53 protein-coding genes (2 of these 53 only partly in view) are annotated in these 57,192 nt (G+C 54.7%); 34 read left to right on the top strand and 19 right to left on the bottom strand.

Annotated features, from left to right (window positions below):
• Both BLT01_RS04280 and BLT01_RS04275 read left to right on the top strand, forming a co-directional pair.
• Positions 1 to 323, top strand: the end of a protein-coding gene (locus BLT01_RS04280; protein WP_092094940.1) for a hypothetical protein. 2,860 nt of this gene lie to the left of the window's left edge; 323 of the gene's 3,183 nt are visible here — the last part of the coding sequence; its start codon lies off the left edge, out of view; the stop codon is at positions 321 to 323.
• A gap of 277 nt (positions 324 to 600) precedes the next feature.
• Positions 601 to 1,311: a sigma-70 family RNA polymerase sigma factor gene (locus BLT01_RS04275; RefSeq protein WP_092094938.1), complete on the top strand. Its 711-nt coding sequence runs from the start codon at positions 601 to 603 to the stop codon at positions 1,309 to 1,311.
• Positions 1,312 to 1,347: 36 nt separating this feature from the next.
• Here BLT01_RS04275 and BLT01_RS15175 read toward each other — a convergent pair whose 3' ends face one another.
• On the bottom strand, positions 1,348 to 1,509 hold the full coding sequence (locus tag BLT01_RS15175; protein ID WP_176765036.1) for a hypothetical protein: 162 nt from the start codon (positions 1,507 to 1,509) through the stop codon (positions 1,348 to 1,350).
• Positions 1,510 to 1,637: 128 nt separating this feature from the next.
• Between BLT01_RS15175 and BLT01_RS04270 the strand changes: the two genes are divergently transcribed.
• Entirely contained in the window at positions 1,638 to 2,996 is a 1,359-nt protein-coding gene (locus BLT01_RS04270; protein ID WP_176765035.1) for an SEC-C metal-binding domain-containing protein, read from the top strand.
• Positions 2,997 to 3,286: 290 nt separating this feature from the next.
• On the opposite strand, the gene BLT01_RS04265 is transcribed toward BLT01_RS04270, so the two are convergent.
• The gene (locus BLT01_RS04265) at positions 3,287 to 4,303 is read right to left on the bottom strand and encodes a thermonuclease family protein (RefSeq protein WP_092094934.1); all 1,017 of its coding nucleotides are present in this window, start codon (positions 4,301 to 4,303) and stop codon (positions 3,287 to 3,289) included.
• 162 nt (positions 4,304 to 4,465) lie between these two features.
• On the bottom strand, positions 4,466 to 5,023 hold the full coding sequence (locus tag BLT01_RS04260) for a biotin transporter BioY (RefSeq protein WP_092094932.1): 558 nt from the start codon (positions 5,021 to 5,023) through the stop codon (positions 4,466 to 4,468).
• A 157-nt stretch (positions 5,024 to 5,180) separates the two neighbouring features.
• Here BLT01_RS04260 and BLT01_RS04255 point away from each other — a divergent pair, with 157 nt between their 5' ends.
• On the top strand, positions 5,181 to 5,765 hold the full coding sequence (locus tag BLT01_RS04255; protein ID WP_092094930.1) for a hypothetical protein: 585 nt from the start codon (positions 5,181 to 5,183) through the stop codon (positions 5,763 to 5,765).
• A gap of 42 nt (positions 5,766 to 5,807) precedes the next feature.
• Here BLT01_RS04255 and BLT01_RS04250 read toward each other — a convergent pair whose 3' ends face one another.
• Both BLT01_RS04250 and BLT01_RS04245 read right to left on the bottom strand, forming a co-directional pair.
• The gene (locus BLT01_RS04250; protein WP_092094928.1) at positions 5,808 to 6,248 is read right to left on the bottom strand and encodes an NUDIX hydrolase; all 441 of its coding nucleotides are present in this window, start codon (positions 6,246 to 6,248) and stop codon (positions 5,808 to 5,810) included.
• A gap of 1 nt (position 6,249) precedes the next feature.
• The gene (locus BLT01_RS04245; protein WP_092094926.1) at positions 6,250 to 7,161 is read right to left on the bottom strand and encodes a ketopantoate reductase family protein; all 912 of its coding nucleotides are present in this window, start codon (positions 7,159 to 7,161) and stop codon (positions 6,250 to 6,252) included.
• Between the two features lie 236 nt (positions 7,162 to 7,397).
• Here BLT01_RS04245 and BLT01_RS04240 point away from each other — a divergent pair, with 236 nt between their 5' ends.
• The 3 genes from BLT01_RS04240 to BLT01_RS04230 are packed head-to-tail and all read left to right on the top strand — an operon-like array spanning position 7,398 to position 9,370.
• Positions 7,398 to 8,699, top strand: coding sequence for a Zn-dependent hydrolase (locus BLT01_RS04240; protein WP_092095007.1), 1,302 nt, complete (start codon positions 7,398 to 7,400; stop codon positions 8,697 to 8,699).
• Positions 8,689 to 9,144 (top strand): GNAT family N-acetyltransferase, encoded by a 456-nt coding sequence (locus tag BLT01_RS04235; RefSeq protein WP_092094924.1) that lies wholly within the window; start codon positions 8,689 to 8,691, stop codon positions 9,142 to 9,144. Before BLT01_RS04240 ends, BLT01_RS04235 begins: the two co-directional genes overlap by 11 nt.
• A 16-nt stretch (positions 9,145 to 9,160) precedes the next feature.
• On the top strand, positions 9,161 to 9,370 hold the full coding sequence (locus tag BLT01_RS04230) for a hypothetical protein (protein ID WP_092094922.1): 210 nt from the start codon (positions 9,161 to 9,163) through the stop codon (positions 9,368 to 9,370).
• 419 nt (positions 9,371 to 9,789) lie between these two features.
• On the opposite strand, the gene BLT01_RS04225 is transcribed toward BLT01_RS04230, so the two are convergent.
• From BLT01_RS04225 to BLT01_RS04205, 5 genes are all read right to left on the bottom strand, one after another.
• Positions 9,790 to 10,668, bottom strand: coding sequence for an Abi family protein (locus BLT01_RS04225; RefSeq protein ID WP_092094920.1), 879 nt, complete (start codon positions 10,666 to 10,668; stop codon positions 9,790 to 9,792).
• Positions 10,669 to 10,831: 163 nt separating this feature from the next.
• Positions 10,832 to 12,103 (bottom strand): TIGR02679 family protein, encoded by a 1,272-nt coding sequence (locus tag BLT01_RS04220; protein WP_092094918.1) that lies wholly within the window; start codon positions 12,101 to 12,103, stop codon positions 10,832 to 10,834.
• Positions 12,093 to 16,376, bottom strand: coding sequence for a TIGR02680 family protein (locus BLT01_RS04215; RefSeq protein WP_092094916.1), 4,284 nt, complete (start codon positions 16,374 to 16,376; stop codon positions 12,093 to 12,095). Before BLT01_RS04215 ends, BLT01_RS04220 begins: the two co-directional genes overlap by 11 nt.
• Positions 16,373 to 17,533: a TIGR02678 family protein gene (locus BLT01_RS04210; RefSeq protein WP_092094914.1), complete on the bottom strand. Its 1,161-nt coding sequence runs from the start codon at positions 17,531 to 17,533 to the stop codon at positions 16,373 to 16,375. The genes BLT01_RS04215 and BLT01_RS04210 overlap by 4 nt, the downstream gene beginning before the upstream one ends.
• Complete coding sequence (locus tag BLT01_RS04205; protein WP_092094912.1) at positions 17,533 to 19,011, bottom strand: TIGR02677 family protein; 1,479 nt, start codon at positions 19,009 to 19,011, stop codon at positions 17,533 to 17,535. Before BLT01_RS04205 ends, BLT01_RS04210 begins: the two co-directional genes overlap by 1 nt.
• A 493-nt stretch (positions 19,012 to 19,504) precedes the next feature.
• On the opposite strand from BLT01_RS04205, the gene BLT01_RS04200 reads away from it, so the two are divergent.
• The 6 genes from BLT01_RS04200 (at position 19,505) to BLT01_RS04175 (ending at position 23,988) form a co-directional block, all read left to right on the top strand.
• Positions 19,505 to 20,023 (top strand): hypothetical protein, encoded by a 519-nt coding sequence (locus BLT01_RS04200; RefSeq protein ID WP_092094910.1) that lies wholly within the window; start codon positions 19,505 to 19,507, stop codon positions 20,021 to 20,023.
• Positions 20,024 to 20,131: 108 nt separating this feature from the next.
• Positions 20,132 to 21,475, top strand: coding sequence for an MATE family efflux transporter (locus tag BLT01_RS04195; protein WP_092094908.1), 1,344 nt, complete (start codon positions 20,132 to 20,134; stop codon positions 21,473 to 21,475).
• Positions 21,476 to 21,480: 5 nt separating this feature from the next.
• On the top strand, positions 21,481 to 22,113 hold the full coding sequence (locus BLT01_RS04190) for an HAD family hydrolase (protein ID WP_092094906.1): 633 nt from the start codon (positions 21,481 to 21,483) through the stop codon (positions 22,111 to 22,113).
• Complete coding sequence (locus tag BLT01_RS04185; RefSeq protein WP_092094904.1) at positions 22,110 to 22,535, top strand: PH domain-containing protein; 426 nt, start codon at positions 22,110 to 22,112, stop codon at positions 22,533 to 22,535. Before BLT01_RS04190 ends, BLT01_RS04185 begins: the two co-directional genes overlap by 4 nt.
• A gap of 195 nt (positions 22,536 to 22,730) precedes the next feature.
• Complete coding sequence (locus BLT01_RS04180; RefSeq protein WP_245696865.1) at positions 22,731 to 23,201, top strand: hypothetical protein; 471 nt, start codon at positions 22,731 to 22,733, stop codon at positions 23,199 to 23,201.
• Positions 23,202 to 23,463: 262 nt separating this feature from the next.
• On the top strand, positions 23,464 to 23,988 hold the full coding sequence (locus BLT01_RS04175) for a divergent PAP2 family protein (protein WP_092095003.1): 525 nt from the start codon (positions 23,464 to 23,466) through the stop codon (positions 23,986 to 23,988).
• A 52-nt stretch (positions 23,989 to 24,040) separates the two neighbouring features.
• Here the strand turns inward: BLT01_RS04175 and BLT01_RS04170 are convergent, their stop codons facing one another.
• Positions 24,041 to 25,390 (bottom strand): amidase, encoded by a 1,350-nt coding sequence (locus BLT01_RS04170; protein ID WP_245696869.1) that lies wholly within the window; start codon positions 25,388 to 25,390, stop codon positions 24,041 to 24,043.
• 127 nt (positions 25,391 to 25,517) lie between these two features.
• Between BLT01_RS04170 and BLT01_RS04165 the strand changes: the two genes are divergently transcribed.
• From BLT01_RS04165 to BLT01_RS04155, 3 genes are all read left to right on the top strand, one after another.
• Positions 25,518 to 25,895, top strand: a complete 378-nt coding sequence (locus tag BLT01_RS04165; RefSeq protein ID WP_092094899.1) for a DUF5362 family protein — start codon at positions 25,518 to 25,520, stop codon at positions 25,893 to 25,895.
• Between the two features lie 166 nt (positions 25,896 to 26,061).
• Positions 26,062 to 27,120 (top strand): proline racemase family protein, encoded by a 1,059-nt coding sequence (locus BLT01_RS04160; protein ID WP_092094897.1) that lies wholly within the window; start codon positions 26,062 to 26,064, stop codon positions 27,118 to 27,120.
• A 17-nt stretch (positions 27,121 to 27,137) separates the two neighbouring features.
• Positions 27,138 to 28,229, top strand: a complete 1,092-nt coding sequence (locus BLT01_RS04155; protein ID WP_092094895.1) for a M24 family metallopeptidase — start codon at positions 27,138 to 27,140, stop codon at positions 28,227 to 28,229.
• Between the two features lie 45 nt (positions 28,230 to 28,274).
• Here the strand turns inward: BLT01_RS04155 and BLT01_RS04150 are convergent, their stop codons facing one another.
• From BLT01_RS04150 to BLT01_RS04135, 4 genes are all read right to left on the bottom strand, one after another.
• Entirely contained in the window at positions 28,275 to 29,498 is a 1,224-nt protein-coding gene (locus BLT01_RS04150) for an NAD(P)/FAD-dependent oxidoreductase (protein WP_092094893.1), read from the bottom strand.
• A complete protein-coding gene (locus BLT01_RS04145) occupies positions 29,491 to 29,829 on the bottom strand; it encodes a (2Fe-2S)-binding protein (RefSeq protein ID WP_092094891.1) in 339 nt (112 codons plus the stop codon). Before BLT01_RS04145 ends, BLT01_RS04150 begins: the two co-directional genes overlap by 8 nt.
• Positions 29,822 to 30,094, bottom strand: a complete 273-nt coding sequence (locus BLT01_RS04140; protein ID WP_092094889.1) for a (2Fe-2S)-binding protein — start codon at positions 30,092 to 30,094, stop codon at positions 29,822 to 29,824. The genes BLT01_RS04145 and BLT01_RS04140 overlap by 8 nt, the downstream gene beginning before the upstream one ends.
• A 65-nt stretch (positions 30,095 to 30,159) precedes the next feature.
• Positions 30,160 to 31,752, bottom strand: a complete 1,593-nt coding sequence (locus tag BLT01_RS04135) for a sigma-54 interaction domain-containing protein (protein WP_092094887.1) — start codon at positions 31,750 to 31,752, stop codon at positions 30,160 to 30,162.
• A gap of 167 nt (positions 31,753 to 31,919) precedes the next feature.
• Between BLT01_RS04135 and BLT01_RS04130 the strand changes: the two genes are divergently transcribed.
• From BLT01_RS04130 to BLT01_RS04100, 7 genes are read left to right on the top strand one after another with little or no spacing between them, the layout of a single operon-like run.
• The gene (locus BLT01_RS04130; RefSeq protein ID WP_092094885.1) at positions 31,920 to 33,113 is read left to right on the top strand and encodes an NAD(P)/FAD-dependent oxidoreductase; all 1,194 of its coding nucleotides are present in this window, start codon (positions 31,920 to 31,922) and stop codon (positions 33,111 to 33,113) included.
• Positions 33,110 to 34,162: a proline racemase family protein gene (locus BLT01_RS04125; RefSeq protein ID WP_092094883.1), complete on the top strand. Its 1,053-nt coding sequence runs from the start codon at positions 33,110 to 33,112 to the stop codon at positions 34,160 to 34,162. The genes BLT01_RS04130 and BLT01_RS04125 overlap by 4 nt, the downstream gene beginning before the upstream one ends.
• Positions 34,163 to 35,077, top strand: coding sequence for a proline racemase family protein (locus BLT01_RS04120; RefSeq protein WP_092094881.1), 915 nt, complete (start codon positions 34,163 to 34,165; stop codon positions 35,075 to 35,077).
• Between the two features lie 33 nt (positions 35,078 to 35,110).
• On the top strand, positions 35,111 to 36,547 hold the full coding sequence (gene nhaC, locus BLT01_RS04115) for a Na+/H+ antiporter NhaC (protein ID WP_092094879.1): 1,437 nt from the start codon (positions 35,111 to 35,113) through the stop codon (positions 36,545 to 36,547).
• A 37-nt stretch (positions 36,548 to 36,584) separates the two neighbouring features.
• Entirely contained in the window at positions 36,585 to 37,481 is an 897-nt protein-coding gene (dapA, locus tag BLT01_RS04110) for a 4-hydroxy-tetrahydrodipicolinate synthase (protein ID WP_092094877.1), read from the top strand.
• 13 nt (positions 37,482 to 37,494) lie between these two features.
• Entirely contained in the window at positions 37,495 to 38,994 is a 1,500-nt protein-coding gene (locus BLT01_RS04105) for an aldehyde dehydrogenase family protein (RefSeq protein WP_092094875.1), read from the top strand.
• A gap of 48 nt (positions 38,995 to 39,042) precedes the next feature.
• Entirely contained in the window at positions 39,043 to 39,345 is a 303-nt protein-coding gene (locus BLT01_RS04100) for a hypothetical protein (protein ID WP_092094873.1), read from the top strand.
• A gap of 44 nt (positions 39,346 to 39,389) precedes the next feature.
• Here BLT01_RS04100 and rpoN read toward each other — a convergent pair whose 3' ends face one another.
• Entirely contained in the window at positions 39,390 to 40,673 is a 1,284-nt protein-coding gene (rpoN, locus tag BLT01_RS04095) for an RNA polymerase factor sigma-54 (protein ID WP_092094871.1), read from the bottom strand.
• A 132-nt stretch (positions 40,674 to 40,805) separates the two neighbouring features.
• Complete coding sequence (locus BLT01_RS04090; RefSeq protein ID WP_176765034.1) at positions 40,806 to 41,912, bottom strand: M24 family metallopeptidase; 1,107 nt, start codon at positions 41,910 to 41,912, stop codon at positions 40,806 to 40,808.
• Positions 41,913 to 42,240: 328 nt separating this feature from the next.
• Here BLT01_RS04090 and BLT01_RS04085 point away from each other — a divergent pair, with 328 nt between their 5' ends.
• From BLT01_RS04085 to opp4C, 5 genes are all read left to right on the top strand, one after another.
• Complete coding sequence (locus BLT01_RS04085; protein ID WP_092094867.1) at positions 42,241 to 43,221, top strand: ABC transporter ATP-binding protein; 981 nt, start codon at positions 42,241 to 42,243, stop codon at positions 43,219 to 43,221.
• A complete protein-coding gene (locus BLT01_RS04080; RefSeq protein ID WP_092094865.1) occupies positions 43,218 to 44,249 on the top strand; it encodes an ABC transporter ATP-binding protein in 1,032 nt (343 codons plus the stop codon). The genes BLT01_RS04085 and BLT01_RS04080 overlap by 4 nt, the downstream gene beginning before the upstream one ends.
• Before the next feature lie 99 nt (positions 44,250 to 44,348).
• A complete protein-coding gene (locus BLT01_RS04075; RefSeq protein ID WP_092094863.1) occupies positions 44,349 to 45,977 on the top strand; it encodes a peptide-binding protein in 1,629 nt (542 codons plus the stop codon).
• 82 nt (positions 45,978 to 46,059) lie between these two features.
• On the top strand, positions 46,060 to 47,010 hold the full coding sequence (locus BLT01_RS04070) for an ABC transporter permease (protein ID WP_092094861.1): 951 nt from the start codon (positions 46,060 to 46,062) through the stop codon (positions 47,008 to 47,010).
• A gap of 85 nt (positions 47,011 to 47,095) precedes the next feature.
• The gene (gene opp4C, locus BLT01_RS04065) at positions 47,096 to 47,950 is read left to right on the top strand and encodes an oligopeptide ABC transporter permease (RefSeq protein WP_281241474.1); all 855 of its coding nucleotides are present in this window, start codon (positions 47,096 to 47,098) and stop codon (positions 47,948 to 47,950) included.
• 44 nt (positions 47,951 to 47,994) lie between these two features.
• On the opposite strand, the gene BLT01_RS04060 is transcribed toward opp4C, so the two are convergent.
• Entirely contained in the window at positions 47,995 to 50,034 is a 2,040-nt protein-coding gene (locus tag BLT01_RS04060; RefSeq protein WP_176765033.1) for a prolyl oligopeptidase family serine peptidase, read from the bottom strand.
• A gap of 301 nt (positions 50,035 to 50,335) precedes the next feature.
• On the opposite strand from BLT01_RS04060, the gene BLT01_RS04055 reads away from it, so the two are divergent.
• From BLT01_RS04055 to BLT01_RS04030, 5 genes are all read left to right on the top strand, one after another.
• A complete protein-coding gene (locus BLT01_RS04055; protein ID WP_092094855.1) occupies positions 50,336 to 51,946 on the top strand; it encodes a long-chain-fatty-acid--CoA ligase in 1,611 nt (536 codons plus the stop codon).
• A gap of 418 nt (positions 51,947 to 52,364) precedes the next feature.
• Positions 52,365 to 52,844 (top strand): toxin-antitoxin system YwqK family antitoxin, encoded by a 480-nt coding sequence (locus BLT01_RS04050; RefSeq protein WP_092094853.1) that lies wholly within the window; start codon positions 52,365 to 52,367, stop codon positions 52,842 to 52,844.
• A gap of 72 nt (positions 52,845 to 52,916) precedes the next feature.
• Positions 52,917 to 53,393 carry a toxin-antitoxin system YwqK family antitoxin gene (locus BLT01_RS04045; RefSeq protein WP_092094851.1) on the top strand — a complete coding sequence of 159 codons (477 nt, stop codon included), beginning with the start codon at positions 52,917 to 52,919 and terminating at the stop codon, positions 53,391 to 53,393.
• 362 nt (positions 53,394 to 53,755) lie between these two features.
• Complete coding sequence (locus tag BLT01_RS04035) at positions 53,756 to 54,469, top strand: endonuclease V (protein ID WP_092094847.1); 714 nt, start codon at positions 53,756 to 53,758, stop codon at positions 54,467 to 54,469.
• 99 nt (positions 54,470 to 54,568) lie between these two features.
• Positions 54,569 to 55,483, top strand: a complete 915-nt coding sequence (locus BLT01_RS04030; RefSeq protein WP_092094845.1) for a nucleoside hydrolase — start codon at positions 54,569 to 54,571, stop codon at positions 55,481 to 55,483.
• A 42-nt stretch (positions 55,484 to 55,525) separates the two neighbouring features.
• Here the strand turns inward: BLT01_RS04030 and BLT01_RS04025 are convergent, their stop codons facing one another.
• Positions 55,526 to 56,011 (bottom strand): immunity protein YezG family protein, encoded by a 486-nt coding sequence (locus tag BLT01_RS04025; RefSeq protein WP_092094843.1) that lies wholly within the window; start codon positions 56,009 to 56,011, stop codon positions 55,526 to 55,528.
• Positions 56,012 to 56,284: 273 nt separating this feature from the next.
• Between BLT01_RS04025 and BLT01_RS04020 the strand changes: the two genes are divergently transcribed.
• Positions 56,285 to 57,192, top strand: partial view of an NAD(P)-dependent malic enzyme gene (locus tag BLT01_RS04020; RefSeq protein WP_092094841.1) — the 5' portion only. The gene runs 283 nt beyond the window's last position; only the first 908 of its 1,191 coding nucleotides appear in the window; its start codon is at positions 56,285 to 56,287; its stop codon lies off the right edge, out of view.

Genomic DNA, 57,192 nt, shown 5'->3' with positions numbered 1-57,192 from the left:
TTGCTGACTATCATGCCGGGGAAGGCGTGGTTGAGCTGAGGCTGCCGTGGCTGCTTCTGCAGGCAAAGGATCCGAGCATGAAGGAGTTTATGGGAAATCTCGCGGAAGACGGTGAATCGGCCAGTGTCATCATCGACCGGATCGGCCTCGGGGTTCTGATGGTCGGGGAGGATGGCCGGGTTGCCGATTCCCTGCCGGAAGCTGATGGAGGAAAAATCGGTCCGCTCAAGGGATACACCTGGGATAATTGGGATGTGCCTGAGTGGGAGGAGCGGCTCAAGCAGTCGTATGGAATCATGAAAAAAGCGTTTGAAGAAGATTGAAGACAGGCTGCAGACCAAGGAGTATTTGACTCCTTGGTCTGCAGTTTTTCTTTCGCTAAAAAATCCTGCTGCCCGTTGCGTGTTGCAGGTGACAGAGCCATTGATCCTCGGAAGCGGAACTTTCACTATAAAAATACCGAATAATCTGAACTCGTGGTATATTAGGTGTGGTGAAGGTCGATAGTCCTGTTTTATTTGTTTGACTTTCTCTTCGTTTCCTATTTATCCAGGTCATAAGACACATTGATAAAAATAAGCGACCAGAGGAGGAAAACACATGGGCAGTGAAGTAAGGCCGGTTTCTTCAAAAAGGGTGTGGGGACCAAGAGGACTGCCGGGAAGGATGGGCGGGACCAAGTTGAACTCTGCTGAAGTGGGCGCAGAATCCGCTGTTTTCGGTACTGGGCAGAATGTTTCTTTGCTTCAGAGGAATCGGGTGATTGAAGAAAATCTTCATCTCGTGAATTATGTGGTGGTCAGGTTCAGGCATACGAAAGTCCCTGTGGATGAACTGATCAATATCGGGGCAATTGGTCTGATCAAGGCGGTCGATTCTTTTAATCCGGACAGGAATGTGAAACTGTCCACTTACGCTGCCCGATGCATTAAAAATGAAATCCTCATGCATCTGCGTAAAGCCGGCAACATTCGTTTTGAATTTTCATTGGAACAGCCGATAGGCCCGGACTCGGAAGGAAATGCCAGGGTGTTGGCGGATACGGTAGGCACGGAATTTAACGCAGCCGAAAACCTCGAGCGGGAATATGAGCGTGTTCAAGTTGCTGAGGCTGTGTCCGGATTAGGGGAGTGGGAGAGGCTGATCGTTGAATCCAGATTTGCAATCGGGGGGCGGAAGCGACTCACCCAACAGGAACTTTCTGAGAAGCTGGGTTTATCACAATCTTATATTTCCCGGATGGAGAAACGAATTGCAAAAGAATTAAGGAGTACTTTGCAGCATCTTGAAGGGGATCACCCTTTTTCGTAGCAGTTTGTTCGGGACGGAAGCCACACAGATGCACAATCACTTTTCATCGTCTTCATCTTCGCTCTTTCTGAACGTGATCGAGAAGATGATCGCAATTCCGACGCCGACGGCAAAGCTGTCCATGGTAGTGCCGATCAATAGGCCGAGCAAGGCGCCAAGAAGGACGGCATCTGCGCCGATTTTTTTGAGTTGATCCATTGAGCCTCACCTTCCTTACATGGTTTAGTCCATTTTCTCATAGATACGGCGAAGTGGGAATGGTTGAAGGCGCCCGGCCCATCCGCGTTATAATGGGAGAAATGAATTGGACGAAAGGGGTGCGGGGGATGGACAAGCAGAAAGTAGTCAATTATATAGCAGCGACAACCAATTTTTATGGTGTCGTGCCTTACGAGAAACTGGCCGAGATTTATACGGAGCAGACGGGCCACCAGGTAAGCGCGGAAGAAGTGCGGATGCTGGCGCGGGAGTCCGAAGAAGAGCTTGACCGGATGTTCGTCTGGACGGGGCCTGAATTCCTGGCGCACAATGCGATCATCCAGAAAGGCGAAGCGGAGATTTATCTAGAGGCGACAAAAGGAAAGGCGTTTTATGTGCCGCAGGCGGAGGAACTGCTCCGGTACTCGGACGGCAAGTACGTCGAAATGACGCCGCAGGCAAAGGCGCTGGAGACGTTCGCCGGCAAGCGGCCTGAATACGATGACGAGGAAATCAGGAAGCTGATGGGATGGGTCCGGTCTGCCGCAAATCAAGCGGAAGGCGACGCGTTCCAGAACCTGATTCATCATCTGCAAGTCGGGGGTTATCCCGGGAAAATGGACCCGGACGATTTTGAAGACCTGATGCGCTACGCCGCCCATATGTTCAATCACGTCCGAAGCTGGGCGCTCCGAGGCCATACGCCGTATGAGATGGGTGAGGAGATCCTTCTTGGCATGCCGCGCCCGGAGCTGGATGAAGGTGTACAGGAGAAAGTCGACTACATCCTGGCGCTGACCCACTTGTGGGGAATCGCACCGGTCACGAAAGTGCGGGAAGTGTTTAACCAGCAAAACGGAACGGCGCTTGCGGACTCCGACTTTGCCGCAGTGCTGAAAGATCCTTCGGCAGCAGAGTGGCTCGACCGGGGATTTGTTCATGTAAAGGGAGACCGGTTTATCCACGAAGACTTGCTGGACCCGGAACAATATGAGTACTACTCCAAGCAGGCAAACGGCAAGCCGTATTATGTGCCCGGCAAGGAAGAGCTCCTGCGGTATGCAGACGCCGATCATTACGAGGACACGGCAGAGCTTGCCGCATTCCGGAAGTTTGCGGAGCGCAAGCTGTTCCGCGGTGAAGAGGCACGCGCCATCAATTGGGTCGACTACGCTCAGTATCTCGCCGCCTCCAACACGCCTCCGGCACAGGCGATGGGCCTCTTGCTGGACGACGAAGGCATCGTGTTCGATGACGACAGGCAGGCGAACGAACTGATCGGCCTGTTCTTCGACATGGTGAACGCGACCCGGATGTGGGAAAACCGCGGACACACACCGAATGAGCTCAGGGAAAGCGGGCCGCTGAAGGTGCTTTCTGGCGGAGCGGCAACGGGAGGCGGACAGCCTGTTTCCGAGAAGGTCGGACGGAACGACCCGTGCCTGTGCGGAAGCGGGAAGAAGTATAAGAAGTGTTGCGGGAAGTGAGCGATGTGGGAGTGGTGAGAGAGTGTGGGCCGACGGTGGCGGTTCGGCGATACTCGGGAGTGGTTGCGTAACACCCAAGTGCCGAATCGTAACATTCCGGGCGGGTATCGTGACATTCAGAGCCGGTTGCGTAACACACAAGCACCGAATCGTCATACTTACGGAGAACCACCGTTCCCGCCTGGCCGATCTGATTTCTTCATTCGAGGTTCCAATCTCGTTCCTGGGATCTGCCCATTTAATATCAAATCCCCCTGCAGGCTTTTGGGCCTGCAGGGGGATTTCTCATTTTATCGTTCACACGCGTAATTATCTTTGTCCCGGTCCATCTTCGCTTGGTAGGCAGGATGGCCTGCAGGGACGCCGTCCGGATATTTCTTCCTCAGCTCGGTACAGTTTTGGAACCATTCCGAAGTCGTGCCGCTTTTGGCGTTCGGGTCGCCGTCGTAGTTCGAATTGCCGGAAGTCCCGCCTCCGCCGGACACTCCGCCTGATCCCGTACTTCCTGTTGAAGCGGGTGTGCTGGAGGACGCACTTTGCTGTTCGGCCGCACTCGCTTCGAACCCGGAATCGGTGGCGTAGTCTTCAATGGACCAGATGCCGATTTTCTTTTTCTTGGCTTCCGCTTCGGCTTCTTCGAACGGGGTAAGGTGGCGGGTGTTCGGCGGGTAGACATAGCCGACGCGGGCGAGGCCTTCTCGCAGCAGGGTTTCCTGGACACTCTTGCCGTCTACATAGACGTAGGCAAGCAGCCGGCCGTATTTGTCGGTCCGGTCGCCGATGTCAAATTCGATCGAGAGTTCGCCGCTGTTCACGAGTTCACGGTTCCTCTCCTTTGCCTGATCGCCGAACGGCTGCTTGCCGAGGCGGGGGTGGTTCGTTTCCGGTGTGTCGATCAGGAGATAGCGGACATTTTCTTCCTGCCCGTTGTAGCGGACCTTGATGGTGTCGCCGTCGATCGTCTTGACGAGTTCAACCGGGATATGGTCGGTCGTGCCGCCGGTTTCGGTCGGTTTCTTGGCAGGTTTGGTTTCTTCGGCGGCCGGTTGTGCCGCCGGCTTTTCTTTAGGCTTCTCTTCCGGTTTGCTTTCCGTCTTTTCCTCGGCAGGTTTTTCCTCGGCCGGCTTCTTCGCAGTGGTTTCTTCAGCTTTCTTTTCAGGCTCGGACGATTCTTCTGTTTGGACCTGCTCCGCCCCTTCTTCCACAGCATCCTCTTCTGCGGCCGTTCCACAACCGGTGAGGAAGAGGATGAGGGCGATGAGGAAAATGGCCGGAGCGGCTTTGAGCTTTTTCATGCGTAAATCCATAGGTGTGTTCCTTCTTTCATGGTAAATATTCCAAAGTTATTTATAGACTAAACCTGGTAAAAAGTAAAGTGGAAAAATAGTTTCTGCCGGTTACGTTTATCTCGTCGGTCAAGTGGAATGCACGTAATAAGGGAGCCGCAGATTCTCTGCGACTCCCTAAAATTAAACACCAGGCACTGCAATTCTTGCCGAGGCCAAGCGGTTGCGGACGGCGATGCCGATCCAGGCGGCGAGGCCGGCTTTGATGAAACCGACCGGGATGAATGGGATGAAGCCTCCCGCGAATGCGGCTGGCCAAGTCAGCCCCGCAGCATATTTTAGCCAGGCCGTACCGATGAAGAGCGTCACAAACATGCCGACGATGTTCGCAACGAGTGCCTGTTTAACAGTGAAACTTGTCTTTTCAAGGTAATAGCCCATGATGAACGCGGCCGGTATAAATCCGAAAAGGAAGCCTCCGGTCGGGCCGAACAAGCTCCCGAGACCGCTTCCCATTTCGGCATAGACCGGCACCCCGATGGCGCCGAGGCAAAGATAAATGATGACAGAAAGCGTACCGTACTTGGACCCGAGAATCGTGGCGGCAAGGCCGATGGCGAGCGTCTGGCCCGTGATCGGCACGAGTGGCAACGGCACAACGACTTGTGCAAGAATGCCAATGATCGCCGCGAACAGTGCGGAGACGATCATCATAGATAGTTTTGAACGTGATTGGATCATATATGATTTCCCCTTCCCCTACTTAGTTAACCTTTTTATTGAATGCGGTTAACTAAATATAGTCTAACGGTTGACGTTAATTCCGTAAAGGCTGTTTTCGGAAGCGTCTATCTGGCGAATCGGATCGGTTAGGAAACTTTAAAAGGAGGTCTTTGTGTTGATACAACCATACAAAAAACTCGTTCTCTCCGTTGCGGCCACTGGCACCATCTTCGGAATGGGGACAGGCCTTGCTGCATCCGCAGCCGACGTGCATGCTGGCACGAATACTCCTCACCAAGCAATAGCCCCCGTTCCGGCTGCTGATGAAATAGTGATGAGCGAAGAAGAATCGGTCATGCCGGCGTCGTTCTACTCGGACTTGCAACAGGGCAAGGTACCGGGGGCAGTGGTGCAAATCGGTTCCGACCTGTCCGGCCTTACGGCAAAAGCCGGGGACCCTGAAGCCGAATACGACTTTGAAGGCGGCATCCGGCATGTCTATGGAAATTACGAGTATGGGGTTCCTTACATGGCGCCTGAATCGGACGGGGAACCGGTGACGACCGTGACCTACCATTTTAAAGAAAAGCCGACAGTCGAGGAAGTCCTTCGCCACATCGAATCCGCAGAAAAGGTGGAAGACGGGATGGACTTTAATTATCTCTGGTATATCGCAGAGGATTACGAGGTGTTCTTTGAATATCAGGCCGGCTCCGACAAAATTGACAATGTCACGGTAAAAGGGAATTTCGATTATTGATCAGAAAGACGCGCTCCGGAGAGGGGCGCGTCTTTTTTGGCGTCATGTATTAAATTCAACATAAAACGGCTGCTCCTCCGGATTAAGACACTTCTCAATCCGTTCGCGGAAGTTGTTGTTGGTGACCATGCCGAGCGCGTCCGGCAGCGGGAAAAAGCCGACTTCGAGCGCTTCCTCGCAAGGGGTGGGCGTCCCGCCTACCGGTTTGCCGGTGAAGAGGGTGTTGCAGATGCCGCGGGAGACGTTCTGGTAAATGCCGCAGAAGCCGGTGATTTCGATCCGGATGCCGGACTCCTCAAGCGTTTCCCGGATGGCGGCGTCCCGGATGGATTCGCCTTCCTCGACTTGGCCGCCTGGCATTTCCCAGCCGCGTCGCGGGCCGCGGATCAGGAGCAGTTCGTTTTGGTCGTTCACGACGATTGCTGCGGCAGAGACGATGTGCTTTGGGGGTGCCCAGGATGGGGGCGGTTCCGGTTTGGTCATGTCACATTTTCTCCAGGATCCGGATGACTTTCAGCAGTTGTTCGTTTTCCGGAACGGGGACGCCGTATTTTCCCCCGAGTTCGACCATCTTGCCGGCCAGGTATTCGACTTCGGTCTTGCGGCCGTGCTCGATGTCCTGCAGCATGCTTGTCTTGCCTTCCGGCGAGAGGCTGTCCAGGACAGGACGGAAGCGGGCGATGTCGCGGTCGTTCAGGCCGACGCCTGCCGGCCGGGAAACTTGGACGACTTCATTCATGACTTCTTCCATCCAGCTTCTTGCGCTGTGGATCGTCTGGAAAATGCCGTAAGGGGCGCGAAGCACCGAGGAGGTCTGGTTAACCCCGACGTTGATCATGAACTTCCACCACATCTCACGCCAGATGTCGTCAGGAATGTCGTAAGGGACGTCCGCATCGCGGAAGAGCTGTTCGACAGCGGCTTCCGCTTCCGGGTATTCTCCGGCACGCGTGCCGAATGTGATTTGCCCGAGCTTGGAGTAGCGGATGTCACGGCCGTCCCGCTGCGCGTCGATGCCGACGCACATGGCGTAAAGGACCGGATTGTCCGGGAACGCGGCTTTCAGTTCTTCTTCGCTGGAGATGCCGTTCAGAAGCGGGAGAAGAATTGTCTCCGGTCCGACAAACGGGCGGACGCAGTCGATCGCTTCATCCAGCTGGTCGTTTTTCACGCCGAATACAATCAGGCCGGCAGACTCCGCCGGGCTGGTCAGCGGCTTATAGCGGAACCGGGAATCACGCCCGTTGACGCGGATGCCGAGTTCTTTATATCGGGTGATCCGGCCTTCATCGGCCAGGATGAAGAAATCATGTTTCAGATGCTTCTGCAGTCGTTCGGCATAGGCAGCCCCGATGGCGCCGAGCCCAATCAGGGCGGCAGTCCGGATGGTTGTCATGGTGTCGTCCCCTTTCTTTCTGTTAGTGAAAAGTTTATCATAGAAACGGAGTTAATAAACTGTAAATTCGTTTTTATCCGTCATTTCAGGTGCCGGAAATGGTGAGTGTGATGAAAAGGGACCTGAGTGCTAAGAAAGGGCAGCTGAGTGTTATGAAAGACCGGCTGAGTGTTAAGGAACATGCCTTGAGTTTGAAGATTAGGCGCCGGAAGCGGAAACCGAAAGGGGATCTCAGGATGGAGCAATCAGTAAAAGGGCGCTTGCTTGACGGGTATGACCGGACGCATGACCGGAACGGGGTAAGCGGGGAGCGGCTGGCGGAGCGGCTGGCGACGCTTGCGTCGGTCGGAAAGACGGAGGACGGCGGTGTCGACCGCCCCGGCTTTTCGGAGGAAGAAAAGCGGGCGAAGCAACAGGTGGTGGAATGGATGCGTGGTGCCGGGATGGATGTCCGGATGGACGGTGCCGGCAATGTGATCGGCCGGCTGAACGGTGAGGCGGGTGGCCCCGCATTTGTCACGGGGTCCCATCTCGACTCGGTGCCGAACGGCGGGAATTTTGACGGGCCGCTTGGGGTGCTGTCGTCGCTTGAGATGGTCGAGGCGTGGAGAGAGACGGGCTATGTGCCGCCGGTGCCGGTGGAAGTGGTGGTGTTTTCCGAGGAAGAGGGTTCCCGGTTCGGGGCCGGTGTCATGGGCAGCCGGGCGATGACGGGCAAGATCGGTGACGGCGAACTGGATGGTCTGATGGATTTTGCTGGACGGACGTTCCGCGAAGTGATCGGGACGTATGGCAGTACTCCGGAAGAATTTCTGGCAGCCGCGCGCCGGCCGGACGAGATCGGGTTTTATACGGAGCTCCACATCGAGCAGGGGAAACTGCTGGAACAGGCAGACCTTCCGGCAGGCATCGTAAAGGGCATTGCGGGGCTCGCCGGTCTTCACATCGTTTTCCGGGGAGAGGCGGGCCATGCCGGCAACACCCCGATGATCGGCCGCCGAGACCCGATCGTGGCGGCGGGCCGATTTGTGCATGACGTAAGCACGCTTCCCTCCGAGATCGGCGACACTGCGGTTGCGACCGTCGGCAAGCTGACTGTCTCCCCGAACGGCTCGAACGTCATCCCGGGACAGGTGGAATTGACCGTCGACATCCGGGACCTCGATAAAGAAAAGCGGGACGCGCTCGTCCTGAAGGTCCGCGAGACGGCGGAACGCTGCGCGGAGGAACAGGACGCTGAAATCGCCATCAGCCAATTGTCGTCGGTCGACCCGGCCCCGGTAAGTGACGAGATCCGTGATGAACTCCGCGACGTGTTCATGGAGGAAGGAATCGAACCGATGGAACTGATGAGCGGGGCAGGGCACGACGCCATGAACTTTGCCCCGATGGCGATGATTTTCGTCCGCAGCCAAGGCGGCATCAGCCACAATCCGGCAGAATGGACGGACTTGAACGATTGCGTGATGGGCGTGCATCTCCTAAAGCGGTTCGCGGAACGGCGGATGGAAAAGATGGCGCGGGCGAATGAGGATTGAGGAAATAACCGGTCTTCGCGAAGCTTATCTGCCTTTGCTGATGCTGGCGGACGAGGGGGAGGAGGTCGTCCGGAAGTACCTCGATGACGGCCAATTATTCGCGGCGGCATCGGGAGACGAGGTCCTCGGAGTGGCGCTGTATGTACCGGTTGACGAGGAAACGGTAGAGTTGAAAAATATCGCGCTGGACGGAGCTTCCCGCGGAAAGGGAATTGGCCGTGCCTTGATTGAGGATGGCATATTCCGGTACACAGCGTTGGGCTTCAGGCGGATGATTGTCGGCACGGCCAATTCCAGCATCGGCAACCTGGCTTTCTACCAGAAATGCGGATTCCGCATGAGCCACATCCGAAGGGATTTCTTTTTGTCCTATCCCGAACCGATTTGGGAAAACGGGATCCGCGCGATCGACATGGTGATGTTTGAGAGGGGGTTGGGTGACTGACCCGAGGAGGCTTGTGATGAAACGGTTTTTGTTGATTTTTATTGGAATGGCCGCTGCGCTTCTTTTAGCCGAATGGACCCAGGGCTTGGTGCTGACGGCCGTCTACATACCAGGAAGCGGCACGGTTGAATGGGTCATGTGGGTCCGGCTCGGAATCTCCGCGCTGTGCGTGACGGGCGTTTATCTCCTGGTTAACAGATTGGATCGGAAAAGGGGAAGGGCATGAGGAATGTGATACCGGGACCATTCAGGGAACAGGTGTGGAGCGGGGCCTATAGCGGTCCGACATTGGTAAAGATGCATTGCTTTACGGGATTGCAGCGTTCATCGAGCCTACGAATCGGCTGACAGCGATGGAACCGAGGGAGTTTGACTAATTATGAGAGAGCAGCCCGGCGAATGTGCCGGGCTGTTTTTGTGAGTGCTTCCAAATCGTGGCCAAGTGCTTCGAAACTGTCCGCGAGTGCTTCGAAACGGGGCTTTGGTGGTGTGGTTCAGACAAATGTGCTGACAGCGATAGAGTTGGGGAGTCGTTTGAACGAATCACAAAAACAGCCCTGCGAATACGCCAGGCTGTTACAGTGCGTTCTTCCAAAGCAAGATTATGCGGTTTTTAAAAATGCGGGAGAACGAACGTAGAAGCATTTACGGCTTATGAATGATTTCAAGAACGCTTCTCCAATCGTTTGGAAAACCAATCTCTTTTAATTCGATCCACTCAATATAATTTTCGATTAGTGCAAATATCTCTATAATAAAATTTTCGCGATCTGTTTGTGGCAGCAAAAAGCATAAAGCAGCAATGCTGGAAAATAACTTCTGCGGATCTACAGTGTTTGGGATATTATTTAATTGTTTCGAAGGGATCCTTAAATTCTTCCCGTATAATCTGCTGTAATGTGCACATATATTTCTTAAATACGATAAAGAATGCAACCAGTTAATGAGATAAAATGGTTTCGTATTATGTTTTTTAGCAATGGCGAGTTGATCTTTTCGGAGTAAGTTTGAATAGAGCATAGAAAGGTTGGAGAATGTTAAGACTTCAACAGAAACCCATATCGGAAATTTTCTATGATAGTTTTCGATATGGTGAGCGATAAATAGTTCATCTGTACTCCGCTTGGAAATATTATCATCCAACTTTTCCAGGAATTCTTTATGCTTAGGAGCAGAATAAAAGTAATCCTGATTTCTATATCCCAATGGACCATAGGTGTGGGCTAAATGATAGGCAATTGTTGTTCTTAAGTTAATTTCAATCTGCTCCAAATATCTCATTAATGTGTTTCGGAGTCGTTGATCAAATTCATAAATCTCTACAATATGATCAAATCGTGTTCCTTCGCGATAGTTTTCTCCTTCTTTAAAACTGAGAGCATATGCAGTCAAACGATAGTAATTCAACTGAGCAAGTTTTCTGATTGCTTTTTCTTCATCAGCTACAATCATATTGCGGGATTTTAAGATTGCAACTTGTTCGGAATAGGTTTTAGGCGGTTTTGGAAAAGAAGGAACAGTCATAGCGACGTCTCCATTCGTAGATATAAAAATGACCCACCTTGGTCCGCATTGTTAAGAGGCGTGGTGGGTGCGATTATTATTAATATATGCCATAGCTACTGAAATGTCTACATCCCAGCTTAAATTTCATTCACATTCGTTATGCTCCGAGTCCCGGCTTTCTTCATACTCTCATATCTTGTGCAAGCAGTTTGAGCAGCCCTTCCTGATACCCCGCTTTGCCGCTCCGCCGCAATTCTTCAGCCAGCTCAATCAGTCCCGGGTCGGTCAAGCCGTCGAGTTTGGCGGCCCGGCCCGAGATGTCTTCTTCCGACATCGCCATCCGGTATGATTCGTCGTCCATCCGCCACAGCTTTACCCGCTTCGGATACCGATCGATCAGCCGCTGTGCCATTTGGAGGCCTTCGGGGTCGAAGTCGCCAGAGTAGTGGAACGTCACGTCTTCCCGTGCCAACAGGTCGAGTACAATCCACGCAGCGGAGCGGAACTGGCCGTGTGTACAAATGATCGGAGCATCCTGGACGAGGTCGATGAGCGCCGAGCAGACGCCGGAGTTTTCGACGATCCAGACGTCGCAACCGGCGGCAGGCTTGATTTCTGTGATGTCCCCGAGCATCTTGACCGGGACGTTCAGGACGCTGCTGGTTTCGACGGCGGCCAGCCAGAGCGGGTGGGGGCCGTCTGTCGTGGAGGCGATGAGTCCGCGGCAGGTGACGAAACTCCACAGGTCGTCGCGCGTCAGGCCGAACCGGGCGTACAAGTCATTGAGTTCTTCCGAAGACCGCGGCATGCCGGTGTCTTCCGCGCCGTCCGTCACCGACCGGACATACAGGCAGTGGGTGAGCAGGCGACCGGTGAGCTGTGAACTGTCGAAGGCATGCGGGTTGCCTGTCGTCCGATGGGCGAAGAGGGAGAGAAGTTCCATGTCCGCCTCATCCGGAAGGTTTCGGTAAGCTTCAAAGACGCGCCCCAAAAGTCCGGCGAGGCGGGTATCGTCTTTCCGGTACAGTGACCGGATCCAGCGGGTGTCCGGTGAGGCTGATGCGATCCTCGCCCACCAGAACGCCCCGTCCGGGTAGGTTATCTCCAAAGTCCGGATGAAGGCGGCGGCCGCATCTTTTGCCCACGCACGTTCCTGCTCTTTTGTCGTGAGCGGCTCTCCGAAAAACTGCTCGAGCAGTTCGGCTAGGGACAGGCCGCTGAAGACGGTCCGACCGAGGGCTTGTTCAAATTTGTTCAATGTAAGACTCCGGCTGGTCAATATGTCGGGCGGAATGCCGGTGAAACCGGCAATCGAGCAGATTTCCTCCTGCGTGAAGCGGTCGAGCTTCACCGAGCCGCCGACTTTGCCAAGCGACCGGTATTTGTCCCGGATAAGTGCGAGAAGCTTCGCGAGTGCCGGATCCTCAACAATCAGGCGGATGTTATCGTCCATGTCGTGCCGGCTCCTCCGTATCGTTTTCGAGAAGGTCCAGCAGGCTGGCCTGTTCGCTCGCAGGCTTCGCAAGCGCCGGGTGTTCCGGCGATGGTCCGGATTTATCTTCTTCAGCACTCACTTCAAGCGGATCTTCTGTGGCCGCGGCTTTTCGCGGGGCGGGCTCCTCAAGTTCAGGATTGGTCACCACAGGCTCCTCTTCCGTGATAAGCTGCTTTTCCCGTCCGTTCCACTCGTACCGGATCGTCGAGACGAAGTCCGCGTTTTTCTGGCGGATCAGCTCGTAGACGGAAAGGCTCAGAACGGTGTCGTAATCGCCCCAAAGCGCCTGTGAGTTCATGATGTAGTTGAAGCCTAGCTGTTCGACGACTTCGAACATGTCCCGGATGTTTGTGTCATCGACGCCGGCGAACGCCTCATCGAGCGAAATGACATACGGGGCAAAATCAGCCGCTTCCTTGTATCTCGAGTAGGCTGCGGTGAACAGCGGGATATACATCGCCATCGCTTTTTCACCGCCGCTGAATTTGTTGAAGGCGTGGTCGGTCAGTTCGCGTGTCGGCTCGTTTTCCTTTCGGTAGGAAAGGACAAAGCGGAACCATTTCCGGTAGTCGAGCACTTCTTTCAAAACCTGGCGCATCGTGGCGCCTTCCTGATCATCTTCGGTCAGCTGCTTGGCGCGATCGATCCTGGAGCGGAAATGGTTCTGGATCCGCTCGCGGTCCTCGGGCTTCATAAATCTTGCATCGAGCCTGAGCAGCCGGACAAGCTCCGCGGTGTCGAGCTCTTCTTCGGAGTCGGCAGGGAGGGGCTTCCATTTGATAGAGAAGATCAGGCCTTGGGAGTTGTTCCGTTCCTTCATGATGCCGTCCATTTCCCGGACCCACTTTTCCGTACGCTGGATGCGGGCGCGGAGAATGTTGCTGACCGTATGGAGAATGATGTCTTCGAACAGCTTGCGTTCCTGCTCGTCAAGCGCCTGCTGTTGCTGGATCAGGGCGTCGGAAAGGAATTCGGCTACGGCGTATGGACTGTCGCGTTTGCCGAACAGGTCCATTTCGATGATTTTCCGGCCGTTGTTCAATTTCCAGCGCCCGATTTCCGCTTCGTGGACGGGGGTCCACCCGCCGGTGAACCATGCAGGCTCCTCCCGCTGATCAGTCCGTTCAGTCAAGGAGTAGTCGATCAGTGAGAACTGCTCGCCCAAGAATGCTTTCGTCAGCTGCTCGTCCAGTTTCGGCTTGCTCTTGTTTTCCGGCACTGATTTGAAATCGGCAGGGGAGGCCATGCTGTCCCCATTCGTACGGGTGATGAACCCGCGTGCATGCTCTTCCTTGAGTGAGTGGCTCCATTCTTCTTCCATTAACGTCCAGAACTTAGCGTCGAGGCGGAGTGCATTGAGTTTTTCCTCGTTCCGCCTGATTTCCGCTTTTGTCTCGGGGATTTCCTCATACGTCCGGTCGCGTGTGGCCTTCAAGTCGGCCAACCGCTTCTGGAGTTCCCCGATTTCTCGGCGGATGTCCTCGATGCCTTCGAGTTCCATCTGTTTTTCGATCGATTCGATGCCCCGGCGGAAGGCGGCGAGATTGTCCTGTGCAATGTATTGTTCACCGAGGAGTTCATCGGACGCCTCCAGCAGGTCTTCAAGCGTTCTTCGGAGGGCGGCGATCTGTTGGCGGGCATGGCGGATCTCGCGCGCAGTTCCATCCAGGCCGTGAAGGACGGCCGCATAGTCTTCCGCCGCATGGATTGCTTCTCCGAGCGGTTCCGGCTTCAGGATGAGGCCGAGGGAATTGCCGTCGCGGCGAAGCCCCGTCTGCAGATCCTTGGCTTCCGAATGGGCGCTTTTCCATTCGCCTTCCAGCCGCAGGAGCATGTTTTCCGCCTGCCTGAAGTGCGATTCTGTCTTTACGCATTCAGCGTGAATATCCGAGAGCGCCTTGTCATCAGGAATATCCAGGCGGTATTGCCCGCTGCGGTCCAGCAGTCCCGCAATCCGGCGCTCTTCCGCATCCAGCCGTTCTTTTTCTTCCTTTAGAACGTCGAGCCGGGCTTCGGCTTCCTCGATCATCCGGGCGCGGTGGCGTTCCCGCGACGTGCGGCCGATGTATTTGGACGGGCCGTTATCGGGGGCATGCCCGCGCAGGATGCCGAATGAGTAGGAGCCGTCCGCATCTAAGTGGAAACGGCCTTCTTCCGGTGAAAGCGGGATGCTACGGAGAATGTCGTCAATCCGTTCCGCGGAGATCGGGCTGTCGGTCCCTGCACCCGGAACCAGGTAATCGGCCAGTGTCGGCGTCATGAGAAGAGGTTCGGGGCGGAGAACGCGGTCGCTTTCCGGCTGCAGTTCCCCGTCGGTGATCAGTGCATCCAGCAGCCCGGCTGCCGCAAGGGCGGATTCAAGCTGCTGGCGCTCTTCATCGCTGACCTCTTCCCGAAACTCCACTGCCGCAAATAACGGAATGTAAGGGACGCCGCTGCCGGTGAGCCCCGTCCGGAATTGTTCCGTGCTGGCGTGGCGGCCGGGGCTGGCATAGATGGCCGTCTTCCAGCGTTCAATTTCATCTTTTTCGGCCCGGATGGCGTCCCGATTTTGCTTTTGAACGTGTTTCAGACCGGCCAGTTCGCCGAGGAGGCCCGCCCGGTAGTTTTCGATGGACTCCAGGAATACCTGGCGGACATCTTCGAAACGGACCGTGTCATAAAGCCCCGCTGCCCTGCGGGAGAGCAGCGCGGCATCGTCTTCCGAAAACGGCAGTGCCGGCCGGCCTTGGAAGTAGGAGAAGAGCGTGTCGGTCAGTGCCACTTTCGCTTCTCCAAACCATTGGTCCAGGGCACGGATCCGGCCGCGCAGCTCGTCCACTTCCTGTTTTTGTTCGGAAGCCCGGCGCTGGAGACGAGCTGCTTCTTCATGCTTCCGCTCCGCTTCCAAGGCGACTTCCCGAAGATTGCGGAGTCGCCGTAGATGGGCATTCGCATCCTGGTGGAAAGCCGTGAAATCGAGATCTTCCCCGAGACGGTCTTTAAAGTGATTGGAGTTCACCGCATGACCGTCAAAGGCGGATTCGGCGGAGAGGGCCTCCAGTTCGCCGAAAGCATCGTCCGCATCGCGCTCCAGATTCCGGAGCCGGTCCTCTTCACGGTCCGCCTCGCTTCGGATGGTCCGCTCCTTCTCGCGGTTCCGGTCCAGTTTCTCTTCCAAGGAAGCGATTTTCCTCTCAAGTCCTGCAGCTTCCTCCTGCTTTTTCACCAGTTCCTCGCGAAGATTCCATACTTTGTGGTTCCTGAGACGCAGGCTTGCTTGTTCGGCTGTTTCAATCTCGGCAAGCGCCGTCCTCTGCGTTTTTTCCAGCCCGGCAAGCGCTTCGGAGAGGCCGAGGATAGCCTGCTCTTTTTCGGCGGCGCCCGCTTCTGCGACCAGGCGACTGCTTCGGGCGTTTTCATGGAATTCATGGCGCTCCGCCAGGATATATTCGTTGTATGCGTGATAGGCCTTTTCCAGTTTCTTGACGGATTCATATTCCGCTTCCTGCTTGTCGTATTGCTGCTGGGCAAGGTCCATGCTGTCGATCGTATCGGACAGGTGGCGAAGCTCATCGTCCGTCAGCGGCGGCAGCGCGGATTCGAGGATGCCGGTGATGACGGTCGGCTTGAAGTCCTTGGACAGCTTTGGTGTGCGGATCTGCACAAGCAGTTTGATCAGGTCGTCATAGGCGTCCTCCGTCTCGAATCCGAACACGTGCTTGCGGACGAGTTCCGCGTATTCGCCTTGTGAACGGGTCACGGTGCCGAAATCGCCGACACGGTTTTTCAACTCCTGGAACGATAGCGGAACATCCTCTCCTGCAGTCCGTTTCGTCAGTGAAAGGCCGTGGCCGATCCGCTCGTTATGGATGACGAAATGCCAGGTGCTCAGTGTTTTGCCGCGCCGCGCCTGAAGCCCGATGCCCGTCGTGATGTACTGCGGGCTGCCGGTCTTTTTATATTCAAGGAACAGGTAGCCGGTCCGCTCGTCGCGCCCGGAGATCTCTTTTTCCCCGAGCAGATAATCCTCCATCTTGCGTGCGCTCGAGCCGAACGGATCAAGCCGGCTCGGGGACTTTTTCCCGTCAAGCAGGACGGGAAGCAGGCTTTGCATGGTCACGGATTTCCCGGAGCCGTTCGCGCCGCGGAGCAGCAGCTTCCCGTCCGAGAAGTTGAAGATCTCCTGATCGTTGTAATACCAGAAGTTCAGCAGACCGGCACGGTGCATTACCCAGCGGTTGCTATTCATGGGGTCTCACTTCCTTCATTAAAGTCATCCGGGTACCCACCGGCAAGGACACCCGCGAGCGGGAGGATCCGGATCATGCCGTTTTCCGGCTCATGATCGGCCATCGCCCATTGGATCATTTCATCGATCAATTCCGCCCGGACTGCCGCCGGTGTGCCGTCCCGGAAATGCTTCGTCCAGCCGCTCCCGTAGACCTCGCGCATCTCGCCGAGGAGGTGGTCGAACTCTCCTTCCGTCAGAATGACCGCGCCGTCGGGACCGGGCGGGAACTGGTCCATCCGCTTCCTGAGCTCGGCGGACAATTGGAGGATCAGGTCGCCGGCCGCCTTCTGCATCGGGAAAACCGTGTGATGCTGTCGCGGTTCTTCGACCGACAGGAAAGCGGTGTTCCGGAAGACCCGAAGGCGATAGGGGCTATGTTCCTCGATCGAGTCGGAAAGCCGGCCGCGGAAGTTGCGGATATAGTGGAAGTCGGAATCCCCGTCGCCGTCCCGCTCCACGCCCGGGGAAAAGAACAGCTTCCGGTAAACACGGTGGCGGCGGTCAAGTTCGGGGTCGGGGTTATGTTCCGCATCCGGGATTTCTTGCCAGCTGTCCATGGACAGGAGATCCGCCGGGAACGTGCGCATAAAATAGCGACCGTATTCCGTCGCCTCATAGAGTACTTCCTGTTCCTCATTGCGGTCGAAACGGGCAAGCTCCCCGTCGATTGTCCAAAGAAGGCCGAAATCCATCAGCTTCCTGAGTGCACGGATGAGGGATTTGCGGTGTATGTAAAGCGTCCAGTCGATGCCGGGCTCCGCCGGATAATCTTCCTGGATATCCCGGCACATCTCGGACAGGAGAAACTGCTCGTCCGGTGATTTATCCTGCAGGAAGGCGAGAGCGCAACAGAAAATCGCGTAGTCGAGCGGCTCCTCGAATTCCGCGATGCCCATGAACGCCTCGGGCACCGCCGGGATTTTCTCCAGCTTCACGAACTGGGGATGGATGTGTAGCTGCAGACCGAACCGCTCCCGGAGATAAGTCCGGAGCGGTTTCTCGCGTTCACGGATGAGGCGGTGCCACTCCGGCTGCTCTGAGCGGAGAATCCAGTAATGGTGGAGCAGAAGGTCGAGCGCCTTGACGGATTGTTCATCGAAGCCGTTCTTGTCCATCAGTTGGGCCTCCCCTCGGTGAATTCAAAAGTTGCATCCGGCATGACGAGGTCTCCGTCTCCTGACCGGAGGGTGATCCTGCGGTCGCGGTGGAGAGTGACTTTCACGAGATAGCCGTAGTCGGTGACAACGGTCCGGTCTTTGGCGCCCGCGGACTTGCTGATCCAGCCAAGCAGCACTTTCCGGATGAACGGCTCGACGGTGCCCGTCTCGGAAAGCCGGATCCGGCCCGCGTCGACATAGCGGTCGATCAGTGCACGCTCCTTTTCCCGTTCCTCCAGGTAAGCTTTCATCTGGAGAGCTTTTTCCTTCTTTTTGGACGTGACGGCGCCCGGACGTGTCTTTTCGCGGTAGCGATTTGTCCGGGGCTGGATTTCGATGTACTCTGGCTCTTCCTCCCAGACTTCCGCGTGGATGTCATCGGTCGTTCCTTCGAGCAGCCGGAGATGGCGGATGGTCATCGGGCCGAAGACGGCGCCCGATAGCCGATGAGCCTCATCAAGGGCATCGAAACCGGCAAACCATTCCGCCAGCTTCAAGTATTCTTTCTTCCGGCTCCTGAAATGCTGCTGACGCTCGCCCAGCCGCTGCACATGGCGTGCTACCCGGCGGATCATCTCATTCGTCTGCCACTCGAGAAGCTCGAGCTCGCTTTGTGAACCGCCGAACCCGAGAAACCAACCGCGGAGCGACGTCCAATACTCCTCGTAGTTCCGGCGCCATTCTTCGACAGGCGGGGGAGCATCATCGAGCCTCGGCACGGACAGCCGGTACTCGATAAGCCGGTCGAACAGCGGGGCCATGCGGACGATGTCCAGCTCGTGCAGCAACAGTTTCAGCTGAAGAGATGCCCGCTGCAACGAAATGACGAAATCCCGGAGATAAGCCGTAAACTGATTTTTATAGGCAAGGAAAGCTTCCGGCTGCATGCGCTCGCCCGCCTGCTCACGATTGATATAGGCGATATAGTCGGCCGTATTAGTCCGGATTTTTCTGAAATGGTCGATCACTTCTTCATAGAGAAGATTCACCTCATCCGGTTCCGGAAGCTTGCCGCCGATTCCTCCCTCAAGCGTCTGGACCGCCTGAAGCAGCCGGTCAAACTGCGACTTCTCGAGTGAACCGCGGACCTCATCCCCTCTGCGCTCCAACTCCAGGATCATCCGCTCCAACTCGACGGTCATCGGCGTGCACTGGTAGCTGTACCGCTTCTTTTTAAACTCCTCAATTGTCCGGGCGCTCGTCATGTCCTGCCGGCGGGCCAGGTTGTTCCATTTTGTGAGCTGCTCCAGGTGGGCGTGCAACTGCTCTTCCTCAAGTCCGGGATACCCGCCGTCTTTCCGCAAATACTCCAGCACTTCTGCCGGAGGGATAAAATCCCGCATCCGTTCGTGCTGCAAGTAAAAGAAACGCAGAATCCGGCGGTAAACCGGAGCATTTTCCGCAGCCAGATACTTGGCTTCGATAATCGCCTTCATGGAATCCCCCTTTTCTCGGAGAATGTATTTCTACTTTTATTGTAGAGGATATGGAAGAGAAATGGAGAGAGAATTTCTGTGAAAATGTCGAAAACAGGAAATTAGAGCGGTCAAAGAGGGGAGGACGGCGGGTTCGCGTACGAAACCAAGAAGTTTGCGTACGAAAAGTTGGGGCGCCCCCGGGTTTGCGTACGAATCCAAGAAGTTTACGTACGAAAAGTGGGGAACCCCCAAGGTTTGCGTACGAATCGTGGAAGTTCGCGCACGAAAAGTGGGATGCCCAGGGTTCGCGTACGAATCCAAGAAGTTCACATACGAAAGGTGTAGCACCCCGGTTCGCGTACGAATCGGGGATGTTCGCGTACGAAAAGGGGGAGAGCCTCCTCCGTTCGCCCGTGCAACGAGGCGCATGCTGAATCCCCGCCCCTTGAAACCTTCCCCACCCCCCATCCGTACTCATCACTAAGGCCTCACTAGGATTGGACGTGTTTTAATGAATATCATTTTTGCGGCGCTCGGAATCTGGGTCATCGCATCCCTCTCCATCTACTCGTTTATCCGGCGAAGCGAGCGGCGGGATCCGGAGGGGAAAGGCCCGGGCATCATCGCCGTCACTTCAGCACTGCTTGCGCTGCCGGTCGCTGCGGTGATGGGCGGGATTTTGTTTGCGCTGGCCGGATCGGTGCAGGTGGTCGGCTGGCTGTTTGACCTGGAACTGAGCCCGGGGAAAGTGGGGATTTTCGCCATTGCCGTGCTCGTGTATCTGTTCTCCGCCGATAGCCTGATCGAGCTGTTTCTGAAGTCCGTGATGGGCAAGTCGCCGGCAGGGAAATGGGTGCTGCTCTTCACACGGGTTCTCGCTTTTTACGGAATCGGCCTGCTCGTCGGTGCGGAGGACCAGACCGCGCTGCCGGTGGCGGCCGGGCTGGCGGTGATGCTGCTTGTGATGGAAGTACTGTTCCATCTGTTGAAGAAGAGCGGGGAGGGGTCTGTCAGGAAGGGACGGCGCTGAGGAACGTTCTCCCGGACGCTGCGCATACCCGGGCAGCCAACTGCCTCCGCCCCGCAACTCGGCTATAATGGATAGCATCAGCAAGATGGAAAAGAGGGGGGCGGCGGGATGGCAACGACTCAACAGGATTTTACGCAGGGACCGCTTGCCCGGCAGATGTTTGCCTTCGCCTGGCCGATTCTGCTGGCTAACCTGCTTCAGGTCTCGTATCAGCTGATCGATACCTTGTGGGTGGGGAACCTGATCGGGGCGGATGCGCTTGGGGCAGTGTCGATTTCTGCGACAGTGCTGTTCACGGTGCTGTCGTTCGTGCTCGGGCTCAACAATGCGGCGCTGACGATCCTGTCGCAGCAGAAGGGACGCAAAAGCGGGGAAGGGCTGAAACGGTATTTGAATGCATTCGTCGTGCTGATGTCGATCATGTCGGTCACCCTCGGCATCGTAGGGATTTTCATCGCCGAGCCGGTGCTCCGGCTGCTCGGAACGCCGGATGTGATGCTGCCGATGGCGACGGCGTACTTGCAGATCAACTTCACCGGACTCCTGTTTTTGTTCGGCTATAACTTCAACACGACCGTGCTGAGGTCGGTCGGGGACTCCAAGACGCCGCTTTACTTCGTCGCGACGGCGGTTGTGCTGAATGCGATGCTGGATCCCTTGTTCATCTCCGGGTTCAACTGGGGCATTGAAGGCGCGGCGTATGCGACCGTGCTGTCGCAGGGGCTGTCGTTTGCGGCGGGTCTCATCTACATACTCCGCAGACGTCTCGTGCCGTTTACGAAGCCTGCCGTGCCAAAAACGCGGGAGGTCAAAGATATATTGAGGCTCGGCATTCCGGCTGGGCTCCAGATGAGCGTCATCTCTGCCGGTGTCATGGCCATCATGAGCGTCGTCGCATCATTCGGACCGGGGGTCGTCGCCGGGTACGGGGCGGCATGGCGGCTCGACAGCCTGATCATGCTGCCGGCGCAGGCGCTCGGGACGGCCGTCAACTCGATGGCCGGCCAGAATATCGGTGCGTCCAAGTGGGACCGTGTCTCTCGCATCACAAAGTATGGGTTCGTTTTTAACCTGTGCGCAATGCTTTTTATGGCGACGTTGCTGTTCCTGCTTGCCGGGCCGGCGGTCAAACTGTTTGTCCGGGAGCCGGAAGCGGTTGAATTCGGCACAGCTTATCTGAGGACGATCGCGTTCTTTTATCCGTTTCTCGGCATCAACTTCATCCTGAACGGGGCGGTCCGCGCGGCCGGGGCGATGTTCCAGGTGCTGGTCCTGAACATCATTTCGTTCTGGGTGCTCCGGTATCCGCTCGTCTTGCTGTTTTCCGGATGGTTCGGCCGGGAGGGGATCGCATTCGGCATGGGAACGAGCTTTATTATCAGCAGCGTGTTTGCGTTTCTTTATTACCGATACGGGAAATGGAGAGAAATCAAGGCAATTTCTGAGGAGTGAGCGTAATGGCATTGGATGGAATCATTTTCGACCTGGACGGGACGTTGTGGGATTCCCGAAAGGCGGTCGCGGAGTCGTGGACGAAGGTGGTGCAGGACCGACATGACCAGGCGCGCAAAGTGACGGCGGATGATCTGACGGGGCTGATGGGGCTGCGGCTTCCGGAGATCGGCGACCGGCTGTTCCCGGACCTGGACGAGGACGAACGGAAAAACCTGATGGATGAATGCTGCGTATATGAGAACGATTATGTCGCGGAAAAAGGCGGTGTGCTGTACCCGCAACTGGAGGAAGTGCTGGAGCAGCTGTCCCAAACCTATCCGCTTTACATCGTCAGCAACTGCCAGGACGGCTATATCGAAGCGTTTTTTGAAGCGCACGGGCTCGGCAAGTATTTCAGGGACTATGAGAATCCGGGACGGACGGGCCTCCCGAAAAGCGGCAACATTCGGCTGGTGGTCGGACGCAACAACTTGAAGAATGCGGTCTATGTCGGGGATACAAAAGGCGACGAGGACGCGGCGAGACTTGCCGGTGTGCCGTTTATTTGGGCGGCCTACGGATTCGGGCAGCCGGAAGATCCGGATTACCGGATTGATTCGCTCTCCGAACTGCCGGAGCTGGTGGAGCGGCTTTGAGGTTCAGGGCCGGCCGGGATGTATGGCTCGGCAGCGTGATCTGGGGAAGCATCGCCTTGCTCGTCTGGGGCCTCGCCGACATGGCGTCGGACCGGGACCTGGTCGGCGCGGTGATTGTTGCCGGAGTGATCCTCCTCCTGCTGTCAATCTGGTTCCGGACCTACTATGAAATCAAAGACGGGCGCCTGTTCATCACTTCCGGCCCGTATTACAAGTCGATTCCCATCGGCCGGATTACATCGGTCCGCAAGACGGCAAATCCGTTCACCTCACCGTCGCTGACCATCCGGAAGCTGGAGATCCAGTTCGGCACACACGGTGTCGTCTCTGTCGGCCCCGAAGACCGGGACGACCTGATCGGGGCACTCCGGGACGTAAACCCGGAGATCCAAGTCAGGGAACCGATGAACGAAAGTACATGACGTCAGGCCAATCCGGTCAGTAGACCCCAAATCAGCAAATGATTTCGGCGGTCTTTTTCGTTGCTGAAAGTACCTATATGCAGCACAACATATGGGGATATTCCAAAACCGCTTTGCAAGGAAATTGAAGGTGTGAAGGAGAATGAGTAGTACTAAGCAAACAACTCAAAGCAAGCATTCTCGAGGAGTGAATCGATGCAAAGATTCATGATCACATTTGTATTATTAATTACTTTTCTAATAAGTGGTTGCAGCAATCCGAACACCGTTTTATCTGGGGACGCCCCTCCTGATGTCTCCCTGACAATCGATGACGAAATGTATGGAACTATTCTTGGTTCATATTGTTGGAGTTCTGCCAGATTGACAGAATGTGTGGATACTGCCGGACCAGTAGAATTAATGGAAGGCAAAGAACCTATTAAAGTACAGTCCGGGGAACCCATTTTATTGGTAATGGATTTCGAACCTAAACCTAATAACGTTTGCTTGTCGAAGATCGAGAACGGTAGTGAAACGGAAGTTAATCTCAAAAACCAGACGTTTGCGGCCCCAAAAGATAAAGGCATTTATTATTACGCTTATAGTGTGAGATGGACGGATGAGATAGAAGAACACGTCTCGTATGCCGATGCTTTTTATGCATTCGCTATTGAGGTCCAATAACGTTCACCGGAGTGGGATTTGCTTAACACTCACAGCAGTTTTCTAAAAACTCGTCCGCCAGGCCCTCAGGAATCTCTTGCCCCGGATACATGATTTCTCGGCTCTTTGGGTATGGATAAAGACGAGATTACATAGGAGGGTGACCATGGACAGACATTCCGTACATCCGATGAACCCGGCTGTGCCGGTCCGGGCCACGCGGCCGCGGCCAGTGGCAGAAAAGCGGATGCCGCCGATAGCGGATACGGCGGCCGTGAAGCAGATGAGGAAAATGAACAGGGGAATCGTGACGGCATTCGGCGCTATCGGCATCGCGCAGGCGCTTAAAGTGTTCACCCACAAAGCCGTCACCGGCAAATGGGACTGGCGTCCGATCTTCACAACTGGCGGCATGCCGAGTTCGCACTCGGCGGGGGTCTCCGCACTTGCAACTTATGTCGCTTCGAACCGGGGCGCACGCCATACCGAAACGGCGGTTGCCGTCGTGCTTGCCACCATTGTCATGTACGACGCACAGGGAATCCGGCGCCATACCGGTGAAATCGCCAAGCTGGTCAACGATCTTGAAGACAACTTCGTCAAGCTGTCGGGTGAATTCCCGAGCCTCAAATACGAGGAACAGGAAAAGGAACTGAAGGAACTGCTTGGCCACCAGCCGCTTGAAGTTCTGGCTGGAGCTCTTTTTGGAGGCGCACTCGGCCTCGTGTCGGCCAAAATCGAAAACCGTGAGCGGGAGATCGAACACGCGAGGGGTGTTTACCCGGAACATTTGGACGAACGGGCCTGAATAAAAAAAGGGCATTCCGGATGCACGCCGGAATGTCCTTTTCAAATGCCTTTCAACTCCGCTCGAATGCATAGCCGAACCGGTACAGCTTCGCTTCATCCCCGTGATTCCCGATCAGCTGGATGCCGATCGGCAGTCCTTCCCGGGAGAACCCGGCCGGGACACTCAAACTCGGATTGCCGGTGAAGTTGGCCGGCGAGGTGAGGCTGAGGAGGGCCGGTATGACATCGATCTCCGTGCCTTCTACAATCGTTTTCCGCTCGCCAATCAGAGTCGGCAGAATCGGCAGCGTCGGGACCAGAAGGACGTCGACCTTGGAGAACACTTCGTTGAATGCCTCAATCAGGCGGGGGCGTTCCTGCTGGGCGCGGACGTATTCCCATCCGGCCCGCTTCATGCTTGCTTCCAATCGTGCCAGCACTTCCGGCGCATAGTCACCCGGCCTCTGCTCCATGGTCTCCCGGTGGATGGCGGCCGCTTCGCATTGGATCGTCACGATCTGGGCCTCGTTGATTTCAGGGATGGCCGGGATGTCGATGTCGATCACTTTCGCGCCGAGCGATTCGAATTTGCGGACGGCCCTTTCCGTTGCGGCACGGACTTCCGGGTCCAGTAGGCGGAAGTATGGCGCAGGCAGGCCGATCACCATTCCTTCCACGCCGTCCCTGAGTTCCGCGGTAAAGTCGGGCGGGGACTCCAAGAGGGAGTAGCGGTCGGCCGGATCCGGTCCTGCCAGGACATTAAGCAGGACCGCATTTTCTTCCACGCCTGCCGTCATCGGTCCCGGATGGTCCAGCGTATAGGCAAGCGGGAATATATTATGTTTGCTGATCCGGCCGAATGTCGGTTTCATCCCGACCAGATTGCATGCGCTTGCCGGGATGCGCACCGATCCCCCGGTGTCCGTTCCGATGCCCGCAAGTGCCATGCCGCTTGCCACCGCAGCGGCTGATCCGCTGCTCGACCCGCCTGAAATCCTTGACGGGTCGTACGGGTTGCGGACGGGACCGAAATGGGAAACGTCGCCGGTCGGCCCGTAGGCGAACTCATGGGTATTGGTCTTCCCGATGATGACGGCGCCGGCATCCTTCAGTTTCTCGACGACCGTGGCGTCTTCAGAAGGAACGAAATCCGAATGGATCACGGAACCCATCGTCGTCCGGATTCCCTCTGTATAAATCAGATCTTTAACCGCAACCGGTATTCCGTGGAGCGGTCCGCGGAATGTGCCCGACGCCCATTCACGGGTGAGCTGTTCCGCTTCTCGGACAGCCTCTTCCTCGCATATCGTGATAAAGGCATTGAGTCCGGGATTCTTTTTCCGGATGGTTCCGAGCGTTTCATTGACCAAGTCCTTCGGAGAGCGTTCCCGCTCCCGGATCGAGCGGATGGCGTCCATCATGTTCAAGGCAATCCCCCCTTTTCCTAAAGGGTAGTCGAATCTTCGGGAGTTTTGCAAATATCTGGTGACACCCGGTGTGCATTCGGTCAAAATGGAAGAAGAGGATAAGAAAAGGAGAGAATGGAATATGCAAGCACAATCGTTTGAAGAAGCGGTGGCGCAGAAGGGGCTCCAGCGCATCGCGTTGTGGGGCAAGGTGACCGGCATCGCCATGATGATCACCGGCGGGATTTATGCATTTTTCGGCCTGTTTTACTTTATTGTCGGTGCAATACCGGGCGGAATCACGCTCTTTATGGGGTATCTGATCTACAAAACCGGCAAATCAGCAGCAACCATCCAGGAGGGCGGGGATACACGCGCACTAAGTGAACTGTTCCATAACTACGGCCTGTACTTGCTCACCGCGTTTATTCTCGTGGCCATCAGCGTGGGGATGTTCGTGCTGATGCTGATCATTTTCGGCTTCGCCTTTTTCGGCGGGATGATGTATAACGGATTTTGACTTTCTGAAAGCCTCTTTATGCGGAGGCTTTTTTTTCGACATATTTCCCGGGAAATAAAGCGGACGGCTTCGATTTCCAAAGGAATTTGACGAAATGAATGTATTTCCCGACCGGCCTCGGCATTGGCATAAAACATGCAAGCAATAGTAGAAAATCCGAAAGGGGATGGATGAAGTGGCAAGCGACACATTTACATCGGTTGATGTGCATGTAGCGGGGGAACCGCTTCGGATCATTACTGGGGGTCTACCTGAAATTCCGGGGGACAGTCAACTGGAGCGAAGAGCTTACTGCATGGAAAACTTGGATCATATCCGGAAAACCCTGATGCTGGAGCCGAGAGGGCATCACGGGATGTATGGCTGTATCCTTACACCGCCGGCAGAGAAAGATTCTGATTTTGGAGTCCTCTTTATGCACAACGAAGGGTGGAGCACGATGTGCGGGCATGGCATCGTCGGTGTGCTGACGATGGGCATTGAGACCGGCCGTTTTGAAATGAAAGAAGAAAGCCGGACGTTCATCATCGACAGTCCGGCAGGTAAGGTCGTCGCGCGCGCAGAGGTGGAAGGCGGCAAGGTGAAGCAGGTCTCCTTTGAAAACGTCCCGTCTTTTGTCCTTGAAAAAGCCCTTGCCCTAACCGTCGGGGGCAAGAAGCTCAAGGTCGACCTTTCATTTGGCGGCGCGTTCTATGTCATTCTTCCGGCTTCCCAATTAAACCTCGGTGTGCAAAAGAAAGACCTGCCCGAATTGAAAAAATGGGCAACGCAAATCAAGCGGGCCGCTGAACAGGCAGTGGATGTCGTCCATCCGCTGGAACCAGGACTCAACGGCATCTATGGGGTCATTTACTCGGACAAGCCGCATCTGGCAACATCTGACCTCCGCAACGTGACCGTCTTTGCAGATGAGCAAGTCGATCGTTCCCCGTGCGGAACCGGAACCTGCGCCAGGCTCGCCAGCCTTTATGCCCACGGGGAGTTGGGTGAAGGCGAAAGTTTTGTCCATGAAAGCATTACGGATGGTCAATTCAAGGGAACCATCCTGAGGCTGGTCCGTGTCGGGGAAAGGGATGCGGTCATCCCGGAAGTGAGCGGAAAAGGCTACCTGACCGGGATTCATGAATTTCTCCTCGATCCGGAAGATCCGATGCCGGAAGGATTTTTGCTGGAAGAACCGGAGAGGAGCGTCAGAGCTGAAACAGCTGCACCGGACATCTGCTAAAAAGGGGGAGAAAAACAATGAAAACTATCGAAACGATCCGGGAACAACTGAAGAAGCAGGGACTGGACGGCCTGGTCATCAATGGGGAATGGAACCGGCGGTATGTGACGGGGTTCACGGGAAGCCATGGTCTCGTCCTGATTACACAGGAGACGGCGGAAATGATTGTCGATTACCGTTACCATGAGCAGGCTGCCCAGCAGACCGGCCTGCCGGTTGTACTGCACGCCGAACACACCGGCCACAAGCAGAAGATTTTTGATGAAGCCGCCCGTGAGATCACCAGACTCGGGCTAAAAAGGGTCGGTTTCGAACAGCAACATCTCAGCTATGGAAATTACGAAAGGCTGAAGGGCGGCGTCACGGCGGAGCTGGTTCCGACCTTTGATTTCGTCGAAAACATCCGGATGATCAAGGGCCCGGATGAGCTTGAGAAAATGCGGATGGCCTCAAAAATTACGGATGATGCATACATCCATATCCTGGACTATATCCGGCCGGGTCAAAAGGAGCGGGAAGTCGCGGATGAGCTGGTGCGGTTCATCGAGAGCCGCGGCGGCCATGCCGTCGGTTTTTATCCGATTGTCGCGTCGGGGGCCCGCTCGTCGCTTCCTCATGGCCGGGCAAGTGAAAAAGTTATCGGAAAGGGGGAGATGATCACCATCGACTTCGGTGCCAATTATGACGGCTACTGGGCGGATATTTCCCGGACGGTCGCGATTGGAGAGCCTAATGAACAAATGCGTGAAATCCAGGAAGTGGTCTGCCGGTCATTCATGGATTGCTTCCATGGCATCCGGCCGGGAATGAAGGACAGCGATGTCGATGCCCTGATGAGAAAAGCCCTGATCGAGAGCGGCTATCATGATCGATCCGGTACGGGCACCGGACACGGAATTGGCCTCGAGGTCCATGAAAAGCCGCTTTTCTCCACAGATACAGAGAAGACCCTTGAACCGGGCATGGTGATCACGATCGAGCCGGGCATCTATCTTCCGGGTGTCGGCGGCGCGAGGGTGGAAGACGTATTGCTGGTCACCGAGGCCGGTTGCGAAACGCTCACTCCATCGACGAAAGAACTGGTCATCATTGAAGGGGTGGAAGCCTGAAATAAAAGAGAGACCGGGGGCCATGCCCTTCCCGGTCTCTTGTCGTTAAACCAATATGTTTCGCTTTCCTGTGGCATGCTGCTCCCAGTACTCCTGAAGCTTTCTCCTCCCGACCTCGACATCCTGATGGAATTGAATATGCGCATCCGAACGTGTAGAGGAGATTTGTCGGATCGCTTCCGAAAGGGAAGCTTCTGCAATGTCTTTCCCAAGGTCTTTCGCAATCGATAATGCTGCCGTTTTCCCTTGGCTCATGGCAACTTTGGCGCCTTCAATGCCGGTGATGTTGCCGGCAACGTAAAGCCCGTCGAGCGGTGTGCGCATGTCCTCGGAGTGGAGCGGGACGGAGCCGCCGAGTTCGTCGATATGATAAAACGGACAACCCGTCAGTGCGGCAAGCTCCGCAAGCGGATAAAGGCCTCCTGCTATGCAGACAAAGTCACAGCCGATGACTTCCTCCGTTCCCGATATGACTTTGCCGTCAGCGGTCACCGTGGCGAGGGTGACCCCCTCCACTTGGTCGGTTCCCTCGATCCGGATGACCGCCTTGCGCAGCATCACGGGGATGTCCCACATGCGGACACCGTTTTTCGGATAGAAGGTGATGCCCATTTTTTTCATGAACTCATTTTTCATCAGCTTGCTGCCCATCTTCACGAATGCCGATGGCGCCATATGCGACACATGCAGGAGGGCGTTCATCACCTCAGTTGGGATGGCCGCAGAGCCATTGACCCGGTTGTTCTTCGGCAAGGCGATGGCGGCAACCTCGATTCCTGCGATGTGCAGCTCCATGGCGATGGCCGACGAAAGGACATTCACGCCGATGATGACCCCTTTTTGGCCGGGTTTTACCCGATGGACGTTGGTCATCACCTGTGCGGCGCCGACCGACATGACACCGGGAAGGGTCCAGCCCGGTATGGCAACGGGTGCTTCTGCGGCCCCGGTCGCCAGGAGAAGGGATTTGGCTTCAAATGTTTCCCGATCCGTATAAACCAGCCAGGAACCGTTTTCCTGTTCGATATTATGGACGGATACCCCGAGGCGGATGTCCAATCCGAGCGCTCCGGCCCGCTCGGAAAGCTTCCTGCTTTCCTCGATGCCGTTCCACCAGTTGCCGCCCGGTTCCTCATAAAGCTGTCCGAGGAGACGTCCTCCCGGCTTCAGATATTCGTCGATGACGAGAATGTCCAGTCCGTGCTCTGCTGCGGTGATGGCGGCAGTGAGGCCTGCCGGGCCGCTTCCGATGATGATCAGGTCACGCATGGTTCTTCCTCCAATCACGTACCGGAGCGGGCAGTGGACCGCCCCCGTTAATCACCATGCCTTCCCGGACAGGGGTGAGGCAGGCGCGGACGCCCTGTTGGCCGTCAACTTCCACACGGCATTCAAAACAGTGTCCGATGTTGCAGTAGATGCCCCTGGGTGTCCCGCTTTCTTCATGATGCCGGAGCGTGCGCACGCCCGCGGCGAGGAGGGCGGCCGCGATCGGCTCTCCGTCACGGCCTTCGTACGTCATGCCGTTAAAAGTGAATGTGACCGTCTGATCCGGTTCCAGTGCGCCGAGAACAGGATGGTCAAGGATGCGCTCAGTCATTTGAGATCGCCCCCAAATCCCCGAAATGAACCGGCCGGACAGGCGGCTGGTATTTCAGCGTGATCTGCGTGTTGTCCCGCTCGGCGGCTGCCAGCGCAATGGCGTCCACTGAGGAGCGGCAGGTCCTGCCTCCGCAATATCCCATCCCGGCTCTTGTGCGGAGCTTGAGCTCACGGGAATTACAGGCAAACTGTCCGGCGGTGTCCACCAATTCCCCATATGACACTTCTTCGCATCTGCATACAATCATGTCTCGATCAGTCATCCGAATCACCTCTTGCTGAAGTTTTGCTGCTGACCAACTACATGCAAGTTCCTTGCCAAGATGAGTCAGAGCTCGATACCGAGTTTATTCATCCGGTTATAGAGTGTGGCCCTTGTGATTCCAAGGTTGGCGGCGCACTGCTGCTTATTGCCGCCGGCCGCTTTTAATTCTTTAAGGATAATATTCTTTTCATACTCGCCCAGTTGTTCATTCAATGTTCCGCTGCCCTTTTCCTGAAGCAAGGAAGGAGATTGAGCGGACGTATGGATTTGCTCGATTTCAGGAGGCAGGTCATCTATGCGGATTTCTCCATGGTCGGAAAAGATGACGAGCCGTTCGATGACATTATGCAGCTCCCTGACATTTCCCGGCCAGCTGTGATTCATGAGAGACTGCATCACTTCCTGGGAGATGCCGTGGATCGGCCGGTTATACTTCATCGAAATTTCATAAAGAAAGTAATGGGTCAGTTCGATGATGTCTTCGATGCGTTCGCGGAGGGGCGGGACCTTGATATTGACGACATTCAGCCGGTAATAAAGGTCTTCGCGGAACTTTCCGTCGTCTACCAGTTCTTTGAGATCGCGGTTCGTCGCAGCGATAATCCGGAAGTCGACATCCAGTTCTTTTGCGCCGCCGACCCGGAAAAACCGCTTTTCCTGAAGCACGCGGAGGAATTTCACCTGCATCTCAAGGGGCATCTCTCCAATTTCGTCGAGGAAGAGGGTGCCGCCTTTGGCAAGCTCCACTTTTCCTTTTTTACCTTTTGAGTCAGCGCCCGAGAAGGCGCCTTTTTCATATCCGAAAATTTCGCTCTCAAACAGGCTCTCCGATATGGCCCCGCAGTTCAGCGCGATAAACGGGGCGGTGTCTGTCTCACGCAAGTGATGGACGGCTTTTGCGAACAGTTCTTTGCCGACGCCGCTCTCCCCGTTGATCAGGATGTTCGCGTCTGTCCGTGCCGCTTTGCGCGTCAGCTCCAACGTACGCTTGAGAGCCCGGCTGTTGCCTTTTATATAGGAAAACGGGTTGTCCGTCGGAGAAGTTTTCCGCAATTGCTCCTCGAGCCGGAACAGTTTTTCCGAAGTGCTGTGCAATTCGTTGTTCAGCCGGATTTGGCTGGTGATGTCGGTCTCGGAAACGACCGCGCCAATCACACGGTCTTCCAGCCGGACCGGATTGGAGTTGATGAGGACAACGAGGTCTTCCCTGGCATGGTGCTGCTGGTTTCTTACGGAAGAACCGGTCTCGAGCGTGTTCAGAATCTCAAGATGCTCTGCTTCAAAAAAGTCGGTGATCGGCTTTCCGAGAATCTCCTCTTCCTGGACAGAGAAAATCCGTTCGGCCCCCTCCGTCCAATGGACCACTCTCTTCTCGTAGTCGATCACTGTGCAGGAATCGTTGATGGTCTGCAGGATGGCTTCAAGATAGGCCTTTTCCTTTTTATAAGCCAACACGATTTCGTCCAGAGCTGTCTTCAAGTCGGTGTATCCGATAGGAGAGCCGCTTTCGTCCAGGGCAATGACCGTTTCGGATCTCTTCAGCAAAGGCAGGACCTCGTCCAATACGCTGTTCTCCGGAAGGGTGGGAAGCTCTTCGGTTCCACCGGCAGGCAAACCGGGCACCATGACGTCATTGAGCTGCAGTTTTCGGGGCATTGATCTCTCTCCTGTCCAAATAATTAGTCAGTGTAAAGAGAATTTTACATGAATAATAAGAAAATTCAATACTGAAAAGAGAAAACTTGCTTGAACCGCCTTTTGGAAAGTTGGCATGCCTCTTGCAATACCATCTGTAAGACGGAATTTAGAAAGGGGGATGTTCATTGTTATCCCGAGAGCATCGTGACATTGTCGTCATCGGCGGCGGGATCATAGGGGCAGCCATCGCCTATTACGGATCCAAAGCCGGTCTCGACATCACCGTCCTTGAAAAAAGTACGCTCGCCAGCGGGACTTCCTCGCGCTGCGACGGCAATATCTTGGCCATCGACAAGGATCCGGGGTTTGACAGCCAGATGTCACTGGTCAGTCAGAAACTGGTCCATGAGTTGGATCAGGAACTGGAAGTGAAATTCGAATACCGCAATCCGGGAAGCATCCTGGTTTGTGAAAACGATGCCGAGATGGAAGCCGCGGAAAAATGGGTCCGGCAGCAATGCGACGCAGGCCTCGACTTCCGGATGCTGGACCGCGAAGACCTGAGGAATGAATCGAAGTTTTTTGCTGATGATCTTTACGGCGGGCTGGAGTGCAAGACGGACTCGACCGTTAATCCGTATATGCTGACGTTTTCAATGTTCCATTCGGCAGAAAAGCAGGGTGCCAGGATCCACACGAATACGGAAGTGAAGAATCTCTCAAGGAACACGGATGGTCAGTTCATGATTGAAACCGGCGGGACAACGTTCACGGCAAACAAAGTGGTCAATGCGGCCGGGGTATGGGCGCCGCATATCGGCAAGATGCTTGACGTGGAGGTGCCGATCTATCCGAGAAAAGGGCAACTGATTGTCGCATCGCGCCAGCAGCCCGTCGGTCTCCGGAAGGTGATGGAGTTCGGTTATCTGATCTCCAAGTTCGGAGGAGAGCGTGTGGTCGATGAAATGACGGAAAAGTACGGAGTGGCGCTCGTGTTCGAACCGACGGAAAGCCAGAATTTCCTGATCGGCAGCAGCCGGCAGTTTGCCGGCTACGATACACGGGTGAACCACGAAGTGACCCGCTATATTGCAAAGCGGGCAGTCCGGTTTTATCCGAAGATGGCCGACATGACGGTGATCCGCACGTACGCGGGGCTCAGGCCGTGGACGGAGGATCATCTGCCGATTGTCTCCGAAGCAGTGGAAGTTCCGGGCTTTTATATCGCGGCAGGACACGAAGGGGACGGAATCAGCCTTGCCGCCGTCACCGGTAAAGTGATGGAGGAAATGCTGAGCGGCAAGGAGACATGCATTCCGACCGAACCGCTCCGGATCGGCCGGTTCAAAGAAAAGAAAGTGGAGGTGGGAATCAAGTGAGGTACGAGCGGCTGTTTACGACAATTGATACACATACAGGGGGGAACCCGACAAGGACGCTGATCAGCGGTCTGCCGCCATTGGAAGGGGAAACGATGGGAGAGAAAATGCTCTATATGCAAGAGCATTATGACTGGATCCGCAAACACCTGATGAACGAGCCCCGAGGTCATAGCGTCATGTCCGGTGCACTTCTAACGGACCCCTGCCATCCGGAAGCGGATGTCGGCGTAATTTATATCGAAACCGGGGGCTACCTGCCGATGTGCGGCCATGACACGATCGGTTTTTGTACGGCGCTGATCGAGGCGGGGCTGGTCGAAGTGCAGGAGCCGTTTACGAACCTCAAGATCGATACGCCGGCCGGGCTGATCGATGTGCAGGTCCTTGTAGAGGACGGGAAAGCGAAGGAAGTGACTTTCGAGAATGTTCCCGCGTTCCTTCTGAGGTCGATCTCGATTGACGTGGAAGGCATCGGGGACGTTCAGGCCGATATCGCCTATGGCGGGAACTTTTACGCCATCATTGACGCGGATTCGCTCGGAATAGAACTGACCGAGGAACATGCTGCGGAAATCATCAGCAAAGCCATCCTGATCCGGAACAAGATCAATGAACGCGAAGAAATTGTTCATCCGGAATTCCCGTTTATCCACGGACTTACGCATATCGAGTTCTTCACGAAACCGGTCCATCCCGATGCCGACGTGAAGAATACCGTCGTCGTCCCGCCGGGGGGGATTGACCGTTCTCCATGCGGAACCGGCACTTCCGCCAAGCTTGCAACCCTTTACTCACATGGGCAGATCCGGAAGAAGGAACGTTTTGTACACGAAAGTATCGTCGGAACACTGTTCAAGGCAAGGGTGGTCGACACGGCAACCGCAGGGCCATTGGATGCAGTCGTGACGGAAGTGACAGGCTCCGCCTGGGTGATGGGGATGCACAAGTTCTTCTACAACGAACGCGACCCTCTCCGTGAAGGCTATTTACTGATACCGCCGATGGATCATGAGCCTGCGTGCGAGACGGCAAAGGAGCGTGTTTAAATGGAATTCGGAAAAATGTTCAGTTCGTTGGATGCCCATGTGGCAGGAGAAGCATACCGCATCGTCACCCAATCACCGATCCTTCTAAGCGGAACGGGCCTGAAAGCCCAATCCGAACAACTGGCCAGAAACTTCTCGGCTGAGAAGAACCTTCTTCTGAACGAACCCCGGGGCCACCGGGGGATGCACGGTGTCATTCCGGTCGGCTCCGATCGCGCGGATATCGGTCTGCTCTTTTTCTCCCACCGGCAAGCAAGCGCATTCAAGTATGAAGGTGTCCTTGCTGCTGTCGGCGCCCTGCTTGAAACCGGGGGGCTGAAGCGCCGGGAAAACGGCCGTTATACGGCGGAAACCACAGAAGGCGTGATTGAGCTCAGTGCCGATTTCAATGGAGACGAAGTCGCTCAAATCAGCGTGCGGAACAAGGCCGCCTCTGTGACACGTACTTCCCAATCATCCACAGCCCTGCTTGACGGAAAGCGAAAATACCTCATTTACCCGTTGCCGCCGGCCATCCCGGAAATCGATTTGGCCCATTTATCCGTGATCAGTGAGTGGGGGGCAGGAAAAGCGGCGGAATATGCCAGTGCAACCCATGCTATCACCGGCGTCGTGCTGGCTGAAGAACTTCCGGGAGGAGGGTTCAGAAGCGTGACGTTTGAAAAAGACGGCTATATTCTGCGTTCCCCCGGCATTGACACGACCTTCGCATTGCTGGCCCTTCAGGAAAAACGGAATGGAAATCATGCAGTTTCTGTTTCCAACACAAGCATTTTCGGCAGCACGCTCATAGCGGAAGCCCCAGATGGGGAAGGCGGGCCGGCCCTGGTCCGTGCCGAGCCATTTGTGACGGGTGCCCACCAGTTTGTCCTCGACCGTGAAGACCCGCTTGACCAAGGATTCCTGATTGTCTGATTGTCCCTGACGCCCACTATAAGGAGGGGTTCTATGAGAGAGGATTCAAAACGGCTTCCCACCATTCCGGAAATTCTGTTTGTCCTGATCGGGTTTACGCTCATCATGTATCTGTTCATCGTCGAATTCGGGATCTCCATCCAGCTTGCGCTGCTGACCACCTGGGGGTTGATCATGGTCGTCGGCCTGAAAATCGGCTACAACTACAAGCAAATGCAGGATGGCCTGCTGAAAGGGATCAATGACGGTCTGGAAGCGGTGCTGATCCTGATCTCCGTCGGCGCGCTGATCGGGACGTGGATTGCGGGCGGAATCGTGCCGTCCATCATCTATTACGGCCTGTCTGTCATCAATCCGAGTATCTTCCTTCTCGCCGCGTTCATCATCTGTACGGTGACCTCCATTGCGACCGGTACGTCTTTCGGATCTGCCGGAACAGCCGGCATTGCGATGATGGGAATCGGAGCAAGTTTCGGCTTTCCGCTTCCGCTCGTCGCAGGTGCCGTCATTTCCGGCTGCTACGTCGGTGATAAGCTTTCACCGCTTTCCGACACGACTGTGATGACCGCGTCCCTGTCCAAGGTGGACCTGATCGAGCATATCAAGTCCATGCTGACCGCGAGCGCACCGGCCTGGTTCATCTCGGCGCTCCTATTCCTGGTCGTCGGGTTCTTCTATAGGGGAGACGGCGATATGAGCAGCGCCACGCAGACGATGGCTTCGCTCGAGCAGTATTTTAATGTCGGCTGGTACATGCTGATCCCGGCGTTTCTCGTCATTGCACTTCTGGCCATGAAGAAACCATCCATTCCGGTCATTTTGTTCGGATCCGTCCTGGGTGCAATGTGGGCCTTTCTTTTCCAAGGCAAGTCTGTTTTAGATTCGGTGAATATCATGTACACGGGCAATGCGATCGAGTCCGGCGTGCCGTTTATCGACAACCTTCTGAATCGCGGAGGAATTGTGTTCATGCTGGATGTCATCGTCCTCATCATTTTCGCCCTTGGCGTGGGCGGGCTCATGGAACGGATCGGCATCTTGCGCGCTATTGGCCATTACCTTGCCAAATGGGCGACGAACGCAGGAAATGCAACACTTGCGACCCTTATCTCCGGGTTTTTCGGCAACTTCTTCGGCGGGGCGGCATATGTGTCTCTGATCACGGCAAGCAAGATCACCGAAGACAACTACGACCGGCTCCAGATCGACCGGCGTGTCCTTTCACGGAATACGGAGGCAGGAGGAACCTTGACGACACCGATGGTTCCGTGGTCTGACGGGGGCGTTTTCATGGCAACGGCACTGGGCGTCTCAACGCTAAGCTATCTGCCGTTTCTCTGGTTCAACTTTATCGCCATCATCATCTGTCTGATATACGGCTACCGAAATAAGTTCATCTGGTATACCGATCCTGCAGCGGTCCCGGCTGAAAAGCGGACGATGTCCGGCAAGAAACTCAACCTTTCCTGAATAAATTTCAGCAAAAACATTATTGGAGGAATCAACCATGAAAGAAATCAAAGGCGCATTTCCGGTACTTGTGACACCTATGCACGAAGACGAGACAGTCAATTTCAATGGATTGGCCGAAAACATCGAAAAGTTCATCCGGGAAGGCGTGGCCGGCCTCTGCATCAACGGCAGCACGGGCGAGTTTGTCAGCCTTACAAAAGAAGAGCGGTTCCGGGCGGTTGAAACGGCAGTGGCCCAGGTGGATGGCCGGGTGCCGCTGATTGTCGGGACGGCTGCCGAAACGACTGCCGATGCCATTGAATACACCCGGCAGGCGGAAAAAGCCGGAGCGGATGTCGCACTTCTTATCAACTCGTACTACGCACATCCTACGGAAAAAGAGATCTATGCCCATTTCAAGGCGGTTGCGGAATCCGTGAAGATCCCGGTGATGATCTACAACAACCCATTTACTTCCGGTGTCGACATCAGCACGGAAACCCTGCTTAAAGTCGGCCGGGATGTCCCGAATATCACGCATATCAAGGAATCCAGCGGAGACATCAGGAAAGCGCGTGATATCGCGCGCCAGGGCGAAGGCGACATTCAGGTGTTCTGCGGCTCCGAGGAGCTGGTGCTTGAATCGTTCTTTGTCGGGGCGACCGGCTGGATCTCGGTCGCGGGCAACATCGCTCCCCGTCTTGTGACGGACATTTACGACTCGTACCAGGCAGGCGACCTGGATCAGGCATGGAAACTTTATGATCGTCTGCTGCCGCTCTGTGAATTCCTGGAGGGCTCCGGCAAGTACGTGCAGATTGCAAAGCGTTCGATGGAGCTGAAGGGATGGGCAGGCGGACCTTGCCGCAAGCCGAGAATGCCGCTGACCGCCGAAGAAGATGCCCGGCTCAAGGAACTGATGGACAGCCTGGAAACAGTAAAACAATCATAAAGGGGGAGAGGACATGCAAGCAGTCAATTATGAACTGAAACCGAGGGTGCAGGAGTTTCTGGAAGGGGTCAAAGGACTCTATATTAATGGAGAAGATGTCCCGTCCGAGAGCGGAAAAACATTTCAGGTGCTGGATCCCGCGACGGAGGAGGTCATTGCTGAAGTAAGCGAAGCCCAGAAGGAAGATGTCGACAGGGCGGTAGCCGCTGCACGGAAGGCATTTGACGAAGGCGAATGGACGAAGATGGAGGCGGCGGAACGGTCGCATCTGATTTATAAGTTCGCGGACCTTCTTGAAGAGCATCGCGAAGAGCTCGCTCAGCTTGAGTCTCTGGATAATGGAAAACCCTATGCAACGGCCCTTGCGGACGATGTGGACGGAACGGTCCAGCATTTCCGGTACTACTCGGGCTGGGCAACCAAAATCTTCGGCAAGACCACACAAGTTTCACCGGATTATGTGACGTATACGGTTCACGAGCCGGTCGGTGTCGTCGGGCAGATTATTCCTTGGAACTTCCCGCTTGCCATGGCAGCATGGAAGCTCGGTTCCGCGCTTGCGGTCGGCTGCACGGTGGTCATCAAGCCGGCCAGCGAGACACCGCTGTCCCTTTTGTATGCAGCCAAGCTCTTTAAAGAAGCCGGGTTCCCCGACGGAGTCGTGAATGTCGTACCTGGCGCCGGACGCGTGGCGGGAGAAGCGATACTCACCCATCCGGACGTAGACAAAGTGGCATTCACCGGGTCGACCGCGGTCGGCAAGGAAGTCATGAAAAAGGCGGCCGACCAGATCAAAGGGGTGACGCTGGAACTCGGCGGAAAATCCCCTGCCATTGTGCTGGAGGACGCGGACCTGGACGAGACGATCGAAGGTGTCTTTAACGGAACGATGTATAATCACGGCCAAAACTGCAGTGCCTGCACACGGGTCTACGTGCACCGGAAACTCTATGACCAGGTAGTCGATGAACTGGCCAAACGGGCAGATGCGCTGAAGGTCGGCCCGGGGCTGGATCCAGAAACTGAAATGGGTCCGCTCGTGTCCGCGAAGCAGCAGAAAACTGTGCTGGAGTATATCCGGAAGGGGAAGGAAGAGGGCGCCCGCCTCGTTTCCGGCGGCACAAAAGCAGGGGATAAAGGGTTCTTCGTCCGGCCGACCATCTTCGCGGATGTCGAAGACGAGATGACGATTGCGCGCGAAGAGATTTTCGGGCCGGTCATGGCCGTTTTCCCGTTTGACACGGTTGAGGAAGTCATCAAGCGGGCCAATGACAGTGATTACGGCCTGGCGGCAAGCGTCTGGACGACCAATATCAAATCCGGCCACTTTATCGCAGGCAAACTTCAGTCAGGGACGGTCTGGATCAATGACTTCGGACTCGAGTGGGAAACCATGCCGTTCGGCGGATACAAGCAGTCCGGAGTCGGCCGGGAAATGGGCGGCGATTATGGACTAGCCAATTACACTGAAGTGAAAAGTGTATTTGTGAACATTAAAGATCCGAAGAAATAAAATAAATCAACTATTTATTCTTTAGACACTTGTATAGTAGAGGGGGGGATGGATGTTCTTCAAAAAGGGGATGAGGAAATGATCACGCTAGTTGAGTTTTTGGGGATTGCGTCCGTGGCGGTATTGCTCCTCGTTGTGCTAATGTGGGCGATGGAGCGTGCTGTTCAGCGGGCGTCAGGAGGTCGTTTTCATCGGGGTGTCCGCATTGCGGCCTGCTTGGGGGGAGCCTTGCTGATCATAGGGTTATCCGCTTATGGCATAGGGCAGCTTTTGATCTTAAAGGCAGCCCTGATCGGAGGGATTGCCATTCTGCTGAACCGCTATTGGCTGGGCCATTTTTCCGATAAGTAATAAACAAGGCCAGAGGGGAACTGTCCCCTCCGGCCTTATTCGGTTCAGATGATAATATCTTTTCGCTGGGATGATGAAGGAATGTTCAATTCATCCCGGTACTTACTGATCGTCCGGCGCGAGACAGTGATGCCGTGCTCCTTCTTGAAGCGTTCCGCCAACTTCTGGTCGGACAGGGGCCGGTGCTTGTTCTCCTGGTCGATGTATTGCCTGAGTAACGTTTTCACTTTGTTTTGGGAAACGGACAGTCCGCCGTCGGATTCCAGTTTCGAGGAGAAAAGCAGTTTCATCTCAAAGGTGCCCGCCGGTGTCCTGATGACCTTGTTGGCGGTTGCCCGGCTGATCGTGGACTCATGCATCCCGATTTCCTCTGCAACTTCCCGCATCGTCAGCGGGTTAAGCGCTTCAGGGCCTTTAATGAAAAAGGCTTGCTGTTTTTGCGCCAGGACACGGATGATCTTGATGAGGGTTTCCCGGCGCTGTTCGAGACTGCTGAGAAGCCAGCGATACTGCTTGTGCCGCTCGGCCAAATAATTTCCGACTTCGTCTTTGGCATCCAAGTAGGGGAGATAATCGGTGTTCAGCTTCACTTCGGGCAGGTGGCCGTCATTCAGGCTGAACTCCAGGTTGCCCTCCCGTTCAACGACGATGACATCGGGGAAGGTGTAATCCGTCTGTTGATCATTGATCAGTGAGCATGGTTTCGGATTAAGTGTCCGGATGCGGTCAAACGCCGATTTCACATCAGCGAGCGTAACCTGAAGCGCCTGGGCGATCTCTTTCCACTTGCGTGAAGTGAGGAGAGTAAAGCAGTGGCTGACCATCTGCATGGCCAACTGGTCCTCTTCTTCATCCAGCTGAAGCAAAAGGCATTCTTGCAGGTTACGGGCTCCGATGCCGGCGGGCCCGATTTCCTGAAGCATCCGAATGCCGGCTGTCAGGATTTCCTCTCCGATGCCGCAGTTTTCTGGCAGGGTGAGGTAACCGTTGTCGTCCAGATTCATAATCAGATAGGAAAGGAGAAGGACGGATTCTTCGTCAGAAAAGTTGAGCCGGACCATGGAAACCAGGTCGTCCCGGTAAAGGGCATCCGGGGCTTTTAGCCAGTCGGTCCTCAAGCCTTCTCCGCCTGCAGCTTTTGAAACGGGCGCATCATAGGAAACGGGTCCGCTGCGGTCTTTCAGCTCGATGAGCGGGTTTTCCGCCTCCTGCTCCCTGATAAACTGCTCCAGTTCAAAAGTGGAATACTGTAGAAGTTCGATGGCCTGCCTCAGCTCCATCGTCATGATGAGCTTCAGTTCTTGGCGTTGTGTCATCGTAAGCTGCATATCAATCTCTCCCCTCTGCAGCAATTTCGTGAAAGCGGTTTCTTTGAAATAGCTTACCACAGATGGCAGAGTAGTTCGACATTATTTTGAGAAAGAAACCCGGCAGCCTATGCTGCCGGGTTTCCGGTTCTCTCAGTGTCCAATGATCCGGAGGTCTTTGGGGAAGGAGGTGAGTACCTCAGCGTGTCCGTCTTCAGTGAGGTGGACGATATCCTCGATCCTGACTCCGGCGTAGCCGGGAATGTAGATACCGGGTTCAATCGTGAACACATTGCCCGGTTCTGCCGGGATCTCATTTTTCGCATGTACCGAAGGGGCCTCATGCACTTCAATACCGACTCCGTGTCCGACCCGGTTGTTAAAAAACTTCCCATAACCCTCGTCTTCAATCACTTTCCGGGAAGCCGAATCGATGCCGCAGAGCGGAACGCCTGCACGGGATGCTTCGATTCCTGCCTCATTGGACCGGCGGACGATGTTATAGATCCGCTGCTGCTCTTCTGTAGGCTCCCCAATGACGAAAGTTCTGGTGATATCCGAGCAGTAACCGTCTTTGACGACCCCCATATCAATCAGCAGGAAGTCTCCCGCCGTGATTTTCCGGGCGCCGGGAGATCCATGCGGCAGGGCGGCTTTCTCACCCGAAAGAACAATTGTGGAGAATGAAGGGCCGTCTGCACCATGCATTCTCATCAGATATTCCAGCTCTGCGGTAAGTTCGGCTTCTGTCATTCCCGGCTTCACTTTCCGGATTCCCTCATCCATGACTAGCTCGATGATGCGGATGGCTTCTCTGATGGCCCTGACTTCATCGGCTGATTTGCTGAGCCGTTGCTTGCCGATGAGCTCTTCAATGTCCATAACACATGCGTCGGGAAATGTTGAGGTCAGTCCTACATATCGTTCGTAATTCAATGCTTTCGGTTCGATCCCGATCGGCCCGTGCAGACCCTGGATCACTTCCTTGACCGCCTGCATCGGCAGCTGGTCATCCTGAATGGGGATGATCTGGTCCACTGCTGCGGCACCGGAAGCAGCTTCATGGTCAAGCGCGGGTACAAACAGTATGGCGTGCCTGGTTTCCGGGATGATGGCCAAGCCCATAAAACGCTCGTGCGGATTTGATAGGAACCCCGTGTAATAGAAAATGTTGGCTGGCGAGAGAAGCAGGGCTCCATTTACGCCATTGTCCTTAAGTGATTCGATAAGACGTCTTTGTCTGGTTTCGTAATGATTCATCATCATTCCCTCCTCGCGAAATTCCGATGCAAGTTTCATTCCACTATTTACACAACTACCATCAATAGACGTCTAAATATTTTGACATCAATTTGTGAGGTGTCTAAAGTCCCGACAGTTTGATGTGAGAGAGGAGGCCGGTTTCCCTTCCATAAATGATCTCCCGTCAATTGAGGCAAGCGATTTTCGCCGTACCCCACTCCCTCAGCTCTCATCGAAATACAACCAGAAATTTTCAATAGTCTCCTAAACTTGGAGTTCCCATTGGCACAGATATTGCAATCATCCATTAGCAAGAAAATAGAACAGAAGCAGAAGGAGGGGGAAGATGGACGCTGTATTGGAAGTTTCCAATTTAAAAACCTATTTCACAAAAAACAAAAAGACGATCCGCGCGGTCGATGGAATTGATTTTCAGATCAGAAAGGGGGAGACCGTGGCGCTTGTCGGGGAATCCGGCTGCGGAAAAAGCATGACATCCCTTTCCATCATGGGGTTGGTGCCTGCTCCCGCAGGCAAGGTTGTGGACGGTTCCATCAAGCTCAATGGAGTCGACCTGGTTCAGATGCCCGAGAAGAAGATGTACGAAATCCGCGGCAAGGAAGTCGCCATGATTTTCCAAGAGCCGATGACTTCGCTGAATCCGGTTTTGACGATTGGGGATCAGTTAACGGGTGTCATCATGCATCACTTAAAGGTGAATAAAAAAACAGCGACGGCGAAGGCGGCTGAGATGCTCGGAATTGTCGGGTTTTCAGATCCGCTCAAAACGTTGAAAGACTATCCGCACAGGCTGTCGGGCGGGATGCGCCAACGCGTCATGATTGCGATGGCAATGTCGTGCAATCCGAAGCTGCTCATTGCGGATGAACCGACGACTGCCTTGGATGTGACGATTCAGGCCCAGGTCCTTGAGCTGATGAAGGACCTTAGCAAGAAGTTCTCAACTTCCATTCTCCTGATCACTCATGATCTTGGCGTCGTATCCGAACTGGCCGAGCGGGTGATTGTCATGTACGCCGGACAGATTGTTGAAATCAGTGATGTCGATGACTTGTTTACAGAGCCTCTCCATCCGTATACAGAAGGGCTGATCCATTCGGTGCCGGACATTGAAGGGGACATCAGCCGTCTCCAGTCGATCAAAGGAAATGTGCCTGCCCCCGGTACCGTGCTGCCGGGATGCAAGTTTGCTCCGCGATGCAGCAAAGCTTTTTCAAGGTGCACGGAAAAGGTTCCGGATATGTATGTCCGGGAAGATGGCCGGTGCGTGCGCTGCTTTCTTTATGACGGGGAGGTGGAGGGATGAGTCCCGCGAAAAGATTGCTCCCGCAACAAGAAAAAGTTGGCGGAGAAAACCGTGGGAACTTGCTCGACGTTCAGCACCTGAAAATGCACTTTCCGATCAGGACAGGCATTCTTCAGCGGACGACCGGCTCTGTCAAGGCGGTTGACGACGTCAGCTTTACTGTGAAAAAAGGAGAAACGCTTGGCATCGTAGGAGAATCAGGGTGCGGAAAATCAACACTTGGGCGCTCCCTGATCCGATTGTATGAGCCGACAGGCGGCAAGATCCTATTTGGCGGAACTGACGTGACAACGTTAAAGGAGCGGGAGTTGGGCCTGGTTCTGAGGCGGAATATGCAAATGGTGTTTCAGGATCCGAATGCTTCCCTTAACCCGAGAAAGTCGCTTGGCAGCATTCTCATGGAACCGCTCCGTGTCCATGGAATCATGAGTAACAAGGAAGACCGGATGGACCACATCGCAGAAATTCTGCAGACAGTCGGTCTCCATCCCGCGGTCATCAACAATTATCCCCATGAGTTTTCAGGGGGACAGCGCCAGCGGATCGGCATTGCCCGCGCACTTATTCTGAACCCCGAACTGATTATTGCGGATGAGGCGGTTTCTGCCCTGGATGTGTCCATTCAGGCGCAGATCGTCAACTTGCTTGAGGATCTGCAGAAAAGGTTTGAGCTGACTTACATCTTTATTTCCCATGACCTGAGTGTTGTCCGCCATATCTCGGACAGGGTGGGCGTGATGTATCTGGGCAAGCTCATGGAACTGTCGGATAAAGAGAGCCTCTATGAAGAGCCATTACATCCTTATACGCAGTCTTTGCTGTCAGCGGTCCCGGTGATCCGGAAAAAAGGCAGCATAAAGCGTGAACGCATCATTTTGGAAGGGGATTTGCCGAGCCCTGCCGACCCTCCGGAAGGCTGTGTTTTCCATACACGATGCCCGTACGCGATGCCGCAGTGCAAGTCGGAAGCGCCCCTGTTCCGTGAAGCTGCACCCGGCCGACATGTTGCGTGCCATTTGTTCAACTAAATCGGCTCCTTGGAAAGGGGGTGGTCCGATTCGTCTGTAATTGATGGGGTTAATCATGCTAAACATGCACGGGAAACAATCGAAAAAAGGGGGATTTATATGTTCAGAAAACGACTTTGGCTCGTGGTGACCTTGGCAATGGCCATGCTCATCGCTGCGTGCTCACAGCCTGAAGAAGCAAAAAATATTGATGCAAATGCTGCGGAAAAGGAAGGGGCCGAAACTGCAGGGGGCAATCTCATCCTGGCCACGACTGCCGCACCGACTTTGTTCAATCCATACTATTCCACCGATACATCCAGTTCGACAATCGAGGGATTTATCTTCAGCGGCCTTGTGACCGTCGACCAGGACTTTAATCCGGAAGGGGACCTTGCGGAAAGCTGGGATTTCTCGGATGACGGTCTAAAGTGGACTTTTCATTTGCGCGAAAACGTGAAGTGGCATGACGGGGAGCCGATGACGGCTGATGACGTGGTCTTCTCTTACAACATCCCGCGTGATCCGGATTATGTCGGTCCAAGGGGCCTGCCGTTCGAGATCATCGAAGAGGTCAATAAAATCGATGATTACACTGTAGAGTTCGTCCTTTCGGAGCCGTATGCGCCATTCATAACGATTACAGCACAGTTTGAAGTACTGCCGAAACATATTCTTGGGGATGTGCCGATCGCGGAACTCGGCAAGCATCCATTCAATACGAAAGAGCCGATCGGAACCGGCCCGTTCAAATTCAAGGAATGGAAAGAAGGGGAATATATCGCACTGGAGGCAAACGAGGATTATCATCTCGGTGCACCAAAACTGGATGGGCTTTTGTACAAAATCGTTCCGGACACGAACACGCTGATGGCCCAGCTGCAGGTTGGGGAGATCAGCATGGCCGGCATTTCTCCCGAGTATGTAGGGATGGCCCAAGACCTGGAGTCCAAGGGCATGGTGAAGCTTGAATCCGGCCCGTCCAATGCATTTGAGTACATCGGTTACAACCTGAGGAATGAATTGTTCCAGGACAAAAAGGTCCGCCATGCACTGACGCATGCCATCGACAGGGAAGCCATCATCGAGGCGATTCTGGGAAGCGCGGGAACTGTGGCCCATGGCCCGGGAAGTCCTGCAAACTGGGCATTCAACCCGGATGTCCCAAAGTTCGAATATGATATTGAAAAAGCCAAGCAACTCCTGAGAGAAGCCGGCTGGAAACCGGGGCCTGACGGCATTCTGCAGAAGGACGGCAAAAAGTTTGAATTCGCGCTGAAGACAACTTCTGCCAATGAAATCCGTCAGCAAATTGCGGAAGTTGCCCAGCAACAATGGGCGGAAATCGGCATCAAAACATCGATCGAGGTGCTTGAGTGGAGCGCGTATGTGGAGCAGACAAGCCCGCCGAACTGGAATTTCGATGCGATGGTCGCGGGATGGTCGATCGGCAGCGACCCGGACCCGACATGGTTCTGGCATACATCCGAGATTGAAGCCGGTCTCAACTATAACGGTTACTCAAACCCTAAGGTCGATGAACTGCTTTCCAAGAATACGCAAATCGCAGATCTTGAAGAACGAAAAGCGGTCATTGCCGAGGCGGATGCCATCGTCACAGAGGATCAGCCGAATACCTTCATCTATTATCCCGAGGGATATCTGGCCATTTCGCCTAAGCTGGCGGGACCGACCTTTAACGCGGCAAACACCTACTATAAGATCCATGAATGGTATTTTGAATCCTAATGAGTCACGGGCGGGCATCTCCCAACTGGGTGATGCCCGGAATTATTCCTCATGATGGTTAATGGGAAGGAAGTGATCTGATTTGACGACTTATATCATCCGGCGATGTCTGATGGCCGTTCCGCTGTTGTTCCTCATCAGTGTCATTTCGTTTGGAATCATGAAAATGGCTCCGGGGGATCCGACTGCGCTGATGATGGACCCGATGATCAAACAGGAGAACCTTGAAGCTTATAAAGAATCTTACGGGCTCAATGACAGTGTGGTTGTCCAGTACGGACGGTGGCTGGGGAACATGGTCCAGGGAAATTTCGGGGAGTCGTTTATCCGCCAGGGCGTGCCGGTAAGTGAACTCATCACGGCCAGGCTGCCGAACACTCTTTTGCTGATGCTGGTTTCAACATTCATTGCGTTCGTGATCTCCATCCCGCTTGGGGTCTGGTCTGCCACCAAACGAAATTCGCGCCAGGACTATGCGATCACCGTTGTGTCTTTCCTCGGTGTCGCAACTCCGAACTTTTGGATCGGACTCGTTCTGATCATGGTGCTGTCCGTTCACCTCGGCTGGTTCCCGATTGGCGGTGTCGCGACATACGGCGAACCGTTCAGCGTTTGGGACCGCCTCCATCACCTGATCCTTCCTGCCTTCGTACTTGCAACTGCCGACATGGCCGGCCTGACCCGCTATTCCAGATCCAGCATGCTCGATGTGCTCAGGCAGGACTATATCCGTACGGCGAAGGCAAACGGCTTCCGGCAGAAGACGGTCATTTTCAAGCATGGGCTCCGGAATGCACTCATCCCGATCATTACAATCTTCGGCCTGATGCTGCCATCGTTCATCGGCGGATCGGTCATCATCGAGAGCGTCTTTGCGTGGCCGGGCATCGGACTGCTGTTCATGGAGGCGGCATTCCAGCGCGATTATCCGGTGATCATGGCGGTCGTGGTCATCGCGGCGACGCTTGTCGTCATCGGAAATTTGCTTGCGGATATTTTATATGCAGTCTTTGACCCGAGGATCGAGTATTGATGGAGAAAAAGGGGGGGCGTCCGTGACACTGACAAAAGAGAGACGGATACCAAATGAACCCGTCTTGGCAGAAGATTTCAGCTTGATGGGGCACGAGGCAATCTGGAAAGTGATGCTCCGGAAATTCATGAAAAACAAGCTTGCGGTGATCGGAGCGGTATTGCTGTTCGTCATCATCGGGGCGGCAATCTTTGCACCTTGGCTGGCACCCAAAGATCCGAGCCAGCAGGTGCTTCTCGACAAATTGGCACCACCGGGCAAGGACTATCCGCTTGGGGCGGATAATCTCGGGCGAGATACGCTGAGCCGCCTTTTGTACGGCGCCAGAATTTCCCTGCTTGTCGGATTCGCTTCAGTGGCCGGTTCAATATTCATCGGCACGGTCATCGGAGCGATCGCCGGGTACTTTGGCGGCATGCTCGATGCCGTCCTGATGCGTGTCGTGGATGCAATCATTTCGTTTCCATCACTGTTCCTGCTCATTACACTCGTGACCATTTTCGAGCCGAGCATTTTTACGCTGATCGGGATATTTGCCGTCTTCGGATGGACGGGAACCGCGCGGCTTGTACGCGGAGAGTTCCTTTCTCTCCGGAAGTCTGAATTCGTGCTGGCCGCGAGAACACTCGGAATCAGCAACACCCGTATCATCTTCTCACATATTCTGCCGAACGCACTCGGGCCGATCATCGTATCAGCTACGCTGGGCGTGGGAGGGGTCATATTGGCTGAGGCCGGTCTGAGTTATCTTGGACTCGGCATCCAGCCGCCGACCCCGAGCTGGGGGAATATGCTTCAGAGCGCGCAGAACCCACAGATTATGCTCGGTGCATGGTGGTACCCGCTATTCCCGGGCTTCATGATCCTGCTGACGGTACTGGCGTTCAACTTTGTCGGCGATGGGCTCCGGGATGCATTTGATCCGAAAATTGATGACTGAACAAGGAAAAGGCCGCTCTCCCAAGAGAGAGCGGCCTTTTCCGGTCAAGCATCCAGATCCAGATGTGTATAAAGAAATGAATAGATGTCCGTGTGCTCGTCAATGATCTTTGACACTGGTTTGCCGAGGCCATGACCGGCATCTTGTTCGATCCGGAGGAGAATGGGGGCCTCTCCCTCCTGTGCCTCCTGAAGTGCTGCCGCATACTTCATCGCGTGAAGCGGAACGACCCGGTCATCGGTGTCCGCGGTTGTAATCAGGACCGGCGGGTGCTCCCGTTCTTTGATGTTGTGGAGCGGAGAGTACGTGATGATGTTCAGGAAGTCTTCTTCATTTTTCTCAGGATGGCCGAATTCAGATGTCCAGAAACGACCGACCGTGAATTTGTGATATCGGAGCATATCGGTTACGGGCACTTGGCAGATGACCGCACCGTACAGATCCGGCCTGCGGTTCAGGCAGGCCGACACAAGCAGCCCGCCGTTGCTCGCCCCCATAATGGCGATTTTCGCGGGAGCTGTCCATTTTTCTGAGATCAGCCATTCGGCTGCCGAGATGAAATCCTCAAATACTTGTGGTTTGTTGGCGAACGTGCCGCCTTGGTGCCACGCCTCACCGTACTCTCCGCCGCCCCGGATATTTGCCACGGCATAGATACCCCCGTCCTCGATGAACATGGCGTTGGAGGCATTGAATGACGGAGTCATGCTGATGTTGAAGCCGCCGTATCCGTACAGGAGGACCGGATGGGATCCGTCGGGTTTCAGGTCTTTCCGGCTGGTGATGAACATGGGAATCTGTTTGCCGTCCGTCGAAGGGTAGAAAACCTGCCGGGTTGTGTACAGGTCAGGGTCCAATCCGCCCCAGGACTCCAGAACGATGCCCAATTCATCCGACTCAATCAGGTACCGCGCAACCGTTATGGGTGAAAGATAGGACGTATACCCGATCAGCACTTCTCCGTCTTTTTTGGATACTTGAATGTCCGAGATCGAAATCATTTCGGGCAAACCAAGTTTTTTCACATAGGTTCCATCAGTCTTGTACAGTTCGACGCGATGCCAGGCATGTTCCATGTAAGCCACAATCAGATGGTCACCGGCCATTTTCGGGAAGTAGAGAACACTGTCCCGCTCCGGAATGACTTCCAGCCAATGCTCTTTTTCGGGGCGTTCCGGATCCACGGAGATGATCCGCCCATTGGGAGCACCGGCAGTCGTATAAAGGAGGAACCGTCCTTCCGAATTTCCGATGTACGAGTAGTAACCATCCCCATCGGAAGCAAGAGGAAGGAAGTCGCCGTCCGACGCTGCTTCACGGTAGTAGAGGCGGCTTTTGTTTTCAGTTCCTTTCCATGATTGGAGGATGAGATGCCGATGGTCATCGGTGAAGGCTGCACCAAATGACAGCTCTTTATCGTCGGGACGTTCATGGATCAGAAGGTCTTCGGACTGAGGGGAATTCAGGCTGTGGAAATAAAGGCGGTTATGGTTGTTTCCGTCTTGTTCCGGCACAGTGCCCGGCTCCGGGTAACGGCTGTAATAAAAACCGGACCCGTCCTTTGTCCATGTGAGATCCGTGAACTTGCACCATCGGATGGTTTCAGGGAGTTCCTTGCCGGTTTGCAGGTTGCGGATGCGGATGGTCTGCCAATCGCTTCCGTTTTCTGATAAGGCATAAGCGAGCCATGTGCCATCGTTGCTGAACGAAAGTGCAGTCAGTGCGGTCGTCCCTTCCGGATTCAATTCGTTCGGATCCATGACTTTGTCCGGTTCTGCTGAAAGGCTGCTGGAGCGGCAGAGCACCGGCTGGTTCTGCAGCCCGTCGTTTTTCTGGTAATAGTAGTCGCCGTTCACTTTCTCCGGTGTGAAAAATCTGCCGGCATTCCAGCGCCTGGCGAGGTTTTTCTGCAACGGGGTCCGAACGGGCAGCGCATCGAAATAAGACCGAGTGCGTTGAGTCTGCTTTTTCATCCAGGCTTTTGTCTCAGGATACTCAGTGTCTTCAAGCCAGCGATAAGGGTCGCGTACTTCATGGCCGTGATAAGTGTCAACGGCAGCGGATTTGGTCACCGGTGTGCTCATCTTCATTTTCCTCCCTTTGTTTAATCACCAAACAACTTGCAAGTTGCATGCCATGGACGTCATGTCTTTTTTATTCGAGTGCAGATGACAAATTTCCCGGGAAATAATGAATATCCTTCCGGTTTTAGCAGAATCATGCCGGGTGCACAGGACTCTTTGATTAAGAACTGTATTCATACAGTTCTCGCAGTCACTTAATCAAGAAAACGCTATCTTGACATCGGAAGAGAGATTGATATATAACAGATGCTATAATCATAGTTATCAGAAAGTTCAACATTCCAACAAGAGGTGAGCAGACATGAATGTACCGCTGTTATTGACTGATTTCCTGGACCGGGCAGTGCGTCTGTACGGGGAGAAGACGGCCGTGATCGACCATGATGAGGGGCGCAGGCTGACCTATAACGAGCTGGGCCGGCGTGTGGACCAACTCTCTCACGGTTTGCGGTCGCTCGGTGTGGAGAAGGGGGACCGTGTCGCTTACCTCGCTCCGAACACGCTTGAAATGCTGGAAGGGTTCTACGGAATCTATCAGACAGGAGCGGTGATGGTGCCGCTCAACATCCGGCTCAAGCCGGAAGATTACCTGTTCATCCTCAACCACAGTGAATCCAGAGTGCTGTTTGCCGACCAGGACCTGCTGCATCTGATCGGGCCGGTCAAGGACAAGCTCGAAACCGTAGAGCGGATTATCGTCCACTATCATGACGGCCAAACGGAAGAGACGTCCTATGACGAGTGGCTGGCGCAGTTCCCGGAAGAACCGTTTGAGCGTGCGGAACTCGACGAGAATGACGTGGCGAGCCTGCTTTATACAAGCGGAACGACGGGGAATCCGAAGGGCGTCATGCTGACGCACCGGAACAACTACCTGCACGCAATGTCGCTCATGCACCATCTGCGGGTGTATGATACGGACACGTATCTCCACGTCCTGCCGATGTTCCACGTCAACGGCTGGGGCGCGCCGTTCTACTATACGGCGAACGGGGCGACGCATGTCTGCCTCCGGAAGGCACGGCCGGAGACCATCTGCGACGCGATCAATTCCCACGGTGTCACATCGGTGCATATGGCGCCGACCGTCCTCAACTCGCTGCTGCAGTACTTTGATTCCGAGAAGCCGCAGACCGGAACGGCCGATCTTCGCATCATCATCGCAGGTTCCGCTCCGCCGCCGGCTTTTATCCGCCGAGTCGAAGACGAACTGGGCTGGGAATTCATCCAGGTATACGGCATGACCGAATCGTCACCGCTCAGTCTCACGTCCTCGAGCCGGTCGACGGAAGCGCATCTGCCTTCCGAACAGCGCACCCGACTGAAAGCGAAAGCCGGCTACCCGATGATCGGCAACGACGTCCGCGTCGTGAATGACTTTGGGGAGGAAGTGCCGCATGACGGCAAGTCGATCGGTGAAATCGTCGTCCGGAGCCACGGTGTCATGAAAGGCTACTGGAAAAACGAAGAAGCGACCTCGGAAGCCCTGCGGAACGGCTGGCTTCATACCGGGGACATGGGAACTGTCGACGAATTCGGACACGTCGACATCACCGACCGGAAAAAGGACATCATCATCTCAGGCGGAGAAAACATCTCTTCCATTGAAGTGGAAGGCGCTCTCTATGAGCACCCGGACATCGTGGAGGCCGCCGTCATTGCGGTTCCTCATGAGAAATGGGGCGAGACTCCTCACGCCTACGTCGTCCTCCGGGAAGGGGCAAGCTTGAGTGAACAGGACGTCATTGACTTCTCCCGCTCTAAGCTCGCGCACTTCAAGGCTGTCACCGGCGTGACTTTTGTGGACGAGTTGCCGAAGACCGCATCGGGCAAGATCCAGAAAGTCAACTTGAGGAACGACTACTGGGAATCCCACAAAGAAGCGGCTTCCGCCGGGCGGTTCGTGAACTAAAATAGCGGAATTCAGCAGACCTGCTACGGCAGGTCTGTTTTGTATCTATTTCATGAATGATGGCAATCCCATAGTCCTAATTGGTGTAATTGTATATAATCCCCTTATAAATGGTTTCTTGAACAGGTAAAGGGGGGCGCTCCGAACAGCCAGGAGCCAGAAACACAACATACAAAGAGGGCTGTAGAGCTCCGCATCGTCATCCTCCCGTGAAAGCTATGGTAGGTCGCATAATGCTGCATCCGATGCAGAGGTACGTGCACTGAATGAGGCACAAAATTGGATAATTTCATGGTACATGTCATTACGACGACTAACCGCGGGTGGAGATATCCGGAATCGAAAATGCCGATGCCGAGATGCCCGCAATGTGAATATATTACCCGTGGATCAGATTACTTCCCGGAGGTTCTTAAGTATGAAAGATATACTGTTGTCCAAAGAAGAAGTTGTCAGAATTGGTTATGATTATGGTGAATTGGAGATGGATCCACCAGACGACATTTTATTCGTCCCAGAAGGGGATTCCATGGATGATTGGGTTCCGGTCACTGGCGTGGTTTATGATTTAGACGGTGATGAGAAAACTCTGTTGTTTTATGGGGAGTACGATTCAGGTCTTCCTCATGGAATTTCTGTGAATTTTCATTACAATGGGCAAATGGAACGGATCTGCCATATTTTCCATGGAGCGATTGATGGGGAGGACAAAAAATGGGATTCAGCGGGAAATCTTATCTTCCAGGGCGAGTACGTCTATGGAATCCTGGTGCGATATAAAAAATGGACATCTTCTGGCGAACTGATTGAGCAACAAACTGAGCCTGCAGAGGATATGCTGGAACTGATTGAAGCTCAGCGAACGTTTAATGAAACCCATGATTGGAAAAATCAATAAGAAAGAACTTTGTACGGTAGTAGATAGGAAAGAAGATAAACTCACACCAATATCTTTCGAGGATGATTGTTAATGGACAATAAATCACTGGGAAAAGAGATGTTGATTGAAAAGGGATACGACTATGATGATCTGGAGATGGAGCCGGCGAGCGACCAACTGTTTGTGCGGACCGGTAAGGAAGGGGACGACCTCGTTCCGGTCAATGGGCTGGTCTATGAACTGAGCGAGCAGGACGGCTCAGTCCTGAACTACGGTGAATATGCGGACGGATTACCCCATGGAATCTCTGTGGACTTCCATCCGAACGGCCAAGTGAAGCAGATCCACACCCATTTCCACGGTCCGATCCACGGCGAACAGCGCCAGTGGAACATGGAAGGCCGTCTCGTTTTCTGGGGAGAATACGAGTACGGTCATGAGCTGAGATTTAAAAGATGGGACGAGTCCGGTGACCTGGTTGAAGAGAAATCGGAACCGGACGAGAGCCAATTGACAATGATTGGTCAAAGCCGTGAATTCTATCAGAAACATTATGAAGCAGAATAAGAATGTTAACATCTGAAGAGGTGTTGTAGAAGAGCGTTCCGTGGGATAATCCGGTTGAGGAATATCTGGGCGACCAGGTACTGCGGCCTGATGGGGATGCTCCGTTTACCGGTCTGGCCTTCGAGCTGAGCGAGGATCAGGAGAACCTTCTCTTTTACGGCGGGTATAAAGGGCTCACGCATGGAATTTCCGCAGACGTTCACAGGAATGGGAGGCCAAAACGGATTTGCCGGATTTTTCGCGGGGCGATCAATGTGGAGGAGCGGAGATGGGATCCGGAATCGGACCCGGCTATGCTCGGGCTGATCGAGTCCCGGCGCGCGTACTATGAGAACCGTGAATAAGCAAAGGAAGTGTCGAGTGTGCAGGTGAATGATATCCATCCCCTTCGGCCGGATAAGGAAGAGTTTATCCATATCCAGGAGCGGCTGGCGAAACAGATCGACGTGAGCCGGCCGCTCCGGCTTGAAGATCTCCGGACGGTGGCCGGAGTGGATCTGGCTTACGCCGGAGAAGGCGATTCCGAGACCGGTTTCTGCCATATCGCTGTCTTTGATACGGCCACGATGCGGGTGATGGAGCGGTCCGGGGCGGTAGGGGAAATAGACATGCCGTATAGTCCCGGCTTCCTGACATTCCGGGAGCTGCCGCTGATCGTGGAGGCAGCGGGGAAGCTGGAGACGGTGCCTGACCTGTTCCTGTTCGACGGTAATGGCATTCTTCATCCACGCAGGATGGGGATTGCCTCGCACGCATCGTTTATTCTCGGAAAACCGGCTGTCGGTGTCGCCAAAACCTATTTCAGGATAGCGGAAACGGAGTACAAAGAGCCGGGCTGGGAGAAGGGCAGTTACACGGACATCACGGTGGGCCGGGAGACGCTCGGGCGCGCCGTCCGGACGTCCGCCGGCGTCAAGCCGGTGTTCGTTTCACCCGGCAACGGAATCGACCTGGATTCAGCGACGGATCTCGTCCTGTCCCTTACAGGACCTGAAAGCCGTCTGTCCATACCGGTGAGGGAAGCGGACATCTCGACACGCAGGATGCGCCGCGAATGGGAAAAAGAACAGAAGTGAGACCCGTGAATTCCGGAATGGATTCGCGGTTTTTTTTACGTTTGGGCCACCTCCGGATTGCTATAATGAAAAAGGAAGTGGGGAAAGGCGGGATACTATATGAAGAAACTATTGCTGGATGTCGATACTGGCATCGACGATGCGATTGCCCTGTTGCTCGCGGCCAAGGAATCCGAACTGATCGGGGTGACAACCGTAAACGGAAACACGTCGCTGGATAACGCGACGGCCAACACACTGAAGGTCCTCAGACTGATCGGGCGGGAAGACATTCCGGTCGTCCGCGGTGCGGGCCGTCCGCTCCTGCGCGAGCCTCATTTCGAGGCGAGGGTGCATGGTGATGACGGGATCGGCGGTGCACTTGGAAACATGGAACCGGGAACACCGGCGGAAGGGTTCGCTCCGGACTTTATCATTGAACAGGCTGAAAAACACAAGGGGGAGCTGACGCTCGTCCTGCTCGCCCCGCTTACGAACATGGCGCTCGCGGTACGAAAGGAGGCCCGGCTCAGGGACTGGCTGAAGGAAGTCGTCATTATGGGCGGCGCGTTGGATACTCCGGGGAACATCACGCCAAAGGCCGAGTTCAACATCTTCGTCGATCCGGAGGCGGCAAAAATCGTCTTCCAAGCCGGCCTTCCGATCACGCTTGTCGGGCTGGACGTCACGGAAAAGACGCTTCTCGACGAACCGCATGTCCGGGAAATGGCGGGGAGCGCGGAAGGGGAATTTATCCGGGAAGCGACCGTGCAGTATATGAACCGGTACGAAGAGATGACCGGAGGCCGTGCTTGTTCCATGCATGATCCGCTGGCGGTCGGCGTTGCACTTGACCGGTCGTTTGTGCGTACTGAGCGCCTTTATGTCGATGTGGAAACCTCCAGTTCCTTATGCGACGGCCAGACCGTATGTGATTTTAATCAGGTGACAGGCCGTGAAGCGAATATGGACGTCTGCATCGGAGTCGAAGGGGAGCGCTTCATCCGCTATCTGATCCAAAGTATGACCCGCTGACTAAAAAGCCCGTGATGCCAATCAGGCATCGCGGGCTTTTGATCATTTAAAGAAGAGTTCGAATACCCTTCGCATGGCGCTTTTTTCCGGACGTCCTCCGCGGGCCTTCCATTCGGGCACCACATACTTTTCCGTGAACTTCAGCTCGTAATCTGCCGCACGTTTATCGCGCAATCCATCATACCCAAAATTGAGATCCAGGCCATCTGCGTCATCAATCGTGAGTTTCATCGTCGTGAACGGTTCCCGCCCCAGTGCCTCGAACTCTTTGGCAAGCATAAGGATCAGGTGTTGAATATCGCCGGTCAGTTCATAGTAATCTTCGGTGCGTTCCAGATCGAGGATGTAGTGCATCTCCGCATCCGGCAGGTATTCCGTGCTGTCTTTCCTGAAAAAATAATAAAAGTACTCGGCGCGTTCACCCCGGTTTTCACCGTAAAACATGACCTTGTCCCAATCTGTTGGAATTGATCCAATGATTTTCTCAATCAGCTGCTGCGTAAGCGCTTCGAGGTTGGTTGTATCCATCCGCTCCGCCTCCCAATCTTGGTTCCATGCTAACAGAATCAACAAACTCCGTCATCTTGGACTTGGACGGTATCCTTTCGTCGGATGCGCGCACACTAACCGATATACAATCTTTCGGAAGGTTCGGCAAACTGCCAAAACATTGCTTTATCCGTGATTTCATGTGTTTCATCTACAATTATTCTGATTCAGTTGATTTTAAGATATACGGGATATACAATGGAACGTATATTTTTAATTTGCTCAGTTAATGGGCTAAAGGAGTGGAGACCGGTGAAAAAGTATGAAGAAGCGCTGGATTTGCATCGAGAGCTGGAAGGAAAGCTGCAGGTGACCGTAACGTCCCCGATCGAGTCGAAGCGTGACCTGAGCCTGGTGTATTCGCCGGGCGTCGCCGGTCCCTGCCTGGAAATCGAGCAGGACCCGGAAAGCATCTACGATTATACAATCAAGGGCCACACGGTCGGTGTCATCAGCAACGGCACGGCAGTGCTCGGCCTTGGAAATATCGGCGCCGCAGCTTCGATTCCCGTAATGGAAGGCAAGGCGGCACTGTTCAAGCGATTCGGAGGCGTGGATGCGTTTCCGGTCGTACTGGACACAGAAGACCCGGATGAGTTCGTGAACGCGGTCAAGCTGATGTCCGGCGTGTTCGGCGGGATCAACCTCGAAGACATTGCGGCCCCCGCGTGCTTCGAGATCGAGGATCGGCTGAAAGAGGAATTGGATATCCCGGTGTTCCACGATGACCAGCATGGTACGGCAATTGTTGTCGCTGCCGGCCTTCTGAATGCGTCCCGTCTGACCGGGCGCGAACTTCGTGACATGAAGGTTGTCATGAACGGCGCGGGTGCGGCAGGTGTGGCAATTGCAAAGCTGCTGCTCGGATTCGGAGTGGAACAGATTGTCATGTGCGATACCGCAGGTGCAATCTATGAAGGCCGGGCGGAGCGGATGAATGCCATGAAGGAATCGATCGCGCAGATGACGAACCCTGAAAGGAAAAACGGCAGCCTGGCGGAAGTCATCGTCGGCGCGGATGTGTTTATCGGGGTTTCCGCAGCAGGAGCGCTTACGCAGGACATGGTCCGCACGATGGCGGAGGAGCCGATCATCTTCGCGATGGCAAATCCGGTTCCGGAGATCATGCCGGATGAGGCAAAAGCTGCAGGTGCCCGAAT

This window comes from Bhargavaea beijingensis (genome assembly GCF_900101985.1).
Classification (GTDB): domain Bacteria; phylum Bacillota; class Bacilli; order Bacillales_A; family Planococcaceae; genus Bhargavaea; species Bhargavaea beijingensis.
The sequence above is the reverse complement of the archived record's forward strand: the minus strand, read 5'-3'. Positions and strand labels throughout refer to the sequence as shown.

Excerpts from the sequence above, each read along its gene's own strand:
- BLT01_RS04275 (WP_092094938.1), top strand. The coding sequence starts at position 601 with ATGGGCAGTGAAGTAAGGCCGGTTTCTTCAAAAAGGGTGTGGGGACCA.
- BLT01_RS15175 (WP_176765036.1), bottom strand. The coding sequence starts at position 1,509 with ATGGATCAACTCAAAAAAATCGGCGCAGATGCCGTCCTTCTTGGCGCC.
- BLT01_RS04270 (WP_176765035.1), top strand. The coding sequence starts at position 1,638 with ATGGACAAGCAGAAAGTAGTCAATTATATAGCAGCGACAACCAATTTT.
- BLT01_RS04265 (WP_092094934.1), bottom strand. The coding sequence starts at position 4,303 with ATGGATTTACGCATGAAAAAGCTCAAAGCCGCTCCGGCCATTTTCCTC.
- BLT01_RS04260 (WP_092094932.1), bottom strand. The coding sequence starts at position 5,023 with ATGATCCAATCACGTTCAAAACTATCTATGATGATCGTCTCCGCACTG.
- BLT01_RS04250 (WP_092094928.1), bottom strand. The coding sequence starts at position 6,248 with ATGACCAAACCGGAACCGCCCCCATCCTGGGCACCCCCAAAGCACATC.
- BLT01_RS04245 (WP_092094926.1), bottom strand. The coding sequence starts at position 7,161 with ATGACAACCATCCGGACTGCCGCCCTGATTGGGCTCGGCGCCATCGGG.
- BLT01_RS04240 (WP_092095007.1), top strand. The coding sequence starts at position 7,398 with ATGGAGCAATCAGTAAAAGGGCGCTTGCTTGACGGGTATGACCGGACG.
- BLT01_RS04235 (WP_092094924.1), top strand. The coding sequence starts at position 8,689 with ATGAGGATTGAGGAAATAACCGGTCTTCGCGAAGCTTATCTGCCTTTG.
- BLT01_RS04230 (WP_092094922.1), top strand. The coding sequence starts at position 9,161 with ATGAAACGGTTTTTGTTGATTTTTATTGGAATGGCCGCTGCGCTTCTT.
- BLT01_RS04225 (WP_092094920.1), bottom strand. The coding sequence starts at position 10,668 with ATGACTGTTCCTTCTTTTCCAAAACCGCCTAAAACCTATTCCGAACAA.
- BLT01_RS04220 (WP_092094918.1), bottom strand. The coding sequence starts at position 12,103 with ATGGACGATAACATCCGCCTGATTGTTGAGGATCCGGCACTCGCGAAG.
- BLT01_RS04215 (WP_092094916.1), bottom strand. The coding sequence starts at position 16,376 with ATGAATAGCAACCGCTGGGTAATGCACCGTGCCGGTCTGCTGAACTTC.
- BLT01_RS04210 (WP_092094914.1), bottom strand. The coding sequence starts at position 17,533 with ATGGACAAGAACGGCTTCGATGAACAATCCGTCAAGGCGCTCGACCTT.
- BLT01_RS04205 (WP_092094912.1), bottom strand. The coding sequence starts at position 19,011 with ATGAAGGCGATTATCGAAGCCAAGTATCTGGCTGCGGAAAATGCTCCG.
- BLT01_RS04200 (WP_092094910.1), top strand. The coding sequence starts at position 19,505 with ATGAATATCATTTTTGCGGCGCTCGGAATCTGGGTCATCGCATCCCTC.
- BLT01_RS04195 (WP_092094908.1), top strand. The coding sequence starts at position 20,132 with ATGGCAACGACTCAACAGGATTTTACGCAGGGACCGCTTGCCCGGCAG.
- BLT01_RS04190 (WP_092094906.1), top strand. The coding sequence starts at position 21,481 with ATGGCATTGGATGGAATCATTTTCGACCTGGACGGGACGTTGTGGGAT.
- BLT01_RS04180 (WP_245696865.1), top strand. The coding sequence starts at position 22,731 with ATGCAAAGATTCATGATCACATTTGTATTATTAATTACTTTTCTAATA.
- BLT01_RS04175 (WP_092095003.1), top strand. The coding sequence starts at position 23,464 with ATGAGGAAAATGAACAGGGGAATCGTGACGGCATTCGGCGCTATCGGC.
- BLT01_RS04170 (WP_245696869.1), bottom strand. The coding sequence starts at position 25,390 with ATGATGGACGCCATCCGCTCGATCCGGGAGCGGGAACGCTCTCCGAAG.
- BLT01_RS04165 (WP_092094899.1), top strand. The coding sequence starts at position 25,518 with ATGCAAGCACAATCGTTTGAAGAAGCGGTGGCGCAGAAGGGGCTCCAG.
- BLT01_RS04160 (WP_092094897.1), top strand. The coding sequence starts at position 26,062 with ATGGATGAAGTGGCAAGCGACACATTTACATCGGTTGATGTGCATGTA.
- BLT01_RS04155 (WP_092094895.1), top strand. The coding sequence starts at position 27,138 with ATGAAAACTATCGAAACGATCCGGGAACAACTGAAGAAGCAGGGACTG.
- BLT01_RS04150 (WP_092094893.1), bottom strand. The coding sequence starts at position 29,498 with ATGCGTGACCTGATCATCATCGGAAGCGGCCCGGCAGGCCTCACTGCC.
- BLT01_RS04145 (WP_092094891.1), bottom strand. The coding sequence starts at position 29,829 with ATGACTGAGCGCATCCTTGACCATCCTGTTCTCGGCGCACTGGAACCG.
- BLT01_RS04140 (WP_092094889.1), bottom strand. The coding sequence starts at position 30,094 with ATGACTGATCGAGACATGATTGTATGCAGATGCGAAGAAGTGTCATAT.
- BLT01_RS04135 (WP_092094887.1), bottom strand. The coding sequence starts at position 31,752 with ATGCCCCGAAAACTGCAGCTCAATGACGTCATGGTGCCCGGTTTGCCT.
- BLT01_RS04120 (WP_092094881.1), top strand. The coding sequence starts at position 34,163 with ATGGAATTCGGAAAAATGTTCAGTTCGTTGGATGCCCATGTGGCAGGA.
- nhaC (WP_092094879.1), top strand. The coding sequence starts at position 35,111 with ATGAGAGAGGATTCAAAACGGCTTCCCACCATTCCGGAAATTCTGTTT.
- dapA (WP_092094877.1), top strand. The coding sequence starts at position 36,585 with ATGAAAGAAATCAAAGGCGCATTTCCGGTACTTGTGACACCTATGCAC.
- BLT01_RS04105 (WP_092094875.1), top strand. The coding sequence starts at position 37,495 with ATGCAAGCAGTCAATTATGAACTGAAACCGAGGGTGCAGGAGTTTCTG.
- BLT01_RS04100 (WP_092094873.1), top strand. The coding sequence starts at position 39,043 with ATGGATGTTCTTCAAAAAGGGGATGAGGAAATGATCACGCTAGTTGAG.
- rpoN (WP_092094871.1), bottom strand. The coding sequence starts at position 40,673 with ATGCAGCTTACGATGACACAACGCCAAGAACTGAAGCTCATCATGACG.
- BLT01_RS04090 (WP_176765034.1), bottom strand. The coding sequence starts at position 41,912 with ATGAATCATTACGAAACCAGACAAAGACGTCTTATCGAATCACTTAAG.
- BLT01_RS04085 (WP_092094867.1), top strand. The coding sequence starts at position 42,241 with ATGGACGCTGTATTGGAAGTTTCCAATTTAAAAACCTATTTCACAAAA.
- BLT01_RS04080 (WP_092094865.1), top strand. The coding sequence starts at position 43,218 with ATGAGTCCCGCGAAAAGATTGCTCCCGCAACAAGAAAAAGTTGGCGGA.
- BLT01_RS04075 (WP_092094863.1), top strand. The coding sequence starts at position 44,349 with ATGTTCAGAAAACGACTTTGGCTCGTGGTGACCTTGGCAATGGCCATG.
- opp4C (WP_281241474.1), top strand. The coding sequence starts at position 47,096 with ATGGGGCACGAGGCAATCTGGAAAGTGATGCTCCGGAAATTCATGAAA.
- BLT01_RS04060 (WP_176765033.1), bottom strand. The coding sequence starts at position 50,034 with ATGAGCACACCGGTGACCAAATCCGCTGCCGTTGACACTTATCACGGC.
- BLT01_RS04055 (WP_092094855.1), top strand. The coding sequence starts at position 50,336 with ATGAATGTACCGCTGTTATTGACTGATTTCCTGGACCGGGCAGTGCGT.
- BLT01_RS04050 (WP_092094853.1), top strand. The coding sequence starts at position 52,365 with ATGAAAGATATACTGTTGTCCAAAGAAGAAGTTGTCAGAATTGGTTAT.
- BLT01_RS04045 (WP_092094851.1), top strand. The coding sequence starts at position 52,917 with ATGGACAATAAATCACTGGGAAAAGAGATGTTGATTGAAAAGGGATAC.
- BLT01_RS04030 (WP_092094845.1), top strand. The coding sequence starts at position 54,569 with ATGAAGAAACTATTGCTGGATGTCGATACTGGCATCGACGATGCGATT.
- BLT01_RS04025 (WP_092094843.1), bottom strand. The coding sequence starts at position 56,011 with ATGGATACAACCAACCTCGAAGCGCTTACGCAGCAGCTGATTGAGAAA.